This window comes from Methylomonas sp. PHL2-19, assembly GCF_059331595.1.
Genome location: NZ_CP196842.1, coordinates 113,646 through 169,801 on the forward strand (window position 1 = coordinate 113,646; position 56,156 = coordinate 169,801).

Genomic DNA, 56,156 nt, shown 5'->3' on the forward strand with positions numbered 1-56,156 from the left:
TGGCCAACCTCAACAACTTGATCGCGCTCCGGGTGATGGACGCCGAGACCCAGACCTATATCACCGACAATCTGCCCAAAACCCGATTGAAGTACATCATGAGAACACAGGGAGTTTCTACCCATTCAGCGAATCCAGCGGTATTTTCCGGAAATATCGGCGAGCGATTAATGGAGGAAGAGGGCGACTTATTCGCCCCGCAGTTATTAGGCCAATTGCCTGATCTACATTACATCGCCAAATTGTCTGGCGGCCGCATCGTCAAGGGCCGTCTGCCAATACTGATCTCTGACCTGGACAAGGAAAAAACCCATGCCTCGCAAAAAAATGCGTAAACCAAAACAAACCGCGGAAGAAATCATGCTGAATCGATGGCGCAAATTAAACCCCACCGAGAATCGAGATTTGCAAATACTGGAATTGGATTGGCCGGTTGCGATCGACATTCTCCAAGCGGCGATCAAGATCATGACCGATCATCACCATAAGGCAGATCAGTTGGAGGACGTGATCACGCAACTGATGTCTCAGGTACTGATCGCTTACGCGCAGGCATCCAGGCAGCATCATACGGACGATGCATATCGTCTGCTCCGGACGGTCGAATCGATTCAGCGCTTTTTGCTCCACAGGTATGTAATGGACGTATCGATTGAGGCCTTGGTGACCAACCCCAGGGTTGTCGCCTTGATCCAGCGAGCAGCGGCGTAATTATGACCAAGAGCCTCATTGTCACCTTGATCTTGTGGGCGGCCGAAGTATTTTTGATTGCGGTATTGGTGTCTGACCAATGGTTAACCAATATGCAAGATGCCGAAGACCGGATGATCATCGAATATCTGGGCGCTGACAACGATCGGCGGATTCGGGATGAAGCCAATGCGGTATTCAACGCCATGCTGGTGGAAACCGGGATTCAACGTAACGTGTACCATTTTTTCATCCCCACCGTTGCCGAGCGCGAGAAATCGGTTGGGTTTGAACATTTCGGGCAGACCGATTATTTCCCCCTCGTCCAAAGCAAATTGGACGTGCTATTCGGGACGTTTTACCAATCGTTGCGGCGTTTTTTCTTACTGTTGTCCTGGTGGCCGTTTTTAATCGCCGTCGCCATACCCAGTGCGGTAGACGGCTTGGTGCAACGCAAAATCAAGCAATCCAACTTCGATTATTCCAGCCCGTTGGCGCACCGGTATAGCTTCTACACCGTCATCGGCATTATCTACTTGCTGCTGCTCGGCTTGACCTTCCCATTTCCGATCCCGCCGCAGGCGATGCCGATGGCCTGTGTCGGCATCGCCTTTGCGATGAACGTCTATTTTGCTCACACCCAGAAACGGGTATAACCAGGAGAACCTGTATGAATCCATCCGGACAGACCGGCCGCTTAGTAGTCCTGTTAAGTCTGCTTCTTCTAGCAGGTACCGCTCAGGCACAGAGACTGGTTGGTGTCGTAATAGGCGTGCACGACGGCGACACGCTGACCTTGCTTACCGACGACCGGCAGACCTTAAAAGTGCGCTTGGCCAAGATCGATGCGCCTGAACTCAGTCAAGCCTATGGTCAGGCCGCCAAACACGGACTATCCGACACCACCTACCGCCGCCGAGTTACGGTCGAATATACCCAGCAAGACCGCTACGGCCGCCTTATTGGCCACGTCGACGTGGGCGGTCAGGACGTTAACTTGGCACAAGTAGCCAAGGGCTTGGCCTGGGTGTATCGGCAATACAGCAATGATCCGGTATTTCTTCAAGCCGAGCGCACCGCTCAAGCTAGTCACCTCGGGTTATGGCAAGATCCAAATCCTATTGCCCCTTGGGAATTTAGACACGCCGAGGATGCAAGATGAAGATGGCGAAAGCGAATCCGGCAGACCTCGATATGGCCCTTGAACTGGTGTACGCGTTGGAGGCCATCAGTAGCCGATACGGCGCCACCATGCCCGAGAAAATCGCCAAACCACAAGACGATGAAGACGACACCGAACCCTTTTCTGTTGATGACAGTGAGAATTGCCGGCGTGTGTGCGAATACCTGATTCGCTTGGCACGCAGCGCGTCCTTGTTCCGCGTCGTCATGGGAATGACCGTGTTGCTGGATCCGACAAACAAGGTCGTGGACCCCACAGCCAGCACATTGGAGCATCACCCCGACACGCTAGCCGCACTGGCGGCAATGGCCAAGTCTGCGTCGGACGGCACGGAATAACCGAGGGCGACGTCGACGTGCTGTTTACCGCCCCCGAATTCATGTACCTGTTTCTGCCGGCGACCGTGCTGTTGTGGTGGTGGCTCATGTCGCGACACTACGGAGAGATCGCACAATGGTTCATCGTCGGCTGCTCGGTGCTGTTCTATGCAGCATGGAGCGCCGAGTACGCCTTGCTCTTGGTCGTCAACGCCTTACTGAATTTCTATTGGGGCAAACGGATTGCCGTCACTCACTCCAAAATCAGGTTAGTCTTGGGCGTTGTGTACAACCTGGGGCTTCTGGCCTACTTCAAATACGCCGATTTTCTGATCGAGACCAGCAACGCGCTGACCGGTAGCCAATGGCCGTTGCTGCAGGTGATCCTGCCGCTCGGAATCTCGTTTTTCACCTTTCAGGCGATTGCCTATTTAGTCGATTGTGCCAAAGGCCGGGTCGATGATTTCGATCTTGGCCGTTTTGCGTTTTCCATTTCGTTTTTTCCGCATCTGATTGCCGGCCCGATCCTGCATTATTCCGACATCATGCCGCAGCTCCGGCAAGGCATCCGCTTCGATCCGGAACGCATGACCAAAGGCTTGTTCCTGTTTGCGGCCGGACTGTGCAAAAAGACCGTGATCGCCGATCGCCTGGCGGCCGTGGTGGATCCCTTGTTTGGACTCAGCGATCAGCTCACCGTGTGCGAGGCCTGGGTAGCGGCCGTGGGGTATGGCTTGCAAATCTACTTCGACTTCTCGGGCTACTGCGACATGGCCATCGGCGTCGGATTGATGTTCGGACTCGTGCTCCCGCAAAACTTCGCTTCGCCGTATCAAGCCGGTACGATCGCCGACTTCTGGAAGCGCTGGCATATCACGCTCTCGCGGTTTCTGCGCGACTATCTGTACATCCCCTTGGGCGGTAATCGGCAAGGCTTTTATCGTGGATTGTGGGCCGCGGCCATCACGATGCTACTAGGCGGCTTATGGCATGGTGCCGCATGGACTTTCGTCGCCTGGGGAGCGATGCACGGCGCCATGATCGCGCTTTATCGGCTATGGACCAAGACCGGTTATACGATGCCGAGTTATCTGGCCAGAACCTTGACCTTGCTTGGAGTGTTTTTCGCCTGGGTGCTATTCCGGGCGGCGAGTATTGACCAGGCACTAGACATCTGGCAGGCGATGTTGGGACTCAACGGGATATCGGTGCCGGTCATGCTCGCCGGCTGGTTCGGGTCCGAGACGGTTCCGATATCGGGGTTGGTCAACGGCCTGGACATGCTCGCCATCGGCTTCCTACTGGCGATTTGTCTACGCTACCGTAATGCACAAGCGCAACTCGACACTTTCACCCCGGATCTGAAGGCACTCGCGACGTTTGCCGGTTTATTCTTCGCCGGCACCTGGCTATCGGCAGCCCATGAAAGCTTCATCTACTGGTCGTTCTAATTTCGGCCATTTCTGGCGTGCGGCTTTGGCCGTGAGCGTGTTGATTGGCGGGGCGATGCCGGTGTGGAATTGGCTGGTGAATCCCTACCAAGTGTTCGATGTCGACCAAGGCATCGGCGAACCTTACACGTCGCCGGCGACCAACGAGCGTTACCGCAAAGTGAGCCATCTGTTGAATCAGATATCGGCGCCGGATCCGGAGCAGCCGATTGATTGCCTTCTGGTCGGGTCATCGGTGATGGGCTTGCTCGACCCACGGCTATTGGCGCAGTATTTCCCTGAAGGCCGGTGTTACAACCTGGCATTCTTGGCGGGGCGGCCGGGTGAGATCCTAGCCACGTTAAAAGCACTGATCGCGCAAGGACTGCCGCTTAAGCACATCGTCTACGGATTGGAGCCGTTCGCCTTTTCCGACCCGGTAAACCACGGCCCAGCCAATCGATTGCATCCGGTCGTGACCGGCGAATCGCGCTGGAAATTCTATTTGAATTACCTGTTCGAACCCAGCCTTGGCGATGGGATAGGGTATCTGTTCGACGCCTTAAACCACGCCATTTCCGTTAGATACGATATAGACCATACCGGCCGGTATCAGTTGGTCCGGTACGAGACGGAAATACAGAGAAACGAAACTAAATTCGTCAACAGACAATTCGAGCAGGGTAGGGGACCCAAGTCTGTCTCGCCTTGGATAATGACGCGATTCGACGAGTTTAAATCGCTGGTGGAGTTTCTAAATAGCCAACAGATCGAAGCTCATTATTATTTGAACCCGCTACATCCGAGTATTGCGAAAGTCTACGGGACATCGGAATTGGAGGAGTTCAAAACCCGGATTTCGAGTAGAACAGGTGGCCGGAATATTCCCGACTGCTCACTCTTGCTGAGTGAAAACGCGAATATCCGATTTTACGATTACAAGCATTTTCGGGCGACGGAATCGACAACGGTGTTGATTTGTGCGTTAGGAAATGGCTCAAGTCAAAGTCGACAGCAAAGTGGCAGGTGATCGACAGACTTATTTGCACAGTTGAAAAGATAACAGTAAATATCGACTGGACCACGACAGACCAACGACGCGAAAAACCCGTCATTCGGAGCTGGGGACGTGCGGCTAGCTTTTACAGAAACCTCGCTTGCGGTTGAAGCTTCGGCCTAGGAACCCACCGAATCATCTTCCTTTGGGGGAGGCTGCGAAAGCTCTTTAGTTAGGAAGAGAAGGTAAAAACGGATTGTTAATGACTAACGAGCCAATAGCTTGACCATGTTGCATGTCTTCCGAATACAATATTGAGCACCCGGCGTCCAGCGCCGCGCTGACAATCATGCTGTCATACAACGAAAAACCAAATTGTTCGGCAATCGCCAAACCTTGTTCGTGGATGCTGACGCTCAAAGCTTGAGTTTCAAAGATACTTCGGATAATCGACAAGGTTTCGCGGATTTCGACAAACGTCATCTTCAGCTTGCGCGACGCTACCGACGCAAATTCATTCAGCACCTGCACATTGATTACTCCGCCGAAGGCGATAATCTCTTCGGCGCGGTCTGCTTTTTGATTGTCCTCAGACAGTAAATACAGCAAGACGTTGGTATCGAGAAACGGCTTAGCGGTTTTCATTCGCTTCCAGGCGGTCAAACTTAAAATCAGCGGGTAGGCGCCCACGAAATTGATGCAATTTTGCGAAACAACCTTCTACTTGCACACTTGTAACTGTCCGTAATGAACACTACTTGTTTTTTCAGTTGCACACCAATTGCATTTAACTGCACGATTAACAAATTTAATCTTTCCGGTCTTTAACGAGCCAGAGCAGTTGAGAAACCAAATGATACGCACTGAAGCAATGGCAGGTGATCAGTCTGGGGCACGTTCGTCGAAAAAGGACAGAAGGTTGGAGCAAACCTACAAGCGCAACTTGCAGGCGGTCCGGTTGACGGAAGTGTTGGACGTCGCGCTAACCATGCAGACAAACTTCGACGATTTGCTGAACACGAGCCATTGTGATGCCATGCTGCTGTTCAAGTGACAGCGGATGATCGGAGGGCTCCAGAACAATGTTGGGGCGCTCGCCAACAGGCATGGTTTGGACGCTGGTCTTGAGACTCAACGTGGTGGGTTCATAGGGCAATTCACTTTGTAGCCACCCGAAATATGGCTGCTCAGTTTTTTCGCGGCCTTCTCTATGCCAGAGTTTGCACGCACGAAGGAAGTTCTTCTCGCTCAGCGAGACCCACGCAAGCCAAATGAACGGTCCAGGCCCATCAATGACCGGGAGCATAATGCGACCGAGGACAAAGAAGTGCTTGTCATCCAATATACATTGGTCGGAGTTGAGTTCGCCGCGAGCATTGCGCTCAGCCTCCGGCAGAGAAAGCCAGAGTTCGGGAGCGCTAGCACTGAAACACATGGGCAGTTCATCGTGATACTGCTTGCAAGTGGTGCAAACGAAGCCTGTCATTGAAACACCCAACGCCAAGCGAAGTTGCGCGGAGCCGTATCGCGGCTGAGCGTCCCTTTGAGCGACTTGTTAGACTGCGCGCTCAACGCAATGAGCCCCAAAATAAAAATAAAAAGCCAGCCAAAATTAAGGCCGCGCCATACATGGGCAACCATCTCCCAGAATTAGCATACATAGCTTCCACCTTGTTTTCGGCCTCGACATGACCATGAGAGCGCCAGTTTTGAGTATTGCGCAGATTGTCTTGTTTCTATGGATTGCCAATAATCACTGCGCGGCGTGTACCAGAATGCAGCGCCAATTGAGGCAAGGGTAATTTCCGTCGTCATGCAGTCTATGTTTCGTAAAATTTCGATTATGAAATCCATTGAATCTTCTGGATGAGATAAGAGAGTTCGATCACTCTAACGCATAGCTAACCTTTGCTGCCCGGATTTATCGCGCAGGGTCCAGCGACTCTGAAGAGGTCCAGGCTGAGTGCCGGGTTAGAAACTCTCTGTTCTTGCACTTTTGGATTCCTTTCTTGGATTATGCGGCCCGCAGTAACCGTGCCCGGAAACAGTATGATTTTTCTTCATATCGTCTGCAATATTCACCACGAGCTTGAAAAGACTACCCCACGTTGCGATTGTAATGTGCTTTCCGGAAGGCGGTTCAGGCTTGAAATCAAGCTCGACGGTCACGGATGCTAACCAGTTTTCCGGAATGCCCTCTGCATAAAGATGCTTTTTCAGGAGTGAGTGGTAGCCACAAATAAGCTTTGAAAATTCTAAACTCACTGGAATTATTGATTTCGCAAGAAGATCAATGCGAACTACTTGCACGCCATTTTGTTGCGCAAGAAGACGAAGTTTTCCAATACCCCAATAGCCGCCTACATCGTTGTTGCGGCTTATGAACGAACCATACAACCCGGATGCAATGTTTTTGAATTGTTTCCGTCGTGCCATGGTGAGCCTCTAACGTGGAGCAAATCCAACGCCCGTCAAGTCGGTCGCGTTAAGCGCAGGATTAAGCGTTAGAATCCGTACAGTGAACGGATTCACAACAAACCTCCACGAGCTGCGCGATCTCTATCTCTAAGTAAGGCGACCCATTCATCGCTTGAATCAACCAAGCAATCGGCCAATGGCCAGCCTGGCGCGGATTCGATTAGATGAAGTATTGACCACGCCAAACCAAAACAACCAGGCCCAAACAGTTTGACCAGAGCGCGAGCCTCTTCATTTGGCACCGGCTTGGTTACGGAAAGAAGCAATGCCTCCACTTGACGCAGATGCTCTACCGACGCCTCAGGCTCGGGCGGCAGTGGACCTAGCAGAACGAGGCGATTAATCTCAGGACGCATAGATCATCTCATCCAACGAAAACCACAAAGCGATTTTTGGTCGGGTAAAGCTCCGTGTTATGCGCTTTGCCAAATATTAAACCTGATGACGTCCTTATGTATGCCATATACCATAGCGACTTTTGATTTTTCGTTGAAATAGTAGTCCATCCATCCGTTATTCATTCTTAACTCCCAGTCTTCCTTGTTGCCATATCTTTCCAGGTAGAGGCTGATTTTTCTTTTCTTACTAAACTTCCATCTTCTGCCCAGCGGGTCGTTATACCAAACAGACTTAACAAAAGCATTTTCTTCATATATTGCCATTTCAAACTCAGGTGTATTTATACGATAAGAAATATCTTCACCAGTTTTTTCTATTTCCGGCATACCTAATGTGCTCAATATCTCCAAGCCTCCTTCTATTGAAATGCCTAGAGGTATTACAGGAGTGTATAACTTCTTTGGGAGAATAATGTTCATTTTTGTTAATTGTGCTTAAAGTAGAGCTAACCCGGCGCGGTACGGAAAGCTGAAAAAGCATAACGGCATCGTAACCGCACTCCGGTTGAGCGACATGTTATACCTTTGATTTATCCTGGAACCCGTATCCATAAAAAATATTATTACCAAGGGATTATAAAGTGATAAAAATCGCCAAAACTTTGCATTGCTTTAGACGCTGAAGTTTTAATTGATCTGCCTTTAAATAACCAAAAAGTGAAAATAGGAATAAACAGTGCAACAAAAACCAATATTTCAATTGCATAAAAACCGAAAAAATAAATAGCGGTATTTATCCCACCAAAATATCCTCCAGTTAACGCAAGGATGGAAACCATGGCATTAACTATAATTAGATATTTAAGCTTTAACTTTGCACTTAAAATTAGTTCTTTGTTTTCCATCTCGCAACATGTCCTTAACTTGCATAACGTAGAAGTATGAGGCAGCGGACGCATCGCATTGAAAACGCGGCACGACGCTTCCGCCCGTCCGCACCAATGCGTTATTAAATGGCACGAACTGATTGACCTGCGCCGTGAGGAACAAGGAAAAAATTTTCATATTTTTGAACATAGCCTCTCTCTAATTTTGCCAGCGGCTCTGGATAAGCGAGAAAAGCCTTGTCTAAATTTTCCAGAATATCTTCTTGCTCGGGACCCCATGAATCCATTTGTTTCTCCCGTTGAGCTTGATCTGTGGGTGGTTGACTATTGGGAAATAGCTCAAGCGCTTTTTCAACAATAGATGCGACTTGAGATGCGCCCATAGCGCGCAATGCAGAGGGTGTTGCGGCTGCAATATTGCCACTTAAGTTATGGAAATACTGCTCAAATCCGCCGTTGTTTATTTCCTGTTCCAGTTTGTCGAGACAAAAGACTACTCTTTCTGGATCAGTAAGCGCATCGAAACCGATCGTGGCTTCGCGAGCGTAGACCAGATTGCTCATCGCAATGGCAAAATCGTTGTCGGAAACGTGATTTAGCGCCTCCTGCACAGAATTTGGGATGCGCTCATATATAGGAAGGTTGCTCATTATTGTGCCATTTTAGGTTGAAAATCACCGGACGAAGGCAAGCTATGCTTGCCTTCGTCCGGTGGATTGGAAGGTTAGGCATTTTCACCATAAGTGCCACCATGGCTTAGAGACAGCGGCAAGCACGCCCTCACGAGAGAGCTCAAGAATCTCAAAACTTCCGTCTTCGACCCAGGAATGTCTTCATCGTGCTTGAAGCCGGCATAGGATTTTGCGAGTTCTAGCGGAATCTCAAAAATCCAGTCGACCTCGGCTTTTTTTCCACCTTCAGCGTCTTGCTTCGAGCCATAGTGCACGCGTAAATCTGAAAACAATTCGGGAGGTGCGCCCTCAAAACTGAGGTCTGTAGGTCCGTAATCCCCACCTCTGTGCTGGATGCGCCAGTTTTGTTGACCATCGTTCCATTCAGCAGACGATGAGAACATGACGTGTTCCTCAATCGAGCACGCTATCGCAGTGCAGTTCGACGATACGTGTTGAACGACTACATTGGAGATGAGTTTGTGATCACAACCTTTGGCCACCATCAAATACCAACCCGAATGCAGTTGACGCCCCACGACGAGGGCATGGCCATAGTCACTAAGTTTTCCAGTCGTGCTGAGTCCCAGTTGCTGATGGATAGCTTCAACCGTTTTGCCTTTTATGGCGAGCCACGACAATGCGTACCCCATGGTTTCTCCTATGTCCAACGATAAGGGTAAGTTGACAGCGAAGGCGTAGAGACAATAGCCGCGTAGCTTTTACCGGCCAAATTTACCTGTTGTTTAGGGTTTACCAAAATTTCCACCAAGACTTCCCTTTTCGAGTAGCGATTTTCAGGTTTCCATTTTTGAATTCATTAAACTTGACATCCAGAAAGCTAGCGAGCCGGTCAAAGTCGATACTTTCCCATTCGCCGTAAACAACATTTGGGAAAAAGATACCAAGATCAGCAAGATAACTCTCGTAGTACGCTGATGTGAATTGGTTGCCGACATCATTCAAGTTCCATTCTCCAAATTTCCAATCCATGTACTCATCGAAGTACGTCGCTGCGGATAGTTCCCCCTTCCGAACTTGTTCCAGCACCTCTGAATCTTCCTTCGCAAATTCTTCAGCGATCAGATTTCGTTGAATACACCAACGAACGTAGGCGGCGATATGGGTCGCTGCATTTTCCTCAGGCAGACTTTTTTCAGCGCAAGTATCAGTATGCCAATCAGCTCGATCATAAGACATTTTTTAAACCCTAGCGATAAAGTTCACTCGTTGGTTAGCCATTAGCCCATTGCATGTATGTTTCCCAATTTTTTTCAATAGTAGCAATGCATTGCACGTTATGAGAAGGAATTCCGATTTTTAATTCCTGATGGAAAGATGCAACGTCAATCTCAGGCTTGGTGTAGTAAACAAACTCTTTAAACGTGCCAGTTGTGATTGCTAAAGCTTGAACAGCAGATCCTTTTGATTTCAGCATCTCTAAAACTTTGTCCTCAATGATACTGACAGTCTTATTTTCTTCCGGATCGGGCATTTCACCGTGGCGAGGATTATTTAACGGAATTGCAATTCCAATTTTTAATAAGAGTTCTGATTTACCGACAAACGAACGAAGATTTGCATTTATTCTGACGACGATGGGGCTACCATCATACTCACCCTGAGCGACTTGCCAGTTGTCATCGGCGAACATCATTGATGAATCATGCACTTTCTTAAAAACTCCAAACATTATGTATTTTCCTTTTTGGCACTTGATGGCTAACGCCGAGCCCACCCAACGAAAACTGCATAGGGATTTTTGAACGGGCAAATCGATGCATTATGCGTTTGTAAGCCCAACTAGACTCATTTTTGTTTGTTCATATTTGTCTCCGACTAGCCCTACTGTGGAATGGTAACGAAATCCTGACTCTTCCTGCGCTGCTGCTTCAAGTGCTACCTTTGCATACTGCTGTGCCTCGGAGATGTTTCCTGCGTTTTGCAACAGGATTGCATAGGTGGCGGACCAAATAAAGTGGTCAACTGGAAACATTAATCTGGTCTTGGTCTTTTCCAGGAGAGCAATGCACCCCTGATGATATTCCTTTAGGCCATAAGTCGCGACCAAGTATGGATATTCGAGGTAGGCTCGGGTTTGTAGTTGAGGATACGCAACTTCCCTAGCAAGAGCACATTGATACGCTTGGATTGCTAGATTCAATTGGTCAAGCGATAAATGTGCTTTGGCTTTATCAACCCATGCTTGTGCGCAATCGAAGTGCTCGCCAAGAGCAAAGTACTGATCAAGTAGTTGTAAAGTTATCTCTGGTTGGGATTCGGCAAGTATGCTGGCTTGGATGCGCAGGTATTGACTTTTATCACGCGCACGCTTCAGTTTTGCCGTAAAAGCAACTTCGATAACTCCATCCCACGTATTGTTTCGATACCAGTCGTGGCGGCTCATTTTAGCGACACATCATGTAAATCTAATATGTGGGAGCGATAGCGACCGTCCCGCTTGAGCGTTAAGCTATAAGGTGTTATTGATTCCATTCGTCACCAGTTGATCTGTTATATGGCTTTGGTTTGTCATCTGCCGGCATAGAGAACTTACAGTTACAGCAAGAAAGTTTTTTGATATTTATGAAGCAGGACAAAGCCCATTTGCTAAAAAATCTTTTATCGCAGTTTGGGCACGTCGCCAAAATAACATGGAATGTTATTAACGCCCAAGTGGAATAAGCTCCTATAGAAAATATAAGATCATAATTATTAATGCCGAATCCGACCATTTCAGATATTGCAACTGAAATAAATGCCAATAGTGCAGGGACGCCACAATATTGCAATTTCCGTTTGATTTTCTGTAGCTCTATGAGTTTTTGATCTTTGTTCATTATTATCTCAAGGACTTATAACGTGCTAGGTAACCGACCGCCGCAGCGCGCAGCCTAAAGGCGGTCCGGTTGGGCGTCACTTTATGTAGCCCAAGGCCGCTGTTCTTGGAATGCGCCAAGGATGGAATGCTTGATCGCGATAAGTTGCCACAAACGTGATTGCCTCCTTGAGCGTTCGTGGATAGGGCACTACTTGACTTCCACCCGCCGGACTGGGGATATAGATAGATTGAAAGAGAAAACCATGGGCTGCGAGAAGTTGAATTTTCTTCCATTGCATTGCCTCGGTCTTTTTCGGTGCATGAAACTTGCGGCCCAACATTGTCATTGGCGTTGAGCACTGCGGGCAGAGGCGAACGTCGAGTGAGTGAGGCTTTCGGAACGACTTACGGCATTTGAAGCAAACAAAAGGAAAAAGATAGCGCTGGATGTCACGCTCCTTTGGGAAGTAGGTGTGATGATTAAAGCCGACCATGGGTGCGAATTATTGTGACGCCCAACATCTGAATTCACTGACGCTATCTGGCTTCATCGCGTAGCGTCCGGCGGAATGATAGGTTGGGCAACTGATCCCTGTGGCGAAGCAGTACCTAGAACGTATGTTAGGTGCCATGCCATGTCGCCCCTAATACGGGTTGAATTGACCGAAACGATTCGGATACCGCAGCGTGCCAAGGGAAGAGGCCTTCGCGAGACGACCAAACGACTTGGTATAGTGGGAAGGCGTCACCCTCATAAAACCACCTGCAAAAGCCCACGTTTTCGCGATAGTGGGAAATAGGAACCTCGACAAAACAGCATGAATAGCCCTCCAGCAGTTCTTCTGTGGGAAGCGCGAGATCAATGGGATTGCCGTCTTTTATGGCTTCTGCCGCGCTATGCAGTATTTGATGCGCTACGTTAGCAGGCAGCCCGAAAATGATGAGTTCGGGATGCTGATAAGAGTGAAACAGCCCAACAGTGAACGAGTAAGGGGGCAGTTCGCCTTCAGCCAAAATATTGAGGCAATGCCAACCAAATTTCTCGACATCTTCGAGGAGCTTGGTTTCACCGGGATCTGTGCCAACAGTACGAACCATGTTTTTGGAACCTAACTTAGAGCTAATCGGCGCTGCTCGGCTTTTCGCGCAGCGTGGAGGGTCGGGCGCCTAGTGGCTGACCGCTTCTAGTGATTGCGAAGAGTTCGCCGAGCGTGAGGTTCTCGCTCCAGACGCTCGCGAACGGCAATCCGTAATTTGCCTCCATGTCCTTCGCAAGGGTTTCCACCTCAAGAGCGTCCGGTGTCCAGTGGCTTGGGTAAAGTGCCCGATATATCGACAAGATTTTGTCGTTGGGGCTAAACTTCAACTTCTCCTTGTTTGGGAAAGCAAACGCATCAACAAAGAGCGCCAAGAACTCGCGAATTTCGGCCTTGGGTGCATTGGGGAATGCTTCGCGCCAGCCCTTGCCTTGGCAGCCCCGGCTAGCAAACGGCCCGGGTAAACGACCAGCCGACACGACGCCCCACAGAATGACGGAGGTAACCGCAATCACAAGGACGATGGTTGAGAGAGCCATGGTTTATGACGCCCAACGTAGAGCTAATCGGCGCTGCGCGGCTTTATCGCGCAGCGTCCAGCGACCGAAGGGAGAGAGGTTGAGCGCAGGGTTAGCCACGACTGAATAACCGCAACAGAGTTGATAGCCAATAGCCATAGAGCCACCGATTTAACAATGGCCCGACTTTGACGCCCACACATTGTCCCAATTGGTTGTAGTAGAAGCAGAGATATTCTCGGTCTTCGGTATCGAACGGCTTTTCGACAGAACGAAGTGAGGTCGCGATACAAGCTTTGAGCTGAGTCGGCTGTGCACCACGTTGCACGAGCAACGACAGGTCTGTGGCGCACTCATTGAGTGCGGCCGCCATAGGTTGTGTTACCGATGCGGGCGACGGATTGATAAGACGAAACTCTGGCTCGATGCACCGAAACTTTTTTGTGTCTCGAAAAGCAGCTAGAGCAGAGAGCATAGTGTTGGCGTCGGAGTTCATTGAGTGACTAACTATCGATTATCAGGCAAATCTGCCCGACAAGTTGATATTCCGGGTCTTTTCTGGCGCTTTTGCCCTGATGGCAGCCGATTCGCACACACATGCCTTAATAACCTTATATTCGCCATAGATTCGGAAGGAATTGCCTCTATAAATAATAAGCGCCTCACTATATTTGTTAATCATTTGAAGTCAAGCACAAAATCGCCGATCTTGCTGGAAGATGTTATTGGGATCGTGCGGCTCAAGCATTATCCGCCGTATACCGACCGCACCTATTGTGAGTGGATCAAACAAGTTCATGAAGTTTCATCGACTGGCGAAAGGGCTGCTTTGTTTGAGGATGCGGAGGCCAAGATCGCGACGTTTTTGAGCTATCTGGCCACCCAGCGTCAAGTGGCTTCTGCCACGAAGAATCAGGCGATGACAGCAGTGCCGGCGGCGGTGGCGTATTGGTTCAGGCCGTTGCTGGTGTAGCTGCGGGTGCCGTTGGTGTAACCGGTCCATTGGTAGCTGTCGTTCGTCCAGCTGGCCGCCTTGATGTCTTGCACCTGGTTGCGGGTGTAGCTCCAGGTGTTGTCCTGGGCGGTGCCGGCCAGGTTTTGGGTCAGGCTGGATAGCGCCGACTGGGTGTCATAACCGTAGCCGGTGGTGGTGCCGTTACCCAGGGTGACGGTGGTGCGCCGCGACAGGTCGTCGTAGGCGTAGCTGGCCAGGCTGACGGTGCCGTTCTCCAGCAGGGCGGTCGGCCGGTTCAGGGCGTCGTAGCTGGCGGTGATGTAGAACGGGGTGGCTTCCGGCCAGGTGGTGCGGGTGCGGATCAGGCGGCCGTCGGCATCTTAGGCGATGACCATCGCGTGCCGGTAGGCAAAAAACTTGTTGGAATATACGAAATTTTGTATATTCGTCCCCATGATGAATCCGAAACCTATCAACTTCCTGGGTAATGCGCTTGAAGAGCTTCGCGCATTCCCGGTATCCGTGCGGCGAGAAGCGGGTTTTCAACTCGACCAAGTGCAACATGGATACGAGCCTAGCGACTGGAAACCAATGAATACGGTGGGGTCGGGGGTTAAAGAAATTCGAATTCGCGACGTGACCGGAGCGTTTCGCGTGCTCTATGTCGCTAAATTTTTCGATGCTATCTACGTCATACACTGTTTTCAGAAGAAAACCCAGAAAACCAGCCAGTCGGATATCGATCTGGCCGCCAAACGTTATCGTGAGTTACTCAAGGAGCTTAACCAATGACCAACGAATCATTTTCCAGTGTCTGGAACGCAATCGAAGACACACCCGAAGAAGCCGAAAATCTGAAACTTCGCGCAAAGCTAATGATGGATTTGACAGATTACATTACTCGAACCGGATTGAACCAAGTCCAAGCCGCCAAACTGTTCGGCGTGACCCAGCCTCGTATTTCAGACCTGGTGCGTGGCAAAATCAACTTATTTGGGCTGGATGCCTTGGTTAACATGGCGGCCTCCGCCGGTTTACATATCGAGATGCGCGTGCTGGACGCGGCGTAACAATTTCCACCAATGAACTTATCCTGTCCGGAGGTCATTCGGACGTATTGGTAGGCTGTGGTTTCGCCGCCTGTAGTAGCGTTAAGCAGGCGACGTTTTAATCACATGCGTCCGAATACGCTTCGCTATTCGGACCTACGCGGGCTTACTACCGCTCCGAATCCGCCTTACGTCCTTCAGATCTTACCCATCAAAAACTCAAACCCTTTTACCCAAGCACCATGCTTTTTATTGCCTTGAGCTAGCCATGAAGCATCGCCGATTGACCACGCAATTGGATCAAAATGAATCTCACCAAAACCTATCAAAATTGGTAGGTTATACGATTGATCCGTCTTAGGTTTCTTTAAAATGTTCCAGGCTACTTTGCCTTGACCATGCTCTAATAAAAGTCGAGCAACAAGCAAACCTAAATCAGCCGCGACAGCATATCCTTTATTTGTTAACTTTCTCCCTGCCGGCAATGATGTAACAAATTGTTCATTAAGCAACAATTCCTCCAATTTTTCTTGAGCATTAAATAACAAAATATTGGGGGGGTCTTGGTCATTTAATTTAAGAAAATCCAATACCCCATTAACCCTTGAATCAAAGTTTGCTAAGAACCACTTAAAATAAGCTTCAGCCTCTGCCTTAGACCATTCTCGCGGTTGCTTTTCAGCCAACTCTATAGGTGGCGCAAATACTGGGTATTCCATAGAAATCTAATGTATACAAACTGTAATTCCACAACTTTCAAGTCTCTGTAGTAGAGGAGCCGTAGGACCAATCCCTGTCTTACCTTGGAAAAAGTGCCATTCGACAGAATTCACCCCACTAACAGGATTATTTAATAATTCTACATCCTTGCTAATTTGTAATTCAATCCTGCTAGACAAAGAAGTTCGACCAACTTTTGATTCCATGGCCACACCATCCACTAAGTTATCTAAATACCTAGTCCCTAATGACGTACTTTTACTAACTTCTCGAGCACCGCCATACACACTATTTAAAAAATCAGCAGCGGCATCCCCGGCTATTTTATTTGCTTGAATACTACTTTTTATTGCCGCATTTTCTAATACCGCCCCCGATCCCCCGCCCACAAACAAACTGGGCACGGTATAGGTCATGGCGATATAAGGATTACTGGTGGAGGCTTGGCCGAAGGCGTTAGCTGTCGTCCTGGCTTCCGTCATGTAATTGCTCGCCAGCATTTTGGCATCGGCCGCAATCAACCCACTCGGATCATTGCGATTAAACGGATTATTCCCCACATAGGCATACAGATTCAAGTCATCCTGGTAACCAATCGGATCGGTCTGCAAAAACCGGCCAATCGCGGGCGAGTACATCCGGGCTTTGTAGTAGTACAGGTTCAGCGGTCCCAGCAGCTGCTGACCGGTGTAGCGGAACCGGACGCCGGTGGTGGCATTGGGTTCGCCGTAAGGGCCGTAGCTTAAGGTGGCGGTACTGGTACCGGCACTGTTGGCGGTGGCGACGATGCTGCCTTGGTGGTCGCTGTATAACCAGGTTTTGTCGGTGGTGACGGCGCCTTCGTACCAGACCAGCGGTTGGTCGACGCCGGGGCCGTGCACGTAACGCCGCAGCAGGGTACCGGCGCTGTCGTACTCGGCGATGAGATCGACGCCGTCGTAGGCCAGGTTGGTGACGACGCCGGCCAGGGTGGTTTGACTCAGGCGTCCTACCCCGTCGTAGGCCAGGCTGTTGGCCGAGCCGGTTTTGTTGGCGCTGGTCAGTTGGTTGTCGAGGTTATAGGCGTAAGTCCAGACTCCGTCGCCGCCCAGGTTGCCGTTGGCGTCGTAGCTCAGCGTGCTGCCGGCGGCGGTGGCGTATTGGTTCAGGCCGTTGCTGGTGTAGCTGCGGGTGCCGTTGGTGTAACCGGTCCATTGGTAGCTGTCGTTCGTCCAGCTGGCCGCCTTGATGTCTTGCACCTGGTTGCGGGTGTAGCTCCAGGTGTTGTCCTGGGCGGTGCCGGCCAGGTTTTGGGTCAGGCTGGATAGCGCCGACTGGGTGTCATAACCGTAGCCGGTGGTGGTGCCGTTACCCAGGGTGACGGTGGTGCGCCGCGACAGGTCGTCGTAGGCGTAGCTGGCCAGGCTGACGGTGCCGTTCTCCAGCAGGGCGGTCGGCCGGTTCAGGGCGTCGTAGCTGGCGGTGATGTAGACGGGGTGGCTTCCGGCCAGGTGGTGCGGGTGCGGTTGCCGGCCGAGTCATATTGGTAGGCCAGGGTTTTGCCGCCAGCGCTGGTGCGAATAAGACGAACATCGGCGTCGCGAACGATGCGCCTGACGGCAGCATCCTATTTGGCACACGTTATCGCGTTAATCGGCTTTTTGGTGGGGCAAGGGAAAAAATAATCGCGTTTACGAGGCGTACTGATCGCGAACGATGCGCCTCCTTGCGTCGGCACATCTAATCGGGTTGCGACCTATAGCCTTTATGATTTTCACAAACCAAAAATATTGGCCAACAAACTTTGTTGTTCCGCAGGTCGCATTTCGGTTGCCCATTCGGTCGGCCAAACCAATTTGGGCAAGCCTAATTGCGCGGCATGTTGCTCTGCTTCCTCTCGACATAGCACGACGCAATGAGAATCGGACATACGGGCCTGCAATAACTTAATTCTAGCCCAATGCGCTTTTTCCCAATCCCGTACAGGATATTTGGCTTTTGGGCCGCAAACATCAGCAAAATACTTTTCGAGCTTGTTCAAATAAGGCAAAGCAGATGGATCGCCCTGACATAAGTACCAGAAGGCGATATACCAATTAACGGCCCAATGTTTTACGTTTTTGTTAAACCAAATTAATGCCTTTATTATCGTTTCATCATCAAGTGGTTGAATGAACGAGATTGGCGTTTCGGTTTCGATGCGTTCGGCAATGAGGCTTGCAAAGCTCTGATCCAGTGGAGTACCTTTCGGGAAAGTCCACTCCCTACGTCCATTTATTACATTCAAACTTGCCGTCCCTGTCATAACAATTTCCGTATTGTTTGCCCCCACGACATAAAGCGTGGGGAAAACTTCAATCCAGCCGCTACGCGAAGTACCTATCCCTATCCATTGCACCAAATGCCCTCGCATTCTGAGCACAGTTCTATTGCCATGCACTGCGGTATATTCATCTGGCAGCAATGGCAATAACTGTGTCTTTACAAACTTTGCTAGGTCTTTGGCTTTGTACATAGGCTTATTTGAGAGCTCCTCCCAAAAGATATCCGGAATTAAAGGCGGCACCGCCACCGGACCAGCTTCCCGGTCTGGGGACATTATGTCCGCCAGAGGTAACCGTATACACAGGAGTACCTGCTGGTAGATTGCTGTTATACCGATTCATCTGGGCATTGGATATCCCTGATTGACCGGTTTTCAGATCGTAAACAGCAGTAGGGTTTTCAATTTTTCCCAATACGGCGTCTGGATTTGAGCTTCCTTTCGGCCTGTAATTACCATTCCAAAAACCGCCAACATATGAAGTTTCCCCGGAAAGGTTCTTGCCACCAGCCCCCGCAGCCAAAAGATCATCAAATGCGCTATGCACCTTCATTCCATAGCTCTGTGCGGTTCCGCCCGCAGAAACGGCGTTACTGGCTTGTTGAGCAACATCCACAAGTTTATTGCCGGCACGATAGGCTTGTCCCGCTCCTGTAGCGAATGGAAGTGCCGCGCCTGCGATATCGGCCGCTAACGCACCGGTATGCACAGCCCAATTAGCGCCGCCATTCGCGTAAAGATCGTAACCTAAAACCCCGATGTCATACGCTATAAATCCGATATCCAGCAGTGTATCAGGCGTGAAAAACTGTCCTGAAGGATCCCTCCGATTAAACGGATTATTCCCCACATAGGCATACAGGTTCAAGTCATCTTTGTAGCCAATTGGATCGGTCTGCAAGAACCTGCCGATGGCAGGCGAGTACATCCGGGCTTTGTAGTAATACAGGTTGAGCGGGCCCAGCAGCTGCTGGCCGGTGTAGCGGAAGCGGACGCCGGTGGTGGCATTCGGTTCGCCGTAGGGGCCGTAGCTCAAGATCGCCGTGCTGGTACCAGCACTGTTGGCGGTGGCGACGATGCTGCCTTGGTGGTCGCTGTATAACCAGGTTTTGTTGGTGGTGACGGCGCCTTCGTACCAGACCAACGGTTGGTCGACACCGGGGCCGTGCACGTAACGTCTCAGCAGGGCGCCGGCGCTATTGTATTCAGCCACCAGGTCGCTGCCGTCGTAGCTCAGGTTGGTGACGACGCCGGCCAGGGTGGTTTGACTCAAGCGGCCTGCCCCGTCGTAAGCCAGGCTGTTGGCCGAGCCGGTTTTGTTGGCGCTGGTTAATTGGTTGTCGAGGTTATAGGCGTAGGTCCACACCCCGTCGCCGCCGAGGTTGCCGTTGGCGTCGTAGCTCAGCGTGCTGCCGGCGGCGGTGGCGTATTGATTCAGGCCGTTGGCGGTGTAGCTCCGAGTACCGTTGGTGTAGCCGGTCCATTGGTAGCTGTCGTTCGTCCAGCTGGCCGCCTTGATGTCTTGCACCTGGTTGCGGGTGTAGCTCCAGGTGTTGTCCTGGGCGGTGCCGGCCAGGTTTTGGGTCAGGCTGGCCAGCGCCGACTGGCTGTCGTAACCGTAGCCGGTGGTGGTGCCGTTACCCAGGGTGACGGTGGTGCGCCGCGACAGGTCGTCGTAGGCGTAGCTGGCCAGGCTGACGGTGCCGTTCTCCAGCAGGGCGGTCGGCCGGTTCAGGGCGTCGTAGCTGGCGGTGATGTAGAACGCGGTGGCTTCCGGCCAGGTGGTGCGGGTGCGGTTGCCGGCCGGGTCATATTGGTAGGCCAGGGTTTTGCCGCCGGCGGTGGTGCTGGTCAGGCGGCCGGCGTTGTCGTAGACATAGCCGATGGCGTAGCCGGTTTTGTTGGCGGCGGTTTTGCGGCCCAACAGGTCGTAACTGAAGCTGATGTTGTCGGCCGCAGTCGGATAGGTCCGGCTCAGCAGACGGTTCAGGTTGTCGTAGGCCAGGGTTATGCTTTGGCCGTTACGTTTGCGGATACTGGTAACGTTGCTGTTGGCGTCGTAGGCCACTTGTTCGTAGTCGGTCGCCGAGGAAGCACCGGCGGTGACTTTGTCCGGATACAGGGTTTTCAGTTTGCGGTCGTGACCGTCGTATTGGGTGGTGGTCAGCTGGTTTTTGGCATCCTTGACTTGAATGCCATGCTGCATGTGCACTTGGCCCAGATTGTCTACAACTATTCGGATCCGGGCATGGAAGACGCGTTGTACGAAATTGAATCGCTACGGCGCTTTTGCGGTATTCGCCTGGAAGCGGTGCCCGATGAAAGTACCATTTTGCAGTTCCGCCATCTGTTGGAAGCCCACGGATTAACCGAACAGATTTTCGCAGCCATCAACCAAACGCTGGGGGAACGCGGCCTGTTTTTAAGAGCCGGCACCATCGTCGACGCCAGCCTGATTGCCGCGCCGACCTCGACCAAAAACCAAGACAAAGCGCGTGACCCGGAGATGCATTCGAGCAAGAAAGGCAACCAATGGTTTTTCGGCAGCAAATTTCACATTGGCGTCGATAGCGAAACCGGCTTGGTGCATACCCTCACAGTCACCTCTGGCAATGTCAGTGACGTGGCCGAAGCCGCCAACCTGCTGCACGGCGAAGAACAATTCGTGCAGGGCGACGCCGGCTATCAAGGCTTGGACAAGCGCCCCGAGATGCCGACCGAAAATCCACCCGTGTGTGTCATTGCGATGCGCCCTGGCAAGCTGGCCAAGTTAACTCAGGACGATAGCGAAGAAGTCCGGCAATTGCGCGAGGCCGCCCGCGAACTGGCCAGCCGCCGGGCCAAAGTCGAACACGTGTTTCGGGACATTAAAGTCCGATTTGGTTACGCCAAAAATCGCTATCGCGGTTTAGCGAAAAATGCCGCCCGTTTGACCTTCCTGACCGCGATTGCCAGCGCGCTACGCGGTGATGCATATGAACGTCGCTGCCTCATTGCGTCTGAAATTTGAAAATAGGCCCAAAAAACGGCTTGTTCTCGAGAAAATCCGGCTGTTTTGATGAAAAAACGGTCGATTATTGAAATCTTTGACCTATCTTAGAAATTACTGTCGTTCAAAACGGCAGTTTTTCAGAGGTTCCTTAGCCGTTCATTAGATTATATAGAAATACAGAGTATTATAATTTATATTCCATCAGAACCGTTTAATAAGGAAACTAAATATGCGTACATCGAAATCGCCACAATCCGTCTCCCAGATTCGTTCTTCATCAAGCTTCCAATCCTTTGCTTCCTTGATGGCGGCGAACGGGGTAAGACAACCGATCGAATCATTATTCTCAACATAAACGGCGCGAAAAGGCGAATAGTCTAATATCAGACGTCTAAAATGGTCTGACAATGCGCTATAAGATACATACGTCTTGAGTTTAACTTTAATCAATCCTACATAATTCGCTAACATAACACCCACTTACAGCATAATAAATATTATCGTGATCAGGTTGTCGCAGCTCAAAACCGATATCAGAATCGCTATGAATTAACCGGTCTAATAAAATATAGGCAATATTACCTTGCTTGTCCGTTCTAATCTCAAGGCATTTAGCCGTGATCGCCATAGAAAGTCCAGAAAGCCGAATATAGACGGTTTCAGCTAGACCATGTTCATCAGGAACTATCTGAATTTCATTAATGGTTTTGTATGGTTTTAAAGCATTCATTATTAACTTTCTATACGGACTCTTGGTGTTTTGTCGCCCGGTATTATAGGCAATGATATTTCCTCGGGGTGACCATCAAGGGAGCAGAACGAGCCTTCACAGACGGCATATCCAGCCGGCCAGCCCTTTTTCCATTCAAACCGGACTATCGGTTTATTTTCGCATTGATCGGCAAAGGCCAACACCTCCACATGACGCTGTTTTGCGCGTGCCCACAACTCGTCCGGATAATCGTTTGCACCGCCAGAACCGCCGCCATTCAATATTCTATGAGGGTGTGCGCTATTGTTCTCATATTCAGATAGAGGGGCATCAGACGGGAAATAATAACTAACTGAAAACATAATTCATACCTCCGTATGTACAAGTTAACAACCGCATAACCAGCGGTTTTAATAATTCTGATAAATAGATCGGCTTTTTAGTTATCCTCTCACGCCGCCCGTTTAATGCAAGCCAAGGTTTCTCTTAGTTCTGGAATCGAGTTAATGAAGCGGTAAATGAAGGCGTCGAAATGTACAAAATCCGCGCCGTCGACCTGATCGCCGTAATCCAAGCCGGCTTCGCTGGCGATTTTCTTCCACGACACCAATTGACTCATGTACTCGTCGATGCTGCCGGTTAATTCCAGGAAATAACAATTCACCGCATATTTTTGTTGGGGCCGAATTAATCGGTAAATGGCTTGGCTTTCTTCTCTCGCCTTATAGCTGCGGTTGTAGAAGATGACACTATTGAGCATCGGCAAATTCAATCCGTCTTGTGTGACACCCAAGCTGGCCAGCATGACCTGATCGGTGCCGTTGCGGATGCGGTCGTTTAGCCGGCTAGTCCGCTTGTCGATAGTTTCCTCCCCGGAAAACACCAAATGACTGATCCCGGATTGGTCTAACGCTTTTGACAGTCTGCGCAGCACCAAAGGATTGCGCGCAAAAACAATCGGTCTCAAATTTTGTTCGACCTGCTGTTTCACCAGTTCAATACACGCCAGTTCTTTGGTGGTCAGCTCCGTGAAACCCCGGCCGTAGCCGGAGACGATGCTAGGGGTATTGGCCGCCTTGAAACAGGCCTCAAGCCGTGCCAGGATCATGGTTAAATTGAGCGCTTTCTGTTGGTCTGTTTGTGCCTTGGCGTATTGCCGGTACCAACTGGCGAATTCCTCAGCGGTTTTGATGTAGAGCACTAAATGATCGATTGCCCAATCGACCTTAATCGGCGGGTGTAATCTAGGCTCCGGAAAGTGAACATACTTGGCCACGTCCGGTTCTTGTTGCACGCGGCGCTTAACCAATGGGGCTATCCAGGCTCGGTAATCGTTGAGATAGGCCGGGTTGATTTTCGGTATTTCACGCTTGGCGCCCCGTTCGTGAGTATCCTTGAATTCGTTGGTTGCCCATTCCAGCGTTACATAGCGTTTGGCGAATTCATCCCGGCCGGTCGGTTGAAACTCCGCACTGGTGAACAAGCGCCGCTCCAGAAAGCCGCCTTTTAAGGAAAAAGGTTGATAGGCGCGCTCCTGACCAGCGGTGAATGCCGCCAGGCTTTGCGATTCTCTGACATAGTTAGGAAACGGCGTGCCATCGAATATATACCGCCGTTTGGCGCCCAAGCACCAAACCGCTTGGCTTTGCTGAGAAAATTGATTCGCCAGCAGCCCGCCTTCGTCGCAAATCACGTTCTTAATCCGTTTTCTCAGGGCTTTAGCCAGGGTTAATTTCGGATAGCGTGGGTCAAAAGGGCGCTTTAGGCGTTCATAGCTGATGACATTAAGTTTGTTAAGTGCGGAAAGATCGGAACGCTCCCGAATGATCGTGTAATCGTTGAATCCCAGTGTTTGAAGTTCATTTTCCATTTCGGCCACTAAGCGCGATTTCAGCACGATAAGTGATCTTCCCTCCAGTAATAAGGCCAATGAAATGGCCAGCCGAGATTTACCAAGCGCCATTTGCCAAGCACAGATCGCCCCGCGAGGCTTAAACGCCAATTCGCATAAGTCCTCTAGCTGAAAATCCCAGGTTAACCAGCGATCAATCCCTAATGCCTGGGCCTTGATTTTTAACCGGTCGATATCGCGGGGAAAGCTATGCGCGATCGGAGGATAAATCGTTTCCCAGTAACCGGCGTCGATTACCTCGCTTTGCGGCACAAAGTAATCGAAAAACCGCACTTCGTCGCAGGTAAAGGCGCCGCGCGATGTGGTCACCACAAACCCGGATGATTCTCGCTTTGCCTGAACTGTATCGCCTTTACGAACCACCGACACCGGTTCAGCGGGATCGATGAAACCCATCTTGCCAGCAATGGCGCTAAATTGGGGTGTGCCTTTTCGGTACACCGTGCGACTGAACGGGATTTGCATCTTGGCGTTTTCCCGAATAATCGCTTTCAGGCCGCCGATCAGTTCCGTTGAAATGATCGGTTGTCCGCCGGCAGCGCGTATGGTTTCCGAGACCTGCCGCAAAGCCAGGAAAGGATCCGGCTGAAGGCTAATTACATCTAAATTGATTTGAAATTGACCAGCATAGCGGGTCGATCTTGGATAGCGGTGAGTTTCTGTCGAATACAGACGGCTCCGATACAAGGTATTCATAACCCGGCCTTCGGTGGCGCCATCGCGAAATTTGAGCTTAATCCAGCGTCCAGCCCGACCGAGGATCACCGTTTTATCGTCGCTGAGCGGCGTCGTCACGACCGCCTTGCTACTTTCCACCAACACGGGACGAATCGGGAAGGTCGATTTCCCTAACTCTTCACGGGTACGGCAGGACAAATTTTCCAAATAAGGCGGTATCGATTCGGGTGTGATGGTGTCCCGAACAATGCGTTGATCATGCGCTGGATTGCGGTGGTCTTCCGAGCCGAGAATGAGTAATACCGTGTTCACCGATTCGACATTTTCAGCCTGAAACGTATCGCGGGGTAGAACAAATACCGCCCGGAGCCGGGCACGATAGGCCGGGATCGATTCGACTAAGGCCATGACAGAGGCCGGCACCACGGCCGCGACGATATCGCAATGGGCTAGGGCTTGAGCGAGTGCGTATTCATGGGATAAAGCCGAGGTGTTGGGGCCGTGTTTCCCGTAATGCGTGATCCCTTCGTAAGCGTGCATATGCGGGCTGGATAGCGTGATCGAGAAAGGCGGATTAATCAGCGCCGCGCTAAATCGGTCTAGCTCTACGTTCTCCATACCGGCGGCAACGAAATCCGTTTCGAATTTTGTGGTGTCGATGATTCGAATGACCTGGTTTAACAACGCTTCGTCGACATCCAAGCCGCATAAATGGAAGCGTTTCGGATCGGCAAACCGGAACAGCCCGGCATTGCCGAGACTGTTATCGAGCAAGCGGTACCGCTGTTGTTCATCGAACGCTGGTTGTATAACGTTCCACAGGTAGCGAGTCAGCCAAGCCGGCGTAAAAAACTGCGATAGTGTTTCTTTCCGTGTATCGTGTAAGCCGGCCAGCGAACCGGGTTTCTCTGCTTGGCTACCTCTGGAAACCAGTCGGCCCAATTCGGCGGGTAAATACACCTGCTCCATCTTACGCCGCCTGCAAGGTATTCATTCTGGCGACGATCGCCGCCGCTTGAGTCTCGAAACCGTTGAGCATTAAAAAAGCGGTTAAGGCTTCAAAAGCGCTGCGAGTGAAACGATACTCCACCTTGTCTTTAAAACAGGCGATTTGTAGCGAAGAGCCTTTACCAAACACGGTTCGAGACTCAATCTTTGAAGATGAATAAGTTAATCCCTTAACAGCGCTAACATACTGCGCAAAACTGGACTCTAAATCGATACCGGTATCGTTTAGAATTAATCGAAATGCGCTTAGAATATTACCGTAGCGATCATGACATTGCCTATCGAAGCTATGATTCCAATTCGGCGCATAAGTTTGACAAATGAACCAACCGTTTTTGGCATAAAACGAAAAATGTCGGTCAAAATGCTTTAATCCGAATTCATCGACAATACTTGTTGCCAACATTGACAGTCCTTCGCTTTCTAAGTTTTTGATCTGCTCCTTGATTGATTGGGTGATACCGGCAAAATCGACATATGACAGATAAACCGAAACTAACTGTTTGTCGTCATTCAAACTGCCTTCCGAATGACGAATGTAGTATTCGCGAATTGAATTATCGCTATATCGATCGGAAATTATTTTATACAGACCGGTTTCAACGCTAATTCTTGCCGGTGTTCCATTCGAAAGCTGTCGTGTAAGTTGTGTGCAAAGTTCATTAATCACCTGCTCGGCAACAGACTCTATGCAATGACCAATGTAATAGGCGGATGTCGTTTTATTATCGATACCCAAAACGCTCAGGAATTGAGCATTTTTAATCAGATCGAATCGAGATTCAATCATTTCATTTAATCGATCAGTAATAACTGTTTCAAGATTCTCTAGAGAAGCCATATCGTGATACCTTGTGGTGATTAAGTAATGTTTTAACGGTAATACAAAACCAAAACTATGCAACCCTTGTTTTATTGTTCTGGTCGCTCACCTTTAATGAGAGAATAAACCAATCTCTTAGCCCCTTCAAAACCGTGGAATAGCGAAACACATTCAAAAATTGGATCGCCATTATTAACACTTCCCACAAAACATTTCACCAGTCTTATTTGTAATGGGTGATAGTCTGTTTTCGCCCGTTCATTGGTTATCATGTAAGGACAGTACATTATTTGATAGCAAACTCCATTGACTGATATGGTTATAAAGGCCACACCAGGACCGGAGTGATATGGAAAGTGTTTTTCGTCTGGTAATAGGGTATTTGAATCCATTAGTGTCTCGCAAAGTTAAATTGAAGTTTAAGGCCGGATCACTAGACGTAAATTAAGTTAATCCCACTGGCACAAAGTACTCGTGATGGACAAATACGCAATGGGGTAAGCCGATCAACAAGCGACGGGAATAGCACGGCTCAATTTGCAACAGCCTTGTCAGAATAAGACAAACAGACACAAATATTGAATAGTTGCATATATCTTAAGTCATGAGAGCATTAATCCTGCACAGACAAAACAAGTGAAAGAGGATTAAAACCATGACACTGGGTAAACTAAAATCACTCGGTATTTCTGCGACATGGCAATTGCCACTATTACTACCGAAGACGTATATTGATTTGCGAGAACAGGCTATCGTTGATTCGTACGCCGACTGGCAAGAAGGAAAGGATTGTGTTGTACGTGGAATATTGTCAAATTATACGGCCACAAATGGCGTTGTACCGAGTCGACTCACCCTCAAACTGGTCGATATAGCTGATCGCTCAATTAGCGCGACTTTTTTCGGTAACACTAAATACCATCTGTCTATAGTGGCTGTGAAAATAAATCGCCCGATAGTAATTACTGGCACGATGAGTTATTTCTCAGGTTTGCCTATCCTAAAAAATCCTCAGTGGCTGAATGAGGTTAACGTGGGCAGGATAATGCCAATCTATCCGGGAAAAACCAGCGTAATCAAACCCGAAACGGTATTCGATCAGATGCAGGAATTGCTCCCCGAAGCAATACCAATGTGCGCGGAAAGGTTGATAGATGAATTAAATTGGACCCTTGACGAAGAATCCGCAAGAGTCGGCTTGGTACTCACAGGCAAAGGTGGCGCCAAACTGGCCGATTTGTTAAGGACAATTCATAGTCCACCGACGCCTGAAATCGGTACCAATGCAGTTAAGCTGCTAAAACTGGTGGCGACATGGAATGTACTGCAACGCGCGAAACGCGAGGCGCAAAGGCCGCCAAACAGCCATACAGCATTAGCGATCGAATCCGGACTGCCAGCCCGATTGTTATCGGAAACATCTTTGACACCGACCGAAGAACAAAGAATGGTTGTCGAGGAAATTTGCCAAGACATGCGCTCGGATATTCCAATGAACCGGCTGTTGTCAGCTGACGTAGGCTTCGGAAAAACCTATGTGGCGGCCGCGGCCGCTGCCGCGGCGTTCCGATCTGGTGGCACCGTGGCTTGGTTATGTCCCAATCAACCACTCGCTGTACAAACGCGGGACGCGATTTCCGGATGGTGGCCGGACCTTGCGCCGTCGTTGGTGATTGGAAGTCAGGGAAATTCTGGTTTTGAAGCCCGCTTTGTAATCGGCACCACAGCACTTTTGCATCGCATGCCGAAAAACCGATTGATCAATTTGCTCGTCTGTGACGAATCGCAGAAGTTTGGACTCGCTCAAATCCAGGCATTAATTGGCGATCGAACCCATTTTCTAAACTGCACAGCAACCTGTATTCCGCGTACAGCGGCTCTGGCAACCTTCGCCGGCATGAATGTTTCGCGCTTAACCAAACCGCACATCCAAAAAACAATCAAAACGCGACTAGTTACCCGCACCCATCGCAATCAATTGTTCGAATCACTTAAGCGTACTATTTTGGCCGGCCATCAAGCCTTAGCAGTGTATCCTTTGGCGGAATCGTCCACTCAGTCGATCAAAGACCGTAAATCCGCAGAAGGCGCATTCAAACTTTGGAACACGATATTTCCAGGACGCGTGCGTTACATTCATGGCAAGTTATCGGACATTGATAAACTGGATGCGGTACAGGCCATGCGTGACAATCACGCGGACCTACTTATCAGCACCACGGCGATCGAGACCGGTATCGATTTACCGCGACTACGCCACGTGGTCATCGTCCATCCGGAACGGCTCGGCCTCAATACCTTGCATCAAATTCGCGGCCGAGTGGCCAGGGCTGGCGGATTCGGCCGCTGCGATTTGTATTTACCAAAGGACATTGAGCCGGACTCGCTAAAGCGCCTGGAGATTCTGATGCGCTATACCGATGGCTTCGACGTTGCTCGCGAAAACATGCGACTGCAAGGCATTGGCGACATTGGTTCGTCCGGCCTGGCGCAATCTGGGCAAACCGAAAGCTTTATTCCTGGTCACAAGATTAATTTCAAGGAAATTAACTGGGTCATTCGTCGTTGGCTGTGATATTTATCTGAAAGTCCATTTATGATTAGAACTTACAAATATAGCCTCAAGGCGCCAGAAAATTTCGCCGAAGACTGCGAAAATGAGCTTCGCCGGATGAACGATCTATGGAACAGGCTGATTGAGATAGATCGGCAAAGAGAGCGGTCATTTAAGGATTTATGCCGATCAACGTCGGCGGAATATGCCGCAGCGCAAGACGAAATCGAAGCGTTGCGGGAACCGATTGACAATCTTTACGATGCGATCAGAGCTGAACGCATTGCCACCCGAAGCAAAGAGCCGTCAGACGAATTGCGCGTCAGAAAAGACGAGCTACTAGGCCGGCGAAAGGCGCTTTGGGAAATCTGCAAAGCCATTCAGAAAGCGATCCCGAAAGAATCTCAGGCACCGATAAATGAAGTCTACAAGACCAATGTGAAACTGGCCCGCCAGCAAAGCGGTTGCTTTTGGGGAAATTACAACGCTGTGATCGAGTCATTCGAAACAGCGAAATCAATGGCAATCAAAGACGGCGGCCGGCTGCACTTCAAGTCCTTCGACGGCTCAGGTCGATTCGTCAACCAAATTCAGGGTGGGATGACTGTTACCGAATTACTGGCCGGCAGTCACTCGCAAGCGCAGTTGACCAACTTGGTCACCACCAATAAAACCAAGGGTCGATTCGCATTCACCGCTTTTACCGGAAAAGACGACGCAGGCAAGCGGTTCCGCCGCCAACTGTTCAGCGAAATCAATTACCACCGGCCAATACCTGCGGACGGAGTTATCAAGGCGGTCGAAGTCGTCAAAGTGCCGCACGACGGCAAGCAGAAATACAAATGGCACGCCTGCTTTACTGTTGCCCTGCCAGAGGTTGACATCGAGCATCCAAAGCGGAACATTGTCGGAGTTAATCTTGGCTGGCGGCAATTCGGCGGGCGTCTACGGGTTGCCGTTGTCGTCGATGATGCAGGCAAAAAAACCGAATATTTCGTTCCGGCAGAATTGGTTAGCAAATTCGAAGCTGCCGAGACAATCCAAAAAGCCGCAGACGATGCCCGAAATGAAATGCTGTCTTGGCTACGCACCTTCTACCAGGATAACCGAGACGAGGCGCCGCTAGAATGGCGCAAGTCGATCCAAGAATTGCTGAGAAATAGGCCTTCGGTAGATGCCGCCAATCATTTGATGACTATCTGGCGTGAATGCGTGTTTGCCCAAGAAGAGTCAAGGCGTTACGCAGCGTGGCTAAAGTCAGATGCCGCATTGCGCCGATCATATACTGGATGCCGGCAAAACGCCGTGAAATGGCGGGAGGAAATCTATCGCCACATCGCCAAAGAACTGGCAGAGCGCTATGCCGTTCTAGCGATAACCGATACGCCGCTCAGTACGATGTCGAGAACCAAGGCGAAAGACGATTTAGCTGTCGATAATGCGCTGCCCGAATCCGCCCGGAGAAATCGCGTAGTCGCCGCAATCTACTCGCTGAAAGAATGGATAGGCAAACAAGCGGCAAAAACCGGATCAACTGTCGAAACGATCACCGGCAAAACGACGGCGACATGCCACAAATGCAGCTACGTCGCCGAGAAAAGGCTTCGCGGCTCGCAATACGCTACTTGTAAAAGTTGCGGTTCCGAATTGGAGCTGGACGAAAACGCGGCGATTAACTGCCGAAACCACGCGAGCGGTGCAGTGCTAATCTCAGATAAACCAGAGAAAACCGGGAGATTTCAACGTGCTAAAATGGCCGAAAATGACACCGCTCGCAAAATAGGTGACAATGCCTCGCCTCTCGTGACTTAGGCGAACGCCAGTTACAAACCCTGCTCATTGGGCTGGTTAATGAGACAAATCGCCATGCTCCTTTTTGAATAATTTCCATAAATAAACTCTAACCAATATTGTTTCATTGAAGATAATTTGGTCTATTACCCCGAATGATGTGACCCTTGTCATCAATGCGACCCTCCTTGCGCAACGTTTTAACGAGCAAGCTGCGCAAGTACGCATTCATTGCTATTTTTCGATTTTCATCCGTTAAATCGGTCATATCGAGTTTGCAATTTCGACCTTGGTCTTGGCACAAGTCGGCCCGGATTTGGTATTGCGGACATTCATCGAGAAACTGGTATTTTTTACCACCCCCGCATAACTTCCACATCTGGAAATACTCACCAGCCGTTAAGAACTCGCGTTCTCTGAGAATTTGCCCCCAGATCCGCTCGTCAAGCTCGACACCGGGCGGCGGAGATTGTCTGAAACAAGGAAGCTTTCCGACGGCCGCGACATCCAGATCGCCGTCGTCCAAGGTATCGCCCATATTGAACCGAAAAGCCGGCGTGTTCGGCGAATATGCCCGCCAAGGATAACGACTATGCGTTGGGTACCTTGGCGTAACGGCATACAAACTGTCGGCTTCCTCCCGGCAGGCCGCATATTTTTTTGCCCGATCGTCGGCGTCAGGTTTTAGCGCAATGTGAGTCGCGCAGCCGTTTAGACCCATACTGGCCAACAAACCGAATAGAACGCAAGCCTTAGAACGCATAGTCCTGGGCGGATCTAGCTACGGCCGTACAAAGCCCGCCTGGAATGAGCCGGAGAACTCATATTAAAAATTCCTCTTTGCTCCGCCCGGCCCCTAATAATTCCTTCATCCATTTTGGCGCAACACCACGACCTGTCCAGGTTTGGGTTGCATTAGCCGGGTTGCGATATTTCGGTGCAACTTGGGTGTTGCGAGAGGCTTTTGTTTTCACGGTGGCATCAATAATCTCCACCGACACATTAATCGAAGCCGCTAATTCTTTAATTTGAGCGATCACCTGTTCTCGCTTTTCGCTGATTCTCGCACTGAGCTGCCTTTTTGCGCTATTGATAATATCGAGCAATTCGTCTTCGGATTTACCATCAAATTCAAGCATTATTTATTCCTTAATAAAGAAACTAAAGTATTAACACGTTATCGCGGCTAACGTATAGCCTCTGCGCTGTTTTGTTCGCAGTATGTCATTTTGAGCCTTTATCGCCTCTTCTTCCGATTCATACCAATTGGAACGCACGGTTCCGGGCGATCCAACCCGGCCCCACTCCCTTACTAAAGACCAGTCGCTAAAAATACCGGGTGATATCGTCAGCGCATAGAATCGATGAATATTCGAATCCGCATCATGGCGTTCAAGGTAAATACCGCACATAAGAATAACGTTAGAAAGAAACGACATTATTAATATACGATAAAAATGAAGAATCGTCATCCGTATTTCTGAAAAAGACTAAGCGATGTTAATCGGTATTTGCGAGCCTTTTGTAATATCAAGATAGGCACCTTGCCAATTTAAGCCGCCATTGCGCAATAAACCCCAAATCAGTTGCATCGCCACATTTGCGATCGCGCGGTTAATGGGTAACTCTTGGCTGGCTAATGCTTCCTCCATGCTACAAGACGGTGTATTCGAATCGACCATTCCATTTAATTCGGGGTGAAAATCATATACGGACGGCAAGGTAATCTGGCAATCATCGTGATGCGACAACCGCCCTAAAATCACTTGGCCGGTATGTGCGCCATTGCCGGTATCCAACCATAGCGTTCTGCAGTGTGTAGAACGGCAACACTGGCTTAAATCGGCTCTAAATTGCGCCACGTCCACACACGTAATCACCAGATCGAAATATTCCGGCTTATTGCATGCAATAGAAAACATATCAGGAATTCCGATCCAATCCTGACCATAGAGATAATTAATACGCTGAATGGTGAGTACGGCTTTATTGTGGCCTAAATCGCTCGGATAGAAGGCCTGCCGGCCAATATTAGGCCTTTCGACTTGATCGCCATCCCATGCCGTCACATGAAAACCGGCATGTCCCAATTCGCGGATCGCATAATCGATTCTCGCCAAACTGGTCAATACTTCCGATCCAGTGCCACCAACGCCAATCAGCGCAATCTTAACGCGATTTTCAAGCCAGTTTGCGGGGGTATAGAATTTAAACATAGTCGGTTTCATATTCAATTTCAAACGTAGTGTTAAATACTACCCGGTTCATCACCGATGCACTTAGAATAAGCCATTAGCTTGCTGGCCTATTATTTTCAAGGCGCCCTTGGCCGACCAACAAGTCGCGTTCGTGCGCTCTGAACACTCGGCTGATATCGTTAATGCCGCAATTTTCAAATACGGCAACAGACCACCAGCCCCAAATAATTCGTGTCATTGGCCCTATTACCTCAATGTACGGTCTTTTTGAAAAGCCGCCTCTTTTGTCTTGCTCCAACATAATAATCATGTCCAAATACTCCCGATCTGAATCCGATCTAGAACTTAATCAAAAAACAACCTGAAATCCTCGCAATCGAAAAAATGGCCGTTTACATTCATTCGAGTAGCGTAATTTTTACGATCGTGGCAATGCCCGATCACTCCGGCGACATAAAAACCGTGCCGATCGGAAACATCGTCCACTCCTGAGAAAAACGCGGGCATCCGGCCGTGGGTATGCACATCCAGGACGATCTCACTACCTTCAGGCAATTCGTTGCGATAGGACACATGCCCTGGCCCGACGCTCTGAATCTCGGGTTCGATCAATGCGTAGCCCTGGTGCAAAACATCCCAAACCACCCATCCGGCCCACTCGTCGGGGCAGGCCGACGTGGCCTTTTGCTCAATGATTTCCAATAACCGAAACGGCATCGCCCCATGTCGAAGCCGAACGCCTTGCGCCCCAAGAACCCCATAGGGCAATTTGATGATCGACTGAGCCACCGGGAGCCTGACTTCGAACACTTCATTGATGGCCTCTAACACCACACCTTCTTGGCCAATCACAAAGCGGTGTTTGCCGAGTTCCGGCGCCGGCAGCTTTTCGCCAAACAGCGGCTGCATATAGGTGGGTGTTTCACCAAACAAAATCCGGTCGCGCGGGTCGGTTAGATAGGCATTCATCATCATCTTCAGTCTGCCTATGCGTGTCTGCTGATAAAGTCTGTAACGGACATTTTTAACGGGTTTAATGCGCTGTTTGGAAATCGCACTGTGTTTTGCGTGGCCAGATCGGCCCAGAATTTGAAACAGTCTTTGGTTTCGACGGCGTCTGCTTGATGGCCGACTTTCAGGCTATGCGGATGATTAACATGGGTGAATGCGCTTTCGAACATTACCGCTTCCCAGGCCGTTAATTGCTCGGCATCGCAATAATCCGGCAATGGCGCACTGCCAGTACACACTCTGCCAACCTGATTAACGTTCATCAAGGGCGCGTGGTAGAGCTTCGTATGCGCCGTAATCCTCCGGTTGCTCGCTAATGCCGCAACCGAGAAATGACTGTTGCTGTTAGCCACCATCAGTAAACGCGGCCAAGGCACCGTCAGCGTTTGCGGCTTCAATCCTACCGGCTTGAATATCATGGGGCGAACTGCGGCCGGGGTCGTCCATGCGATATGCGTGCTGCTGATCGAGACCACCGCCGTTGGCAATAGCGTCGCTTTTCGCAGCGATCTATTCAGGATTTCCCGGAGCAAGTTTTCCAGATCGTCACGCCCCATTAGCTTGCCGGCGCCCACGACCAGCTTACCGTCATCGCCCTCGAAAAATTCATGCGCGGATGAAATCAGTCTGCTACCGCTAACGCCGATCGCCCCAGTCCCTATATGTTTCAGTTCGTGAACGAGAATGGCGGTCATCGGGCTAATTCTGGCCGACGGTTCGACACAGTGTGCAAAAAATTCAGTCATCGTCACCTTGCTGGTTTATTTGAATCATTTCGGCCAAACGAATTAACCCTCTCGCTTTAGCCAGTATCATCAGTTTGTCAGCGGTCTGGTTTAACGCAATAGGGTTCAACGCGATTGAACTCATGGGCGTTTCAGCGGCATTGGCAATGTCTTCGTACAGTTCGGCAGCGAGTGTTTCTTCCCAGTCAAAGCCAAAGCCGATAGCATGACCCACCCCAATGCCGCAATCGCTATAAAAAGACCCGGTGGAGTCAAATATCGTGAATTCGGGGTGATGGTTCTTTTTTATTTTTTCAACGAACCGAATAAACGCGAGGCTTTCTTCGATAAACGGCCACCAGGGGCTGGTGACATAAGCGTCCTGCTGCTTGTGTAAGCGATGAAACGCTCGAATACCTTTCAAATCCGGAATGTCGCCGAAGAGTTTCTCCGGGTCATTGTTAATGATTCGCCGCAGTAATTCGATGCGCTCTTCCAGATAATCCGCATCATCGGTGAATTCGCTGAAGGGATACTGGCCTCGTTCTAGAAACAACTCGGCGAGTTCCCGATCACTGGCGTTATTGCCGCCATCGATTTCGGCTTTCAATTCGCTCAGCTCGTCTTCAAGGAAAAAGCCAATCCCCGTCCGCTGGATATCGCAGGCACAGATGCCGATTTCGCCGAAATCTTGGATATAGCGAATACAGCCAATAACCACCTTCGCCAACGCCCGATCGACTTCGATTAAATCCAACTGCGTGAATCGCGGATTCAGTGCCATCACCAAATCCACAGGCTGTGGGCCGGCCTCGTTACGGCCGTATTCTTCCCTGACTCGGAACTCGAAGGCGATCACTTCAAAATCGTCGTCATCCTCGCCGACGATCGCTTGCGCGACCGCATTCAACTTGGCGTCAATCCGCTTTAAACTTTCCCGGTACAGCCCGGTAAGCGCCTGTGATCCGCCGGCGAAGTGCTCGTCAATTTCGGCTGGCGTTACCAAGCCCATTTCATAAGCTAACAGTATCGCGGTGCTGAACACTGCTCTGTTCTGCCGGAATAACTGGATCGCTTGCTGTTCGACAATCCCGCCAACCAACAACTGCAGGTCGAAGTCCAGGCGCACTTCCTTAAACAATACATTCAAATCAAGGGCAAGGTTTGCGCGGGGACATGGGTTAACGCCGTTCGCTTCAATTTGATCGTTCTCGAAAGCAGGAACAGAACACATACGTTTGAATCCATTAGGCCGTTGTCGCTGTCATCGGTAGTGGGCAAACCACTCGCCCACTGCTGTAATAGGGCAAGATTACCCGTACTATCCTTTGGTTTTGACTTCATGGGTTTTAATCGGAAAGTGCAATTCATCGCCGATCAGTTGCGGCTCGCCCAGCACCGCATTCGCTAAATGCGGATAGGCTTTTCCGTAGAGTTTGACGGCATCGATGGGCGGCAAATTCGGGGCCGGATCGGCCAGCCTGATCGCACCCATTTTGAATACACGTGTGGGTCTTGTCACAATGGCGTCGGACATATTGGCTGACCTCAAAAAAATAAGCTTTTGCTATCGGTGGGAAGATTGGCGCCGACCGGCGCCGTGTCGTTGTCGTTGTCCTCAGCTTTTTTTGGCGTTTGCGCGGCCTTCTCGTTCGCGGTCGATGCCGTTGTGAGACTATTGGCTGTTTTTGCGGCCTCTCTAATGCGAGACATCGCCTGAGCAAACTCACTTTTGCCATCCGACACCCCGTCCACGTACTGTATTAAACAGGCCGGAAAATCCCGGTCCAGATTCGCGGCCATATCGGTGACGCAAAGCGGCATCGATATGGCCGCTCTGACCTGTTCCAATTGCGGGTCGTCAATGCCGGAGGCAGGCCCGTTGAAGCAGGGTTGAATCAACACCGTTAAACGATTGCCTTGGCGGCAGATGGAAAAATCGATTCTTTCGCCATCGCCTAAAATTGTTTCGAACTGTGCAAACATGGTTAAACCTCTAATTCAGGGTCGAGTGTGTGGTGTGGGTTGGCGATGCGCTCGTCGTCATCGTCATCGAACCAACCCGACTCAGGGTTGTTGGTCGCCGACAAAGCTAACGCGCTGCTTGTCATAGCAGCTGTGTGCGTTGGGTTCGAATCGGAGACGGGTTTATCCTCTCCCATGAATTGGATAACGCAAGCCGGGACGAATCCGGCAAAGTCATAGCCACAGCCAAAGACCTCGTCCAAAATTTCGCCATTTTTCTTTTTCATCAGGTTGGCGAAGGTGTTTTTCTCGTTGATACCCTCGTAATAGGTGACAAAAGCCACCCCTTTTCCATTGATCGCTTCCCGTAACAAACCCTCCATCCCCGATTTGGTGAAAGCGCTCAGAAACTCGCGGGTTACGATAAACTCGTCCTGGAGCGCAATATCCATGAACTTGCAAACCCCGGCGGAACCCATCGCCCAAGCTTTGCTCATGGTGGTGTTGATACGTTCATGCTGTCCCAGCAAATGCGTCAGTATCCTCTCGTTGAAGGCCATCATTTCTTCAATACTGAGATAGCCGAATGCGTCGACAAAGTCGCGCAGGGCGCCGAACATCGGCCAGCTCGCTTGTTTCGTTCCGGCGGCAATCGGTAAGGCCTCTTTGGGAAAGGTAGTTTGCACTAGCCGGTATAATGCATAACTGTTGACCAACAGTTTACCGTGCCGATGTTGGACAATGTATTTGGCGCCGGTATCTCGGAAAAAGCCTTCGATGTGTTCGAGCACTTTACCCGGTGTGGCGCCGCTGGTTCCGTCCGATGGCTTATGAGCCGAATCGGCTCGGCCGGGGTTGGCGCCCTTTTTCGCATCGGCACCCGTCGCTGTGACTGTATTCCCGGTCATCGTGGATGAACCCGGATTCGATAAGCTTGCTTGATATCCCCGCACTTTTTGGCCGTGGCAATCCAGGTCAAAACAACAGTCTTCGCTGACTTTCCCCGGCGAATTGGGATTGGTCGAAAGAAGGGCTCCAAAATGTCGACACTGACTACACCCCTTTTCGAATTGCGTTTTGCCCACGCCGTTTTGCCCCGTTTGTAGCACGACCACAAAGCTTTGCGGCGGCTTTTCGGTATCGAGAAACACCGCCGCGTACCGGTCGTGCAAATCGCACTTCCTGGCTTCGACGGCATCCTGGGTTTTTTGGTTGAAACAATCGGGGTTGGCGCATAGGCCGCTTTCAACATGCTCGTCGAACAAGTTCGCTTGCAAATACGAATTGTGATGGCAGGACGCACACTCGGTCCGATCGAAAATCGCGCTTTCCAACGGTCTGGCAAATCGACTCAATCGCGCTTTCAATTCAGGAACCGAATACTGATGCTCGATTAATTTCTCCAGCGTGGCATTTTGAAAATCGGACGGTAGCTGGCATAGCAATTCAGCGTGACCCAGCCGAATAGCTCTCGCTGTCAGGGCATTCAAGACCTCTGTCGAGGCATGTAACAACAGCAGCCTCGCCTCGAACTTCTTGGCAGACCACCCTAGTAACCGCAATGCTTCCGCTCTATCACCGTCGCAGTCGCTGAGTACATTTCGGGCCGCGATCGCTTCTTCGCCTGGACTCATATCGGCTCGCTGGGTGTTTTCAATGGTAGCCACCAGCCGCGCCTGTTTATCGTCCAGGTGACGCACCGCGGCCGGAATTTCGGACAGTCCTGCCGCAACGGCGGCGCGATAGCGGCGTTCGCCGGCCACAACCCAATAGGTTTTGTTGTCCGGTTGAGGCCTAACAACGATTGGTTGTAGAACACCTTCGGATTTAATTGATGCGATTAGTTCCTGCATTTCACCATCACTAAAATAAACCCTGGGATTAAACCCTTCTTTGATTGATATTAAACTGATCGGCAAACTTATAAATTGAATGTTACTTTTTTTATTCGCGGCCATCGATAAGCTCCATCATTATTTGGATTATTGGTATGGTTTATTCGAATAGGCAATATTCGAATCACGAAATAACTGTTACATGGATTTTTGAATATGCAACACCAAAAATGAACGGATATGCATTGTGAAAGCGGGGTCGGCGAATAGTATTCAGATCACAACACTCGCAACCTGATTTCCGAATAAGATGAAAGCGACCGAGATTAAATAAAGAGAGTAAGATCTAAACGCCTCAGCAAACGCCGATGGCTTGTCTTTTAATGACTTATGGATTTATTCAATATTCGCCGGACAACAGTAATACCCTGTCCGTCCAGTAGAATATCCAACGTCCGACCTGTTGGTCGGGCCACGACAAGGAATCCTCGGTCACCCGCTTACCATTTTCGTCGGTCACCGATAACAACGCCTGTCCGGCGCTGCTAGTTAATTCGATCCTGAGCCACGGATAACAATTTGAAAGCGGCGGCAAAACCGACACCGCCCAAGCCAATAATTCAGCCTGTCCGGCGGCCTCGACAAACTCTTTCACGCCTGTGGTAATCCGAATCGAGCTGTGCGCACCGTAGCCATGCCATAGACCGTCGTCGGCTAGACGATAAAGCGTGAGAATCGCGATTAAATTGACTGTGTTCATGACCAATTAGGCCTCAATTCCTAAAGTCGTTGTGGATTGAAGGTTATACAGTTGCGGCATAGGCGATTTGAGGTTTCCCTTGTTGTGGTTCGAACGGTAAACCCGGTTGTTTTGGATCCCAGATGTACGACGCCGTCTGACTGTCGGCGATCAAACCATCGATTCCATCCGCTGATTCATCCCCGGCGCCGTCTCGGGCAATATAAAGTGCCAAGGGCATTCTGATATCGACCAGTACCGCCGACGCTAACGGTTTCGTTCTGGCCAGGTTGTAGCGCAAACATTTGCTGAACGAGCGGCCCTCCGCCACCAAATACTCGATTAGCGCCAATTCGTCGGCAGTTTCGAACGGAATCCATTGCGACGAGACATTCATCAAGCTGAGGTTGTCCAACTCCGCGTAGCCTGCTTGGTTAATCGAAAAAGTCGCAATAACAATCAAGTGGCTGGATTCGATCCCTCGCCACAAAAGCAATTCCGCATCGAACTGCTTAACCATGCGCTTATAGGTCTGGTCGTTTAGATAAAACGGGTGCTCCGGCAGATGCTTGATAACCAGCTTATGTCCGAAACGAGCCGGCTTGATCTCCTTGAGTTCGCCAATCAACATCCGAAAGCGATTTTGGTTGTCCGAGCAAGTCAAGGACTTCGCCGTTCTGGCGCTGATTTCATCCTTTCTTTCGAGGATGAACGTTTCCGGAATGAACACGATTTCATCCAGTGGCATGGCTTTGGCGACTTTTCCGGCGCAGGCCCCCAACAGGGCTTTGCGCAACCCATGCCAATTGCGCCGTGACTCGGTCGCTGGCGCCCAGCGCTGCCAACCGCTTTGCTCCCAGAGATAATGCAGCAAACCGCGCAGGCCGAGTTTGGCTTCGGACGCTTTAATGCTTGTCGGCTTGGCCGCTTCATCGGTTTCGGATGCTAGGGCCGGCGTTCGGCTTTTCCCTGGAGCCAGACGAAAGTCGAACTTCAATTGGGTAACGCCCGTATCGAGATTTTCTTTGATGGCCGATCCGTACACCTGACCCAAGCCGGACAATTCGGCCGGCGGTTCGTAGGATTCGCAGCCCGGATGATGGTGGCCGCCGGAATTGGGCATCCGTTTCAGCCAATATCGTTCATGGGCATAGGCAATATACAGTTCGACGCCGTCTGCCATGCACAAGCACAACGGCCGTTGCTTATTGGCGTACGCTCGGGCCAATATGTTTTGAAACTCCTCGTGAGCTTCGGTGAATTCGATACCGTCTAATCGATAATGGCTCATGGTTTGTCTGTTTTGTCAGAGGGTGAAGCAGCGTCTTCGGCATAGCTGCCAGTGCCACAGGCGCGGCACGACATATCCGGATGATGGGAACCCGGATTACAGATGTGGGGTTTGACATGAATGATCGCGAACGGCCTGTGCACGTCGGTACGGTTGGATTCAATCCCTTCCACTGAAGAAGAATGCCCGCCATGTTCCGCTTGACTCATAAAACCCACCCCAGAGGCCGCCAGGAATAAGGTGCATCCCATGAAACATGGGATGCGATTCGGTAAATTACATTCTCAAGTGATCCAAAATCAGATCACGCATTACTTCGAAATCGACACCTTCCGATTCGCAGCAGACTCGAAACGAAAAAGGCGACGTGTCGTCACTTTTCAACCATTCCAAGGCATCCGCCTTTTGTTCGTCGCAGACCCGTAAGTCTTTCAGCGAACTCAACATCGCCAGCAACAAACGGTAACGCAGCTCGTCGAATTCCGATTCCGTGAATTGAGGCAGTGCGTCCCAATCGATCACGAAGATATCGAACTGTTCGACGCTGGGATGAACCTGCACCGCTGTGTGTTTGCGCATTTTCATGAGATCCTCCTAAATTAGACGGAGGACTCCCCCTAAACGGAGAATTCCCCCGTTTAGGGTTTAAATTGACTGCCCGTCGCCGGGAGTCGTTAGATATGCTGATTATTTAGGGAAGCCAGCTACTTCCTTGAACGTTAGCGCGAACCGTTATATCAAAAACCGGAATTCAAACCCGCTGGCTAAATGCATCTGAAATTCACCTGCACGGCATCCCTGCCACGAAAGCTTAAAAGTTAGCCGTACCGCCGCGTCGATTTCGGTGCCACAGCCTCTGTCTCTTCCTCGCCATCTGTCTCGATATCCGCTAGATCTTTCCCATCGTCGGTATCGAGGTCGACACCTTTGTCAATCAAGGCTTGTGTAGCGGTTTCGACTTCGGTCGACTTGCCGCGGGCACGTGCTTCTCGGTAAGCACTACCGCGGAGGCTAATGATCCGGCGGGCCAGTTTCTGAATCCGCAGTTGCCATTGACGCTCGGTGTCCGCGCGCTTGTCGTTCGGGATGATGTTGCTTAGCCAAAGGGTGTCGACCAATTTCATGGCGTCGTCCATTTTCAGCATCAACGAGACGAACTGCGACACCTGAGGCGAGACAATTTCGATATCGTACCGACCGGGATTACTGTATTTGGGCGTTCCGGAAACACCGTTATCGTCTCTCAATTTCTCCAGCCGCTCGATTTCTCTCAGCAGATCTTGAGTACACGCATCGATCAACCCGGACACCGCCTCTTGTACCTGATCGATATGGTCCTTTTCGCCGATGATGTATAAAATCGTGTCGATCATGTACAGCGCGGACACGACGGATTTGAAGTAGCGTTGATGGACGCGTTTGCTATATTCGCTGTTGAGCACCAGCGACTGCGTAAAGCTGGGGCGACTATAGAGGTCTGTTCCGGATCCGGATTGGGTTTCGGCCATGGCTCACCTTCCTTTACTAAATTGAAAGGCTGCCATGCTAGCGTATTTGAAAATTCAAACCCGCTGGCTAAATGCCTCTGAAATGCACTTTGCCAGCGGGTCAGCTTCTGCATATTGCCACCCCTCCATCTGAAACGGACCAACGAAAAGGTTAGATTGGCGTGCCGGTCCCTGTTGCATGCCGTGAATTTCGTGCGAAGATGAATCATCTGTGAATTATGATTTCATCCATGTCTAATAGAACCGATACCTATGCCCTCGCTTACGAATGCTGCGATACCGTGTTAAGGGAAGACGGCCGCTTTCCGACCATCGACGCGATTCGGGAGCGAATCGGTGTGAATAGTCCGACCGTGATCAGCCGAGCCATCAAAGACTGGACACTGCATTTCGCCAACAAGCACAAAGAAACCTTCGAAAGGCCGGATATGCCGGCCGTAATGTTGGATACAGCCGTTTCGCTCTGGCAACTGGCCCTGAAGGAAGCCAGTAAACAGTTTGACGAACAGCGACAACAACTCGAAGAAAACGCCCGTAACGACCAAGCGCTGATTGTCCAATTGCAACAGCAGCTAGTAGACCAACAAACCCAATGGGACACCGAGCGATCGCAACTGAGCCAACACAACGAGGAACTTCGGCACACGAATGCCGAATTGGCGACTGCGCTGGCAGAGGCACGCCAATCGCTCAGCCACACCAACGCCGAATTGGCGAGCACCCGAGAAGCGTTGTCCAGAGCGGAAGGCAGTTTATCGACATCCAAAGCGGCACTGCAGGCACAGGAATCAGCCTGGTCGCATCGCTTCGATCAGCAACACGATTGGCATTTGGCTCGCATTGAGGAAGAAAAGAACGCTGCGCGTCAGGAACATGCACGGACCATTACCGCACTGGGACGCGAGCTGGAGGATTTTAGACTCGAACTGGCCACGGCTCAGGCGCGGATTACCCAATTGATGCAACAACTCAGCGATCGACATGAACACCAACTCAAGTGGGAAGCCGATCTGGCCACCTTACGCGCGCAATTAGCTGCTCGGGAAGTGGAGCTTCAGGCCGAGAAGGACAAATGCCGCCGATTGCACGAATTGGTCAGAAAGCAACGCCGGCCGGCCCAGAATACCCCCGATAAGGCGGCCGGATGACCCCCAACGAGCTCGGATTACTACGGGGATGGATACAAGGCTTATCCTGGCCAGTGCTCGGTGAGGCGTACTTGGATGACGCTGGTACCGCTGAGACCCGTCGCACCGTCATGGCCCTGTCCCGCACCCTCGCGCGCAAAGCTGAGCTGTTGAATTTGACAGCCGATGCAGCCATTTGGCAACAGCCGTGCACCGGCAGTGCCGAGTGGATTGACAAAGCCTTGAAGTCTTTGGATCGCCTGAAAAGCAAACCGGCGCCATTGCCACATCCGAATGAAGCCTGTAGCCGTTGGCTGCCAGCCGCGGCCGCGGCGCGCTTAGCGCAAACCGAAAACATTCACAGCCTGACCCAGTTGGCGGATTTCATCAACCGACATGGCCAGCGCTGGTGGTCGCAAATCCCGCGCTTGGGCCAAACATCCGCCACCGAGATTCAGGCTTTTTTTGCCGATTATGCGGAGGTATTGGGCCTCAGTCTGGATTTGGCTAAAAAACCCCCGGCACGCCCCCCGGTAACAGTGGGTTCGTCCGATATCGCCCCCATCGAACGATTCCGGCCACCCGAGCATCTGAGCGGGCAATCCGGCTCAAACCGCGCTCCGGTCGCTAGGTGTCTATTGGACGCCGGCAACGATTTCGAGGCGATTTTGGCCTGGTTGTCCTTATACGACGCCGGAACCCCGACCCATCGCACCTACCGGAAGGAAATAGAGCGGTTTTTGTTGTGGGCGATCTTTGAGCGCGGCAAGGCGATATCGTCGCTGACCACGCCGGATTGCGCCGAATTTCGCCGTTTCCTCGAAGACCCGCAGCCGGCCGAGCGTTGGATCGGTCCCTCTGGACAACGTTGGTCACCGCAATGGAAACCGTTCAAAGGTCCGCTGAAGCCCAGTAGTGCTCGGCAAGCCGAAATCATTCTCAGTGCCTGCTGCGACTGGCTGGTAGGCCAGCGCTATTTGGACAGCAACCCCTTCGCCGGCTTAAGCAAGCGCGGCTACGGGCGGCGCCAGGGCACCGATCGATTACTGTCTCCCCCGCTCTGGGACTATTTGATTGGCTTTGCCGAACGGCAAGCCAACAACTCCGCCACCCCGGACAATAAGCGGGCCGATCACCGGCGAACCTTGTTCATTCTGCGCTTCGCTTACTTAACCGGTTTACGTCTTCACGAATTGACCAAAGCGAGAATTGGCGATCTGGAACGCCTCACCGGTTACGACGGCGACCAATGGTGGTTAAACGTCGTCGGTAAAGGTAAGGTGCATCGCCAGGTCCCGATTGCTCCGCAGCTGATTGACGAAATCAATGCTCATTTGCGAGACCGGCAACTCAAACCAATTGGTTATGCTGTGCCGAACACCCCGATTGTCGGCAAATTACGCAATCGCTTAAGGGATGCGCCTGACGACGCGCAAAGCGCCGTTTTCCTCAGCGAATCGGCGCTGTACCAAAAGCTCAAGGCCTTTTTTGAAGCCGCCGCGGACGATATCGGTCCAACCGACCCTGTCGCGGCGGACAAAATCCGCCGAGCCAGTACCCATTGGCTACGCCATACGCATGGTAGCCACGCCGTTTACAAAGGGGTTCCGCTGGAAATCGTGCGGGACAATCTCGGCCACAAAAACATCGCTACTACCTCGATTTATGTACATTCCGATAAAGACTCGCGGTACAAAGCCATATTGGGAATGTCAGGTGATTAAGGCATTGCTTAGTGGGTGTTGTATTGTGGAAGCGACCGCTTTCGGGCGATGAAACAGAAGATCTGGCCGGCTCTTTACGACCCCAAGCAGCCGTTCGCCATCCAACTAATTGACAGTCCGGTCCCATCGACAGCGGACAGTCAAACTAACGACAGAACCCTTAACAACTGTCCGACTAACAAATTGAACAAGATAGTTCAGCGGCTGCTTGCCACAATTCTTCATGGCAAGCAGCACAAATCACTTACATCTGGCGATGCATTGCTGCCATACTTAAATTGGCCTCGGCGGCTTTTTCATAGGCGTTAATAAGAACTCGGCAATGGCTGACCAAAGTGTCGCCCTGTTTACCGTAAAGATAACTTTTTGACTGGTATTGGCTAAGCAGTTTTTTGTGCTCTTCAACTTTAAGTTGCAGTTCTTTGGCCGCTTCTTCGTAATGTTTCGCCAATGCCTCGTGATCAGCTTTGGTCGTTGCGCTTTGAACGGCTTGAGTCATATCCATCGGATGCGGGTTCATCTCACTACATGCCACTAAGATGCCAGCACCTAACAATAGGGTAATCAATAGTTTTGTTTTCATAGATTTTCTCCAGATTGAGTTGTTATTCATCGTTAATTTCGTCCTGTTTTTATAGTTTATGGAGTGATGAAAGATTAGAAATGACATCAATCCATTCTATAAATCTTTATATTTCAAGCACAAATAGTGCCATCATTAAAATCAATGAGTTAAATTCGTCTTTACCTGCTCTCGCGGCCGATTGCGCAATACTGGTGCAAACAAAGGTGTTGCCGCACCGTATTGGGTCAATCTCCTAAGCCGATGTGCGTGCAACTTCATATCTTGCCTTTCGAGCCTTAAACGCAGTGTTCAAAAAGTGTTCGCCAACAAGGCGTTGCAGCATTGCTTCCAGTTGAGATTCGTCTAAATCATTCACCTCTTGATGAAGACGCGGAGCAATCTTGGCAAAAATCGTTACCAGTTGAGGGTCAAAGTGGCTGCCACCCTCTTTAGTGAGCTTGGTAATAGCATCAACCGCTGGCCACGCGTCCTTGTACGGACGGTGCGAGGTCAGCGCATCAAACACGTCCCCGATAGCGAATATTCGTGCGTTCAGTGGAATGGCGTCCCCTTTAAGGCCTTGCAGATACCCGCTGCCGTCATATTTTTCATGGTGAAACTCCACGACATCCCGCGCACCGATCAACCAGTGCGATTTGTTTAGAATTTCCACGCCTAATGCCACATGCGTTTTCATGACCTCGAATTCATCCACTGTCAGTTTTTCCGGTTTCAGCAAAATCGGATCACGGATACCGATCTTGCCGACATCATGTAAAAAAGCTCCGGCAATTAGATCGCGCATATTATCTTGAGACAATCCGACCGCTTCACCCAGCCGCAAGGCGTAATAGGTCACCCGATAGTTATGATGGTTGGTTTCCGAATCGCGCTCCGCGATGGCGCAACCGAGCACATTCATGAGTTCAAGATTACCCTGTAAGAGTTCGCCGGAAAGCCTGATGACGCCTCGATTGAGGGAGAGGACAATCGGATACATCAATAGGCTGGTAAAGAAAATGCCCAGCGTAACAAAACCCAGCATACGGATTAGGTTTTGCTTCAAGGCGGCAAAGGTTTCCGGATCAACCTGATAGACGCCTTCGAAATACCCCATCGGCGAATCCTGTTCGCCACGTAGCGGAACCAGGGTGACTAGCCACAATTGGCCATGAATGAAATGAAGGTCGTGAGTAAACCCATCGGCTTTTGGAAATTGATGGCGATATTGATCGATGAAATGTTCGACAAATTCCTTTCCTTTTCTAACGGCTTCGAGCTTTAATTGCTTGTTGCGGTCGTATAATTCAACAATCAGAAAATGCAGGCTAACCAGTTGTTCAGCCAGTTGCCTCAGGTGTTCGGTCGATTGGGCATCGAGTTGTTCCAGATTATGGGCCGATGCCCCGCTGAATATCGCTGATTCCTTCAGCGCAAGGGCATGAACTAACTGCTCGGCTCTCTTGATCTCCAGCCATAAAATGGAACCGCCTACCGTTACGCTCAGGAACAACCAACCTAAAAGCAATCGAACCAGAATTTTTCGATGGATAAAGCGATTGGTGGACATCGCTTGTGGCGATTTCATCCTTTTAGATTGATAGCGATGTGATTGCTTGGTTTTCATTGTTCTAAGCAAACTTTTTAGCTCGATTAAGCAGGATTTTTCTGAGCTCTAAGATTGCCAAGGGTATAAATCCAACCCCGATCCAGACTACACACTGATGCAACGACACCGATTTGATCTGAAACAGGGTTTGCAGCATGGGAACATGGTGTATTGCCAACTGTAAGCTGAAACACACGGCGACAATCAAAAACAAACGCAAATTGGAGAACAAACCGATTTGCCAGATGACGCGTTGCTCGCTTCGCGCACCGAAGGCACGCAGCAAACCGGTAATCACCAGAGCAGTAAAGGCGGCGTCGCGAGCTTGATCAAGCGTATTGCCGACTATATGCAGTTCATAGGCAAACACGCCGAGCGTGACGCTCGCGGCTAATAAACCGGTGAATAAAGTCAGATAAAACAAATGCCGGTTGAGTAACTGGGACTGAGCCTGTCGAGGCGGGCGATTCAATACCCCCGGATCAATTGGATCGGTGGAAAGGGCCAAGGCCGCAAAACCATCGGTGACCAGGTTGATCCACAAAAGATGTAGCGGTAAAAGCGGTAATGGCCAACCCAACAGCACGGCGCCCAACATCACCAACAACTCGCCGGTGCTACTGCCCAGCAGGTAAGCCAAGGTTTTGGCGATGTTGTCATAAATGCCGCGTCCTTCTTCAACGGCGGCGACAATGGAAGCAAAATTATCATCGGCAACAATCATGTCGGCGGCTTCTTTGGTCACTTCAGTACCGGTAATGCCCATAGCGATTCCGATGGACGCCTCTTTGATAGCCGGCGCATCGTTCACGCCGTCTCCCGTCATCGCGACAACCGCCCCAGTCGCTTTCCATGCCCGCACAATACGCAGTTTATGCTCGGCTGTTACCCGTGCATACACCGAAACATGCGGTACGCGTTCCTTTAACTCAGCATCGTCCAAGTGGTCTATCTCGGTACCAATCAGAACTTCATCGCCCTTATCCATAATCCCTAATTCGCAGCCAATAGCTCGCGCAGTATCAGGGTGGTCGCCGGTGATCATCACCGTTTTGATCCCTGCCCGTTTGCATTTGCTGACGGCCTCTCTGGCTTCACCACGCGGCGGGTCCTGTAAGCCAACGAGTCCTAGCAAAATAAGCTGCTGTTCGATCTCGACATCACTACCGAATACGCCCGCACCGAAATGGATGCCTTCTAGTGGACGCTCTGCCACGGCCAGCACTCGCAACGCATCGTTGGCCAGTAAGCGATTGGCCTGAAAAAATCGAGTGCGGTCGATTTCAGTCAATGCCCTGACACCTTGGTCGGTACGAATCAACGTGCAACGGCTAAGAACGACTTCGGGAGCACCTTTGACAAAGGCCCAGGGGAAATTAGCCTGACGACGGATAACGCTCATGCGTTTGCGGTCAGAATCAAAAGGGATCACCGCCAAACGCGGCATGTCCGTTTCAATGGCAGAACGGGTAATATTCGCTTTCGCGGCGGCCACCAATAACGCCCCCTCGGTAGGATCGCCTACGACAGTAGATCGGCCATCGATTAGCGTGAGTTCGGCATCGTTGCATGCCGCCGATGCTCGCAGCAAGGCGAATAATTCGGGGCTTTCCGAAGGGAAACTTTCCACGTTGCCAGAGAAGAATGTGCCTTCCGTGGCGTAACCTTCACCGGTAACACGATAGAGGTTTTGCGAGGTCACCAACTTGCGGGCCGTCATTTCACCCATCGTCAGCGTGCCGGTCTTGTCGGTACAAATCACCTGGGCACGGCCTAGCGTTTCAACCGAAGCCAAACGTCGTACCAAGGCATGACGCTGAACCATACGCTGTACACCCAAAGCCAGCGCAATCGTTACCACCGCCGGCAACCCTTCGGGAATCGCCGCGACGGCAAGACTCACCGAACTTAGGAAAAGCTCAAAGGGGGCGATGCCTCGCCATAATCCCAGCCCAAAAATTAAGCCGACGATGCCGAAACATGCCATCAACAACAGACGCCCAACTCGTTCCAGTTGGCGTTGCAATGGCGTTTCTCCGCTTTCGGCCGATTCGAGCAGTTTCGCTATGCGGCCAAGTTCGGTTTCCATGCCGGTATTAACCACCACTGCGCGAGCGGAACCACCGGTCACACTGGTACCGAGAAAAACCATATTGCGCCGCTCAGCCAGCGGTGTGTCCAATGCCAAGCTATCGGTACACTTAGCCACGGCTTGCGACTCGCCTGTGAGCGGGGCTTCATTGACGCGAAATACGGATGCTTGAATAAGGCGGGCATCCGCCGCAACCAAATCGCCCGCTTCGAGTAACAGTAGGTCGCCCGGAACGACTTCAGTGGTTGTGATCACCAAACTATGGCCATCCCGAACCGCTCGGCAATGCGGCGCTGTTAAACGAGCGAGTGCGGCTGCCGCTTTCTCGGCCCGATACTCCTGGAGAAAGCCAATGACCGCATTCAAGATCACGATAGCGATGATGGCAATACCGTCGATGACTTCACCGAGTGCGACGGAAACGGCCGCTGCGCCAATCAGTACCCAAATAACGAGACTTTTAAACTGGCTGATAAGAATCACCAAAGCCGAAAATCGCTTGCCCTTATCCAGTTTATTTTGCCCATATCGAGCAAGTCGCTTTTTCGCCTCATCGGTGGAAAGTCCCTGTTCCATATCGGTCGCAAGCAGACCTGCGGTTTCGATTGAAGATAGCTTGTGCCATGTATGCGTCATGACACACCTCCCTTTAAACATATCGATAATGTCAGAGATAACGACCGGTGGCAGCGTGGGATTATCAAAACGAGTCCCTATTCCGGAATACTGCCCAATAACGAATCCACTGCGGTAGAAACCGCTAGATCGACCCTTTTATCGTTTATTAGCACGCCAAATACCCCACCATCCCCGACCAAACAAATAACGCTGTCCCGCCATAGCAGCAAACCTTTCTCCTTGTCGTAGAGAAAGCCTGCCACTTCCACCTTATCCTGGCTGCCAACCACATTGAGATCGATAAGGGCTAAGACCATGATCCAGCGTGCATCCGGCGGACCAAGGCGTTTTATCAAGGCAGGATCGGCGGCCCGTAGACTATCGTTGGTCAGGGTAGAGCTCTCGCGTGAATCACTCAGGATCACCGGGTATCCTTTCCGCTTCAGTATCGTTGCCGCCTTTTCGCGTAAGGGTTCTTCGAGATATGCCGCAACCTGTTTATCGATTCGCGCATCAACGGCTGGCAGTAGCGTAATCTGGCCTATGGATTCAGGCTTAAATTCCGAAGCCCGGTAGAATGCCGGCTGGGTAACGGCACATCCTTCCAGCAAGAAAAGCACACCGACTAAGGTGATTAGAATTGATTTATGCCAACGGATAGTCATGTCTCACCCCCCTCACTCTTTCTGGCGATGCAAATTTGCCATCATCAAATTTTCCTCAGCCGCCTTTTCGTAGGCATTGATCAATGCTTGGCAATGTTCTTTAAACCCTTCGGCTTGCCGGCCATAAAGATAGCTTTTAGCCTCATATTGGCTCAAAAACATCTTGTGTTCCTGAACCTTGGCCTGCATCTCCTTAGCGGTTTCTTCATAATGCTTTACCAACGCCTCATGCTGTACGGCCAGGTCCAAATCCATCGAATGAGGCTTGATTTCGCTACAGGCCGCTAGTAAGCCTGTCATTAAAAGCAAAGTGATCAGTAATTTTGTTTTCATAGGTGATTTCCAGATAGTTTAAATTTTCGGATAATTAATTTCTTTGAGCGCGGAACGGATAACACGGAATGAAGAATTCAGCAGCAGCATGACAAGACAGGATGCGACGACAATATCCGCCCATCCCGATTCAAAGTACCAAACTGCTCCCGCTGTGATAAATACCGATAGATTTGACGCTATATCATTTCTTGAACATTCCCATACCGAGCTCATATTGATGTCTTCGTTTCTGTGCTTCCACAGCAAAAATAGACATAGCGAATTTGCAGCTAGGCCCGCCAAACTGAAAATACCCATAATTTCGTAAGATGGCAGTACAGGCTCAATCAGCCGCAGAATGATTTGCGCCAAGACCACACACGCCCCGATCAATATCAAACTACCCTTAAATAAGGCCACTTTCGCCTTAGTGGTCGCTTCTTTAGAAACGGCGTAAAGGCTTAAGCCATATGTCAACGCATCGCCGAGATTGTCCAGGCTGTCCGAGAGCAGAGCCGTTGATTTTCCGTAAACGGCCCCGCCGACAATGACGACAAACATAACCGCATTAACAACGAGCACGGCTTTAAGCGTGCCGCGTTGTCGTTCGCGTAATTTCTCAATTGCGCAGTTATTTTCACAACATGAAGCCATATCAAAATTCTCCGTGAGCCTAACCAATTGATGAAAGCATCAGTAACCTCTCAAGACTATGAGGTTCGAAACCGTTCTTGAAACTGCAACACCAGGCTGTAAATCACCGGGAACACCAAAAGGCTTAATATCAACACGGTCAGCATGCCGCCCAACGCGGGGGCGGCAATGCGTTGCGTCACATCCGCGCCGGTGCCGGTCGCCGTCATGATGGGTATCAAACCGATGATGTTGGCCAGCGAGGTAATCGCGACCGGCCGGACGCGTAATGCCGTCGCGGCTTCGCTGGCCACTCGGATTTCCTCGCCGGTCAAGGGCGCCTGTTTTTGCGCCCTGAGCTTATCGATTTCAATATCGATAAAGCTCAGCACCATCACCCCGGTTTCCGCCGCCGTACCCGCCAGCGCGATCAGTCCGACATAGACGGTAATCGACAGGTTATAGCCCAACCAATAGACGAACCAGATACCACCGATCAGGCTAAAAGGAATCGCCAGCATCACGATGGTGGGTTCGGTGATGTTTCGAAAGGCGGTGTATAGCAGAATAAAAATCAGCAGTAGCGTGATGGGTATCACGATGCGTAGCCTTTCCGCGGCCCGCTGCATGTATTCGAACTGGCCCGACCAAGTGACGGTATAACCGGCGGGCAACGTGACTTTTTCGGCCAAGGCCTTTTTCGCCTGCTCCACATAACCGCCGATGTCCGAGGTTTTTAGGTCGACATAAATCCAGGCATTGGGCCGTGCATCCTCTGTTTTGATCACGTCGGTACCGCGCTTGAAATCGATGTTCGCCACCGCCGTCAACGGGATTTGGCTACCGGTCGGCGTCGGAATCAGCACCCGCCGTAAAGCTTCCGGATTGTCACGCAAATCGCGCGGATACCTGAGATTGACCGGATAGCGCTCCAGACCTTCGACGGTCTCGGTGATGTTCATGCCGCCAATCGCGCTTTGGATTACATCCTGTACGTCGCCGACCGTTAAGCCGTAACGCGCGGCCGCTTCGCGGTTGATGTCGAAATCCAGGAAATAGCCGCCGACCGCCCGGTCGCCATAGGCCGACAGAGTGTCCGGCAAGGTTTTCATGGCCTGTTCGATTTGCAGCGACAGGGATTGCAGCACGTTCAGGTCGGGACCGGAGACCTTGATGCCGACCGGGGTCTTGATGCCGGTGGACAGCATGTCGATGCGAGTCTTGATGGGCATGGTCCAGGCGTTGGCTAAACCAGGGAAATGGATAGCCTTATCCATGTCATCCATTAGTTGCCGCGTGGTCTTGTTCGGGTCGGGCCACTGTTCTCTTGGCTTTAACTTAATGGTGGTTTCCACCATCATCAACGGCGCGGCATCGGTGGCGGTTTCCGCCCGACCGATCTTGCCGAACACATGATGCACTTCCGGAAAGGTCTTGATGATCTTGTCGGTCTGTTGCAAGACTTCCCTGGCTTTGGTGATGGAGATGCCCGGAAAGGTGGTGGGCATGTATAAAATATCGCCTTCATCCAGGGGCGGCATAAATTCACTGCCCAATTGGGATAAGGGATAAAAGGTCGAGGCCATCAACAGCAGCGCCACGACCAGCGTGGCACCTCGCCAGCGCATCGCTATTCTTAAGACCGGCGAATGAATGGCATGCAAAATCCGATTAATCGGATTTTTTTGCTCGGGAATGATCTTGCCGCGCACGAAATACCCCATCAACACCGGCACCAAGGTGATGGTCAAGATCGCGGCGGCCGCCATCGCATAGGTTTTGGTGTACGCCAATGGGCTAAATAGTCGGCCTTCCTGCGCTTCCATGGTAATAATCGGCAGGAAGGACACGGTAATCACCAGCAAGGACGAAAACAAACCGGAGCCGACTTCGCGGGACGCATTGCCGATGGCTTCCCAGCGTTCCTGTGAAGTCAACTTGGCTTGTTTTTTCTCGGCCGCTTCGGCCAGGTGTTTATGAGCGTTTTCCACCATCACCACGCCGCCATCAACCATGTCGCCGATGGCCAGCGCGATGCCGCCCAAGGACATGATGTTGGCGTTCATGCCTTGCCATTTCATCACGATAAAGGCCATCAGGATGCCTAGCGGCAGGGTGATGACAATCACCAGGGACGAACGCAAATGCAGCAAAAACAAGGCGACCAAGGCGCAGACGATGATCAGCTCCTGGCTCAGCGCCTCTTTCAAGGTGTCCACCGCCCTCTCGATCAAACTGCCCCGGTCATAGACCGGGACGATTTCCACACCTGCCGGCAGGCCTTTTTTCAGTTCTTCCAGCTTCGCACGTACATCTTCAATGGTTGCCAGCGCATTTTCGCCGAAGCGCATGATCACCACGCCGCCGGCCACTTCGCCTTCGCCGTTGAGTTCGGTGACGCCGCGCCGCAGCTCCGGACCGATCTGCACGTGGGCGACATCCTGCAAGCGAATCGGCGTGCCGTTGGCATCGACGCCCACCGGTATGGTGTTCAGGTCGTCGATGGATTTGATATAGCCCAAGCCCCTGACCATGTACTCGGTTTCGCCGAGCTCGAGTAAACGGCCGCCCACGTCGTTGTTTGAGCGTTTGATGGCCATCATCACGGTGGATAACGGGATCTCATAGGCCTGCAACGCATTGGGATCGACTTCCACCTGATATTGCTTGACGTAGCCACCGACCGAGGCGACTTCCGACACACCGGGCACGGTTTGCAGTGGATAGCGCAGATACCAGTCCTGGATGGATCGTAACTGAGCCAAATCATGTTTGCCGGTCTTGTCCACCAAGGTATATTCATAAACCCAGCCGACGCCGGTGGCATCCGGCCCTAATGCTGGCGTGACGCCTTGCGGCAGGCGGTTTTTCACATAGTTGAGGTATTCCAGCACCCGCGACCTGGCCCAATACATATCGGTGCCGTCTTCGAAAATCACGTAGACGAACGACAAGCCAAAGAACGAATAACCGCGCACCACCTTGGCATGCGGCACGGCCAACATCGCGGTGGTTAAAGGATAAGTCACCTGATTTTCGACCACCTGCGGCGATTGGTCGGCGTAATCGGTGAAGATGATCACCTGTACATCCGATAAATCCGGTATGGCATCCAGCGGCATGTTTTTAAACGACCAAATTCCGCCGATGGCCAGGATAATTGCCCCCAGCAATACCATGAAGCGGTCCTTCAAGACGCTATTGATGATGAAATCAGTCATGGCGATGCGCTCCCTGCTCGGTCTGCAAGCGAGTCGGTTCGGACGCCGGCGTCGCCGAAGGCTCCAGCATTTTCGACGTGGCTTCGTTCAGCTTGGATTCGGAATCGATCAAAAATTGCGCCGAGGTCACCACTTCCTCGTCGGCATCGAGGCCCTGAAGAATCGAGACATCGCCGTTGGACGCCAAACCGACTGTCACCGGGCGAGGTTCAAACTTGCCGGGGGCTCGTACCACGAAAACTTGAGTATGCGCACCGGAACGAACCACCGCTTCCGAGGGTATCACGATGGCATCCACCTGTTTACCGGCCAATATCGTCACTTCGGCAAACATATCGGGTTTTAACAGCAGACCGGGATTATCGAAGGCCAGACGCACCTTGATCGTCCGAGTCTTGGCTTCGGCATACGGATAAATAAACGTCAGATGGCCTTTGAAGGTGCGACCCGGAATGCCGGCCAATTGCATGTCAACCGGATCGCCTTCTTTCACCCACGGCAATTCGTACTCGTAAATTTCGGCATATACCCAGATTTTAGACAGGTCGGCGATCATGTACAGCTCGGTTTCCGGCGTGACGTATTGGCCTTCACGAGCGCCGATGTTGATGACGATACCGTCCGCCGGCGTATGGATATGCAGGCTTTTTTTGATGGCTCGGCTATCGGTCAATTCATGCAGTTGATGTTCGGGCACATCCAGCAATTTCAAGCGTTCGCGGGAGCTCTTCACCAAGTCTTCCGCACCGCGACGGATGTCTTCGATGGGGCTTCTTTCCAGAACTTTGAGATTATTGATGGCCAACACGTATTCCTGTTGGCTGGCCACTAATTGCGGGGAATAAATGCTCAACAGCTCTTCATTTTTCTTGACCAGTTGCCCGGTTTTATCGGCACGTAGCGTTTCAATCCAGCCTTCGGTTTTGGGATGCAGCCGAACGATATGCTCTTCGTCATACGCCACACGGCCTACGGCTCTGACCACATGCGAGAGCAAGGTTTTTTTTGCCCGCGCGGTCCGCACGCCGATGTTTTGCACCGTCGCCGCATCAATTTTAACAGTGCCCGCTGACGCGTCCTTTTGAGTCTCGTCCTCGGCATACACAGGCAGATAATCCATCCCCATATTGTCCTTAGCGGGTACCGGCGACGTCACCGATGGATTCATCGGATTGCGGTAAAACAAAATTTTGGGTTGTTTGGGCGCATTATCCTCGGTATAAACCGGTACGTAATCCATGCCCATGGCATCCTTGGTTGGCACCGGGGACGTTACCGATGGATTCATGGCACTTCTGTAAAATAATGGCTTTCTGCCCTCTGCTGGTTGAACCGCCGATTCCTGTTTAGGTTGCTGAGCCAGCCAATAGCCGCCCGCCAAGCCTATCCCCAAGGTCACCGTGGCGGTTAATAACAATTGCTTATTCATAAATTTCGTCCTCGCCAACATTC

At 50.9% G+C, this 56,156-nt stretch carries 62 protein-coding genes and 1 pseudogene (2 of these 63 cut by a window edge); 15 read left to right on the forward strand and 48 right to left on the reverse strand.

All coding sequences use genetic code 11. The annotated features are described in order from the left end of the window. The 7 genes in view from traD to ACR02O_RS23865 are tightly spaced (at most 32 nt apart) and all read left to right on the forward strand, a layout consistent with a single transcriptional unit that may run on beyond the window. Nucleotides 1–335: the final stretch of a conjugative transfer system coupling protein TraD gene (gene traD / locus ACR02O_RS23835; protein ID WP_444512303.1), read on the forward strand. Its footprint begins 1,510 nt before the window's first position; 335 of the gene's 1,845 nt are visible here — the last part of the coding sequence; the start codon falls outside the window, past its left edge; it ends in the stop codon at nt 333–335. Continuing rightward, nucleotides 313–711, forward strand: a complete 399-nt coding sequence (locus ACR02O_RS23840) for a hypothetical protein (RefSeq protein WP_157199239.1) — start codon at nt 313–315, stop codon at nt 709–711. The genes traD and ACR02O_RS23840 overlap by 23 nt, the downstream gene beginning before the upstream one ends. A 2-nt stretch (nt 712–713) precedes the next feature. After that, nucleotides 714–1,346, forward strand: coding sequence for an IncC plasmid conjugative DNA transfer DtrJ family protein (locus tag ACR02O_RS23845; RefSeq protein ID WP_444512304.1), 633 nt, complete (start codon nt 714–716; stop codon nt 1,344–1,346). Nucleotides 1,347–1,360: 14 nt separating this feature from the next. Beyond that, a complete protein-coding gene (locus tag ACR02O_RS23850) occupies nt 1,361–1,852 on the forward strand; it encodes a thermonuclease family protein (RefSeq protein WP_444512305.1) in 492 nt (163 codons plus the stop codon). A gap of 32 nt (nt 1,853–1,884) precedes the next feature. Then, nucleotides 1,885–2,211 carry a hypothetical protein gene (locus tag ACR02O_RS23855; protein ID WP_494523499.1) on the forward strand — a complete coding sequence of 109 codons (327 nt, stop codon included), beginning with the start codon at nt 1,885–1,887 and terminating at the stop codon, nt 2,209–2,211. Nucleotides 2,212–2,228: 17 nt separating this feature from the next. Continuing rightward, nucleotides 2,229–3,641: an MBOAT family O-acyltransferase gene (locus tag ACR02O_RS23860; protein ID WP_444512307.1), complete on the forward strand. Its 1,413-nt coding sequence runs from the start codon at nt 2,229–2,231 to the stop codon at nt 3,639–3,641. Further along, the gene (locus ACR02O_RS23865; RefSeq protein ID WP_444512308.1) at nt 3,613–4,650 is read left to right on the forward strand and encodes a hypothetical protein; all 1,038 of its coding nucleotides are present in this window, start codon (nt 3,613–3,615) and stop codon (nt 4,648–4,650) included. Before ACR02O_RS23860 ends, ACR02O_RS23865 begins: the two co-directional genes overlap by 29 nt. A gap of 195 nt (nt 4,651–4,845) precedes the next feature. Here ACR02O_RS23865 and ACR02O_RS23870 read toward each other — a convergent pair whose 3' ends face one another. The 15 genes from ACR02O_RS23870 to ACR02O_RS23940 all read right to left on the reverse strand — a co-directional run bounded on the left by ACR02O_RS23870 (nt 4,846) and on the right by ACR02O_RS23940 (nt 13,863). Beyond that, nucleotides 4,846–5,262 carry a PIN domain-containing protein gene (locus ACR02O_RS23870; RefSeq protein ID WP_494523500.1) on the reverse strand — a complete coding sequence of 139 codons (417 nt, stop codon included), beginning with the start codon at nt 5,260–5,262 and terminating at the stop codon, nt 4,846–4,848. A gap of 337 nt (nt 5,263–5,599) precedes the next feature. Further along, a complete protein-coding gene (locus ACR02O_RS23875) occupies nt 5,600–6,103 on the reverse strand; it encodes a DUF2199 domain-containing protein (RefSeq protein WP_444512310.1) in 504 nt (167 codons plus the stop codon). Nucleotides 6,104–6,588: 485 nt separating this feature from the next. Continuing rightward, on the reverse strand, nt 6,589–7,053 hold the full coding sequence (locus ACR02O_RS23880) for a hypothetical protein (protein WP_444512311.1): 465 nt from the start codon (nt 7,051–7,053) through the stop codon (nt 6,589–6,591). Nucleotides 7,054–7,508: 455 nt separating this feature from the next. Beyond that, complete coding sequence (locus tag ACR02O_RS23885) at nt 7,509–7,913, reverse strand: hypothetical protein (protein ID WP_494523501.1); 405 nt, start codon at nt 7,911–7,913, stop codon at nt 7,509–7,511. 143 nt (nt 7,914–8,056) lie between these two features. Then, nucleotides 8,057–8,338, reverse strand: coding sequence for a hypothetical protein (locus ACR02O_RS23890; protein ID WP_444512313.1), 282 nt, complete (start codon nt 8,336–8,338; stop codon nt 8,057–8,059). Nucleotides 8,339–8,442: 104 nt separating this feature from the next. Continuing rightward, a complete protein-coding gene (locus ACR02O_RS23895; RefSeq protein ID WP_444512314.1) occupies nt 8,443–8,970 on the reverse strand; it encodes a DMP19 family protein in 528 nt (175 codons plus the stop codon). 74 nt (nt 8,971–9,044) lie between these two features. Further along, entirely contained in the window at nt 9,045–9,644 is a 600-nt protein-coding gene (locus ACR02O_RS23900; protein ID WP_444512315.1) for a hypothetical protein, read from the reverse strand. Nucleotides 9,645–9,744: 100 nt separating this feature from the next. Then, nucleotides 9,745–10,191 carry a DUF7832 domain-containing protein gene (locus ACR02O_RS23905; protein ID WP_444512316.1) on the reverse strand — a complete coding sequence of 149 codons (447 nt, stop codon included), beginning with the start codon at nt 10,189–10,191 and terminating at the stop codon, nt 9,745–9,747. A 34-nt stretch (nt 10,192–10,225) separates the two neighbouring features. After that, entirely contained in the window at nt 10,226–10,684 is a 459-nt protein-coding gene (locus tag ACR02O_RS23910; RefSeq protein ID WP_444512317.1) for a DUF695 domain-containing protein, read from the reverse strand. A 90-nt stretch (nt 10,685–10,774) separates the two neighbouring features. Continuing rightward, the gene (locus ACR02O_RS23915; protein ID WP_444512318.1) at nt 10,775–11,398 is read right to left on the reverse strand and encodes a tetratricopeptide repeat protein; all 624 of its coding nucleotides are present in this window, start codon (nt 11,396–11,398) and stop codon (nt 10,775–10,777) included. 76 nt (nt 11,399–11,474) lie between these two features. Then, complete coding sequence (locus tag ACR02O_RS23920) at nt 11,475–11,831, reverse strand: hypothetical protein (protein WP_444512319.1); 357 nt, start codon at nt 11,829–11,831, stop codon at nt 11,475–11,477. Nucleotides 11,832–11,907: 76 nt separating this feature from the next. Beyond that, entirely contained in the window at nt 11,908–12,306 is a 399-nt protein-coding gene (locus tag ACR02O_RS23925) for a hypothetical protein (protein WP_444512320.1), read from the reverse strand. Nucleotides 12,307–12,433: 127 nt separating this feature from the next. Continuing rightward, a complete protein-coding gene (locus tag ACR02O_RS23930) occupies nt 12,434–12,910 on the reverse strand; it encodes a DUF4262 domain-containing protein (RefSeq protein WP_444512321.1) in 477 nt (158 codons plus the stop codon). Nucleotides 12,911–12,932: 22 nt separating this feature from the next. Next, on the reverse strand, nt 12,933–13,388 hold the full coding sequence (locus tag ACR02O_RS23935) for a hypothetical protein (protein ID WP_444512322.1): 456 nt from the start codon (nt 13,386–13,388) through the stop codon (nt 12,933–12,935). Between the two features lie 91 nt (nt 13,389–13,479). Continuing rightward, a complete protein-coding gene (locus ACR02O_RS23940) occupies nt 13,480–13,863 on the reverse strand; it encodes a DUF4844 domain-containing protein (protein ID WP_444512323.1) in 384 nt (127 codons plus the stop codon). 3 nt (nt 13,864–13,866) lie between these two features. Between ACR02O_RS23940 and ACR02O_RS23945 the strand changes: the two genes are divergently transcribed. The 3 genes from ACR02O_RS23945 (at nt 13,867) to ACR02O_RS23955 (ending at nt 15,392) form a co-directional block, all read left to right on the forward strand. Next, nucleotides 13,867–14,340 carry a phage integrase N-terminal SAM-like domain-containing protein gene (locus ACR02O_RS23945; protein WP_444512324.1) on the forward strand — a complete coding sequence of 158 codons (474 nt, stop codon included), beginning with the start codon at nt 13,867–13,869 and terminating at the stop codon, nt 14,338–14,340. A 435-nt stretch (nt 14,341–14,775) separates the two neighbouring features. Beyond that, nucleotides 14,776–15,114, forward strand: a complete 339-nt coding sequence (locus ACR02O_RS23950) for a type II toxin-antitoxin system RelE/ParE family toxin (RefSeq protein ID WP_444512325.1) — start codon at nt 14,776–14,778, stop codon at nt 15,112–15,114. Next, complete coding sequence (locus ACR02O_RS23955) at nt 15,111–15,392, forward strand: helix-turn-helix domain-containing protein (protein WP_444512326.1); 282 nt, start codon at nt 15,111–15,113, stop codon at nt 15,390–15,392. Before ACR02O_RS23950 ends, ACR02O_RS23955 begins: the two co-directional genes overlap by 4 nt. A gap of 176 nt (nt 15,393–15,568) precedes the next feature. On the opposite strand, the gene ACR02O_RS23960 is transcribed toward ACR02O_RS23955, so the two are convergent. The 4 genes from ACR02O_RS23960 to ACR02O_RS23975 form a co-directional block, all read right to left on the reverse strand. Further along, on the reverse strand, nt 15,569–16,090 hold the full coding sequence (locus ACR02O_RS23960; protein ID WP_444512327.1) for a hypothetical protein: 522 nt from the start codon (nt 16,088–16,090) through the stop codon (nt 15,569–15,571). 6 nt (nt 16,091–16,096) lie between these two features. After that, nucleotides 16,097–17,329, reverse strand: a complete 1,233-nt coding sequence (locus ACR02O_RS23965; protein WP_444512328.1) for an RHS repeat-associated core domain-containing protein — start codon at nt 17,327–17,329, stop codon at nt 16,097–16,099. Nucleotides 17,330–17,844: 515 nt separating this feature from the next. Beyond that, nucleotides 17,845–18,585 carry a hypothetical protein gene (locus tag ACR02O_RS23970; RefSeq protein WP_494523502.1) on the reverse strand — a complete coding sequence of 247 codons (741 nt, stop codon included), beginning with the start codon at nt 18,583–18,585 and terminating at the stop codon, nt 17,845–17,847. A 4-nt stretch (nt 18,586–18,589) separates the two neighbouring features. Beyond that, nucleotides 18,590–20,599, reverse strand: coding sequence for an RHS repeat-associated core domain-containing protein (locus ACR02O_RS23975; RefSeq protein WP_444512330.1), 2,010 nt, complete (start codon nt 20,597–20,599; stop codon nt 18,590–18,592). On the opposite strand from ACR02O_RS23975, the pseudogene ACR02O_RS23980 reads away from it, so the two are divergent. Beyond that, nucleotides 20,582–21,403 (forward strand): annotated as a pseudogene (locus ACR02O_RS23980) (IS5 family transposase); the annotation flags it as partial. The gene ACR02O_RS23975 and the pseudogene ACR02O_RS23980 sit on opposite strands and share 18 nt — an antisense overlap. Nucleotides 21,404–21,827: 424 nt before the next feature. Here the strand turns inward: ACR02O_RS23980 and ACR02O_RS23985 are convergent. The 5 genes from ACR02O_RS23985 to ACR02O_RS24005 form a co-directional block, all read right to left on the reverse strand. Continuing rightward, nucleotides 21,828–22,115: a hypothetical protein gene (locus tag ACR02O_RS23985; protein WP_157770370.1), complete on the reverse strand. Its 288-nt coding sequence runs from the start codon at nt 22,113–22,115 to the stop codon at nt 21,828–21,830. A gap of 2 nt (nt 22,116–22,117) precedes the next feature. After that, complete coding sequence (locus tag ACR02O_RS23990) at nt 22,118–22,459, reverse strand: hypothetical protein (protein WP_444512331.1); 342 nt, start codon at nt 22,457–22,459, stop codon at nt 22,118–22,120. 89 nt (nt 22,460–22,548) lie between these two features. Further along, the gene (locus ACR02O_RS23995; protein WP_444512332.1) at nt 22,549–25,656 is read right to left on the reverse strand and encodes an SNF2-related protein; all 3,108 of its coding nucleotides are present in this window, start codon (nt 25,654–25,656) and stop codon (nt 22,549–22,551) included. Nucleotide 25,657: 1 nt separating this feature from the next. After that, entirely contained in the window at nt 25,658–26,536 is an 879-nt protein-coding gene (locus ACR02O_RS24000; RefSeq protein ID WP_444512333.1) for a hypothetical protein, read from the reverse strand. 71 nt (nt 26,537–26,607) lie between these two features. Continuing rightward, nucleotides 26,608–26,910, reverse strand: coding sequence for a hypothetical protein (locus tag ACR02O_RS24005; RefSeq protein WP_494523503.1), 303 nt, complete (start codon nt 26,908–26,910; stop codon nt 26,608–26,610). A 263-nt stretch (nt 26,911–27,173) separates the two neighbouring features. Between ACR02O_RS24005 and ACR02O_RS24010 the strand changes: the two genes are divergently transcribed. After that, entirely contained in the window at nt 27,174–29,093 is a 1,920-nt protein-coding gene (locus ACR02O_RS24010; protein ID WP_444512334.1) for a helicase-related protein, read from the forward strand. Nucleotides 29,094–29,189: 96 nt separating this feature from the next. Then, nucleotides 29,190–30,884 (forward strand): zinc ribbon domain-containing protein, encoded by a 1,695-nt coding sequence (locus tag ACR02O_RS24015; protein WP_494523504.1) that lies wholly within the window; start codon nt 29,190–29,192, stop codon nt 30,882–30,884. Nucleotides 30,885–30,987: 103 nt separating this feature from the next. Here ACR02O_RS24015 and ACR02O_RS24020 read toward each other — a convergent pair whose 3' ends face one another. The 15 genes from ACR02O_RS24020 to ACR02O_RS24090 form a co-directional block, all read right to left on the reverse strand. Then, nucleotides 30,988–31,584: a hypothetical protein gene (locus tag ACR02O_RS24020; protein WP_319960911.1), complete on the reverse strand. Its 597-nt coding sequence runs from the start codon at nt 31,582–31,584 to the stop codon at nt 30,988–30,990. A gap of 100 nt (nt 31,585–31,684) precedes the next feature. Then, a complete protein-coding gene (locus ACR02O_RS24025; protein WP_444512336.1) occupies nt 31,685–32,002 on the reverse strand; it encodes an H-NS histone family protein in 318 nt (105 codons plus the stop codon). A gap of 30 nt (nt 32,003–32,032) precedes the next feature. Continuing rightward, nucleotides 32,033–32,335, reverse strand: a complete 303-nt coding sequence (locus tag ACR02O_RS24030) for a WGR domain-containing protein (protein ID WP_306305925.1) — start codon at nt 32,333–32,335, stop codon at nt 32,033–32,035. Between the two features lie 18 nt (nt 32,336–32,353). Continuing rightward, complete coding sequence (locus tag ACR02O_RS24035) at nt 32,354–33,091, reverse strand: PRTRC system ThiF family protein (protein WP_494523521.1); 738 nt, start codon at nt 33,089–33,091, stop codon at nt 32,354–32,356. 64 nt (nt 33,092–33,155) lie between these two features. Next, on the reverse strand, nt 33,156–33,371 hold the full coding sequence (locus ACR02O_RS24040) for a hypothetical protein (RefSeq protein WP_494523505.1): 216 nt from the start codon (nt 33,369–33,371) through the stop codon (nt 33,156–33,158). Between the two features lie 35 nt (nt 33,372–33,406). Further along, nucleotides 33,407–34,036 (reverse strand): PRTRC system protein A, encoded by a 630-nt coding sequence (locus tag ACR02O_RS24045; RefSeq protein WP_444512338.1) that lies wholly within the window; start codon nt 34,034–34,036, stop codon nt 33,407–33,409. Nucleotides 34,037–34,047: 11 nt separating this feature from the next. Further along, on the reverse strand, nt 34,048–34,818 hold the full coding sequence (locus ACR02O_RS24050; protein ID WP_444512339.1) for a PRTRC system protein B: 771 nt from the start codon (nt 34,816–34,818) through the stop codon (nt 34,048–34,050). After that, a complete protein-coding gene (locus tag ACR02O_RS24055; protein ID WP_494523506.1) occupies nt 34,811–35,947 on the reverse strand; it encodes a hypothetical protein in 1,137 nt (378 codons plus the stop codon). The genes ACR02O_RS24050 and ACR02O_RS24055 overlap by 8 nt, the downstream gene beginning before the upstream one ends. A gap of 171 nt (nt 35,948–36,118) precedes the next feature. Next, nucleotides 36,119–36,334, reverse strand: a complete 216-nt coding sequence (locus ACR02O_RS24060; RefSeq protein WP_444512341.1) for a PRTRC system protein C — start codon at nt 36,332–36,334, stop codon at nt 36,119–36,121. 11 nt (nt 36,335–36,345) lie between these two features. Beyond that, the gene (locus ACR02O_RS24065) at nt 36,346–36,783 is read right to left on the reverse strand and encodes a hypothetical protein (RefSeq protein WP_444512342.1); all 438 of its coding nucleotides are present in this window, start codon (nt 36,781–36,783) and stop codon (nt 36,346–36,348) included. 2 nt (nt 36,784–36,785) lie between these two features. Continuing rightward, nucleotides 36,786–38,720, reverse strand: coding sequence for a PRTRC system ParB family protein (locus tag ACR02O_RS24070; RefSeq protein WP_444512343.1), 1,935 nt, complete (start codon nt 38,718–38,720; stop codon nt 36,786–36,788). A 277-nt stretch (nt 38,721–38,997) separates the two neighbouring features. Further along, complete coding sequence (locus tag ACR02O_RS24075; protein WP_444512344.1) at nt 38,998–39,357, reverse strand: DUF6876 family protein; 360 nt, start codon at nt 39,355–39,357, stop codon at nt 38,998–39,000. A 43-nt stretch (nt 39,358–39,400) separates the two neighbouring features. Next, nucleotides 39,401–40,627, reverse strand: a complete 1,227-nt coding sequence (locus ACR02O_RS24080) for a DUF1173 domain-containing protein (RefSeq protein WP_444512345.1) — start codon at nt 40,625–40,627, stop codon at nt 39,401–39,403. A 276-nt stretch (nt 40,628–40,903) separates the two neighbouring features. Further along, complete coding sequence (locus tag ACR02O_RS24085) at nt 40,904–41,212, reverse strand: hypothetical protein (RefSeq protein ID WP_064028461.1); 309 nt, start codon at nt 41,210–41,212, stop codon at nt 40,904–40,906. Between the two features lie 233 nt (nt 41,213–41,445). Further along, nucleotides 41,446–42,135, reverse strand: coding sequence for a hypothetical protein (locus ACR02O_RS24090; RefSeq protein WP_064028463.1), 690 nt, complete (start codon nt 42,133–42,135; stop codon nt 41,446–41,448). A 230-nt stretch (nt 42,136–42,365) separates the two neighbouring features. Here ACR02O_RS24090 and ACR02O_RS24095 point away from each other — a divergent pair, with 230 nt between their 5' ends. Together ACR02O_RS24095 and ACR02O_RS24100 are read left to right on the forward strand one after the other, a co-directional pair. Then, nucleotides 42,366–43,283, forward strand: a complete 918-nt coding sequence (locus tag ACR02O_RS24095; protein WP_494523507.1) for a DNA-binding protein — start codon at nt 42,366–42,368, stop codon at nt 43,281–43,283. After that, nucleotides 43,280–44,986, forward strand: coding sequence for a site-specific integrase (locus tag ACR02O_RS24100; RefSeq protein ID WP_494523508.1), 1,707 nt, complete (start codon nt 43,280–43,282; stop codon nt 44,984–44,986). Before ACR02O_RS24095 ends, ACR02O_RS24100 begins: the two co-directional genes overlap by 4 nt. Nucleotides 44,987–45,230: 244 nt before the next feature. Here the strand turns inward: ACR02O_RS24100 and ACR02O_RS24105 are convergent, their stop codons facing one another. The 9 genes from ACR02O_RS24105 to ACR02O_RS24145 form a co-directional block, all read right to left on the reverse strand. Continuing rightward, nucleotides 45,231–45,569 carry a hypothetical protein gene (locus ACR02O_RS24105; RefSeq protein ID WP_256611986.1) on the reverse strand — a complete coding sequence of 113 codons (339 nt, stop codon included), beginning with the start codon at nt 45,567–45,569 and terminating at the stop codon, nt 45,231–45,233. Nucleotides 45,570–45,804: 235 nt separating this feature from the next. Next, nucleotides 45,805–47,178, reverse strand: a complete 1,374-nt coding sequence (locus ACR02O_RS24110) for an HD-GYP domain-containing protein (RefSeq protein ID WP_256612905.1) — start codon at nt 47,176–47,178, stop codon at nt 45,805–45,807. 4 nt (nt 47,179–47,182) lie between these two features. Further along, nucleotides 47,183–49,888, reverse strand: a complete 2,706-nt coding sequence (locus ACR02O_RS24115) for a cation-translocating P-type ATPase (protein ID WP_256612904.1) — start codon at nt 49,886–49,888, stop codon at nt 47,183–47,185. A gap of 77 nt (nt 49,889–49,965) precedes the next feature. Continuing rightward, nucleotides 49,966–50,535, reverse strand: coding sequence for a hypothetical protein (locus ACR02O_RS24120; protein WP_256612903.1), 570 nt, complete (start codon nt 50,533–50,535; stop codon nt 49,966–49,968). Nucleotides 50,536–50,547: 12 nt separating this feature from the next. Beyond that, nucleotides 50,548–50,868 carry a hypothetical protein gene (locus ACR02O_RS24125; RefSeq protein ID WP_256612902.1) on the reverse strand — a complete coding sequence of 107 codons (321 nt, stop codon included), beginning with the start codon at nt 50,866–50,868 and terminating at the stop codon, nt 50,548–50,550. An 18-nt stretch (nt 50,869–50,886) separates the two neighbouring features. Continuing rightward, nucleotides 50,887–51,504 carry a cation efflux transmembrane domain-containing protein gene (locus ACR02O_RS24130; RefSeq protein ID WP_256612901.1) on the reverse strand — a complete coding sequence of 206 codons (618 nt, stop codon included), beginning with the start codon at nt 51,502–51,504 and terminating at the stop codon, nt 50,887–50,889. A gap of 56 nt (nt 51,505–51,560) precedes the next feature. After that, nucleotides 51,561–54,704 carry an efflux RND transporter permease subunit gene (locus tag ACR02O_RS24135; RefSeq protein WP_319960991.1) on the reverse strand — a complete coding sequence of 1,048 codons (3,144 nt, stop codon included), beginning with the start codon at nt 54,702–54,704 and terminating at the stop codon, nt 51,561–51,563. Continuing rightward, the gene (locus ACR02O_RS24140; RefSeq protein ID WP_256612521.1) at nt 54,697–56,133 is read right to left on the reverse strand and encodes an efflux RND transporter periplasmic adaptor subunit; all 1,437 of its coding nucleotides are present in this window, start codon (nt 56,131–56,133) and stop codon (nt 54,697–54,699) included. Before ACR02O_RS24140 ends, ACR02O_RS24135 begins: the two co-directional genes overlap by 8 nt. Next, nucleotides 56,126–56,156, reverse strand: the end of a protein-coding gene (locus tag ACR02O_RS24145; RefSeq protein WP_256612523.1) for a TolC family protein. The gene runs 1,223 nt beyond the window's last position; only the last 31 of its 1,254 coding nucleotides appear in the window; the start codon falls outside the window, past its right edge; its stop codon occupies nt 56,126–56,128. Before ACR02O_RS24145 ends, ACR02O_RS24140 begins: the two co-directional genes overlap by 8 nt.

Excerpts from the sequence above, each read along its gene's own strand:
- ACR02O_RS24125 (WP_256612902.1), bottom strand. The coding sequence starts at position 50,868 with ATGAAAACAAAATTACTGATCACTTTGCTTTTAATGACAGGCTTACTA.
- ACR02O_RS24090 (WP_064028463.1), bottom strand. The coding sequence starts at position 42,135 with ATGGCCGAAACCCAATCCGGATCCGGAACAGACCTCTATAGTCGCCCC.
- ACR02O_RS23930 (WP_444512321.1), bottom strand. The coding sequence starts at position 12,910 with ATGGTTCGTACTGTTGGCACAGATCCCGGTGAAACCAAGCTCCTCGAA.
- ACR02O_RS24095 (WP_494523507.1), top strand. The coding sequence starts at position 42,366 with ATGTCTAATAGAACCGATACCTATGCCCTCGCTTACGAATGCTGCGAT.
- ACR02O_RS24110 (WP_256612905.1), bottom strand. The coding sequence starts at position 47,178 with ATGAAAACCAAGCAATCACATCGCTATCAATCTAAAAGGATGAAATCG.
- ACR02O_RS23950 (WP_444512325.1), top strand. The coding sequence starts at position 14,776 with ATGATGAATCCGAAACCTATCAACTTCCTGGGTAATGCGCTTGAAGAG.
- ACR02O_RS23905 (WP_444512316.1), bottom strand. The coding sequence starts at position 10,191 with ATGTCTTATGATCGAGCTGATTGGCATACTGATACTTGCGCTGAAAAA.
- ACR02O_RS23910 (WP_444512317.1), bottom strand. The coding sequence starts at position 10,684 with ATGTTTGGAGTTTTTAAGAAAGTGCATGATTCATCAATGATGTTCGCC.
- ACR02O_RS23845 (WP_444512304.1), top strand. The coding sequence starts at position 714 with ATGACCAAGAGCCTCATTGTCACCTTGATCTTGTGGGCGGCCGAAGTA.
- ACR02O_RS23850 (WP_444512305.1), top strand. The coding sequence starts at position 1,361 with ATGAATCCATCCGGACAGACCGGCCGCTTAGTAGTCCTGTTAAGTCTG.
- ACR02O_RS24065 (WP_444512342.1), bottom strand. The coding sequence starts at position 36,783 with ATGTTTGCACAGTTCGAAACAATTTTAGGCGATGGCGAAAGAATCGAT.
- ACR02O_RS23895 (WP_444512314.1), bottom strand. The coding sequence starts at position 8,970 with ATGAGCAACCTTCCTATATATGAGCGCATCCCAAATTCTGTGCAGGAG.
- ACR02O_RS24075 (WP_444512344.1), bottom strand. The coding sequence starts at position 39,357 with ATGAACACAGTCAATTTAATCGCGATTCTCACGCTTTATCGTCTAGCC.
- ACR02O_RS24015 (WP_494523504.1), top strand. The coding sequence starts at position 29,190 with ATGAACGATCTATGGAACAGGCTGATTGAGATAGATCGGCAAAGAGAG.
- ACR02O_RS24080 (WP_444512345.1), bottom strand. The coding sequence starts at position 40,627 with ATGAGCCATTATCGATTAGACGGTATCGAATTCACCGAAGCTCACGAG.
- ACR02O_RS24070 (WP_444512343.1), bottom strand. The coding sequence starts at position 38,720 with ATGGCCGCGAATAAAAAAAGTAACATTCAATTTATAAGTTTGCCGATC.
- ACR02O_RS23840 (WP_157199239.1), top strand. The coding sequence starts at position 313 with ATGCCTCGCAAAAAAATGCGTAAACCAAAACAAACCGCGGAAGAAATC.
- ACR02O_RS24000 (WP_444512333.1), bottom strand. The coding sequence starts at position 26,536 with ATGGCTTCTCTAGAGAATCTTGAAACAGTTATTACTGATCGATTAAAT.
- ACR02O_RS24025 (WP_444512336.1), bottom strand. The coding sequence starts at position 32,002 with ATGCTTGAATTTGATGGTAAATCCGAAGACGAATTGCTCGATATTATC.
- ACR02O_RS23875 (WP_444512310.1), bottom strand. The coding sequence starts at position 6,103 with ATGACAGGCTTCGTTTGCACCACTTGCAAGCAGTATCACGATGAACTG.
- ACR02O_RS23935 (WP_444512322.1), bottom strand. The coding sequence starts at position 13,388 with ATGGCTCTCTCAACCATCGTCCTTGTGATTGCGGTTACCTCCGTCATT.
- ACR02O_RS24120 (WP_256612903.1), bottom strand. The coding sequence starts at position 50,535 with ATGACTATCCGTTGGCATAAATCAATTCTAATCACCTTAGTCGGTGTG.
- ACR02O_RS24030 (WP_306305925.1), bottom strand. The coding sequence starts at position 32,335 with ATGACGATTCTTCATTTTTATCGTATATTAATAATGTCGTTTCTTTCT.
- ACR02O_RS23900 (WP_444512315.1), bottom strand. The coding sequence starts at position 9,644 with ATGGGGTACGCATTGTCGTGGCTCGCCATAAAAGGCAAAACGGTTGAA.
- ACR02O_RS24135 (WP_319960991.1), bottom strand. The coding sequence starts at position 54,704 with ATGACTGATTTCATCATCAATAGCGTCTTGAAGGACCGCTTCATGGTA.
- ACR02O_RS24115 (WP_256612904.1), bottom strand. The coding sequence starts at position 49,888 with ATGACGCATACATGGCACAAGCTATCTTCAATCGAAACCGCAGGTCTG.
- ACR02O_RS23855 (WP_494523499.1), top strand. The coding sequence starts at position 1,885 with ATGGCCCTTGAACTGGTGTACGCGTTGGAGGCCATCAGTAGCCGATAC.
- ACR02O_RS23960 (WP_444512327.1), bottom strand. The coding sequence starts at position 16,090 with ATGGAATACCCAGTATTTGCGCCACCTATAGAGTTGGCTGAAAAGCAA.
- ACR02O_RS24005 (WP_494523503.1), bottom strand. The coding sequence starts at position 26,910 with ATGGATTCAAATACCCTATTACCAGACGAAAAACACTTTCCATATCAC.
- ACR02O_RS24050 (WP_444512339.1), bottom strand. The coding sequence starts at position 34,818 with ATGACTGAATTTTTTGCACACTGTGTCGAACCGTCGGCCAGAATTAGC.
- ACR02O_RS23920 (WP_444512319.1), bottom strand. The coding sequence starts at position 11,831 with ATGAACAAAGATCAAAAACTCATAGAGCTACAGAAAATCAAACGGAAA.
- ACR02O_RS23870 (WP_494523500.1), bottom strand. The coding sequence starts at position 5,262 with ATGAAAACCGCTAAGCCGTTTCTCGATACCAACGTCTTGCTGTATTTA.
- ACR02O_RS24085 (WP_064028461.1), bottom strand. The coding sequence starts at position 41,212 with ATGAAAATGCGCAAACACACAGCGGTGCAGGTTCATCCCAGCGTCGAA.
- ACR02O_RS23885 (WP_494523501.1), bottom strand. The coding sequence starts at position 7,913 with ATGAACATTATTCTCCCAAAGAAGTTATACACTCCTGTAATACCTCTA.
- ACR02O_RS24045 (WP_444512338.1), bottom strand. The coding sequence starts at position 34,036 with ATGATGATGAATGCCTATCTAACCGACCCGCGCGACCGGATTTTGTTT.
- ACR02O_RS23865 (WP_444512308.1), top strand. The coding sequence starts at position 3,613 with ATGAAAGCTTCATCTACTGGTCGTTCTAATTTCGGCCATTTCTGGCGT.
- ACR02O_RS23940 (WP_444512323.1), bottom strand. The coding sequence starts at position 13,863 with ATGAACTCCGACGCCAACACTATGCTCTCTGCTCTAGCTGCTTTTCGA.
- ACR02O_RS23955 (WP_444512326.1), top strand. The coding sequence starts at position 15,111 with ATGACCAACGAATCATTTTCCAGTGTCTGGAACGCAATCGAAGACACA.
- ACR02O_RS24010 (WP_444512334.1), top strand. The coding sequence starts at position 27,174 with ATGACACTGGGTAAACTAAAATCACTCGGTATTTCTGCGACATGGCAA.
- ACR02O_RS23995 (WP_444512332.1), bottom strand. The coding sequence starts at position 25,656 with ATGGAGCAGGTGTATTTACCCGCCGAATTGGGCCGACTGGTTTCCAGA.
- ACR02O_RS23925 (WP_444512320.1), bottom strand. The coding sequence starts at position 12,306 with ATGGTCGGCTTTAATCATCACACCTACTTCCCAAAGGAGCGTGACATC.
- ACR02O_RS23990 (WP_444512331.1), bottom strand. The coding sequence starts at position 22,459 with ATGTTTTCAGTTAGTTATTATTTCCCGTCTGATGCCCCTCTATCTGAA.
- ACR02O_RS24140 (WP_256612521.1), bottom strand. The coding sequence starts at position 56,133 with ATGAATAAGCAATTGTTATTAACCGCCACGGTGACCTTGGGGATAGGC.
- ACR02O_RS24035 (WP_494523521.1), bottom strand. The coding sequence starts at position 33,091 with ATGAAACCGACTATGTTTAAATTCTATACCCCCGCAAACTGGCTTGAA.
- ACR02O_RS23985 (WP_157770370.1), bottom strand. The coding sequence starts at position 22,115 with ATGAATGCTTTAAAACCATACAAAACCATTAATGAAATTCAGATAGTT.
- ACR02O_RS24040 (WP_494523505.1), bottom strand. The coding sequence starts at position 33,371 with ATGATTATTATGTTGGAGCAAGACAAAAGAGGCGGCTTTTCAAAAAGA.
- ACR02O_RS24130 (WP_256612901.1), bottom strand. The coding sequence starts at position 51,504 with ATGGCTTCATGTTGTGAAAATAACTGCGCAATTGAGAAATTACGCGAA.
- ACR02O_RS24020 (WP_319960911.1), bottom strand. The coding sequence starts at position 31,584 with ATGGGTCTAAACGGCTGCGCGACTCACATTGCGCTAAAACCTGACGCC.
- ACR02O_RS23975 (WP_444512330.1), bottom strand. The coding sequence starts at position 20,599 with ATGCAGCATGGCATTCAAGTCAAGGATGCCAAAAACCAGCTGACCACC.
- ACR02O_RS23880 (WP_444512311.1), bottom strand. The coding sequence starts at position 7,053 with ATGGCACGACGGAAACAATTCAAAAACATTGCATCCGGGTTGTATGGT.
- ACR02O_RS23915 (WP_444512318.1), bottom strand. The coding sequence starts at position 11,398 with ATGAGCCGCCACGACTGGTATCGAAACAATACGTGGGATGGAGTTATC.
- ACR02O_RS24060 (WP_444512341.1), bottom strand. The coding sequence starts at position 36,334 with ATGTCCGACGCCATTGTGACAAGACCCACACGTGTATTCAAAATGGGT.
- ACR02O_RS23890 (WP_444512313.1), bottom strand. The coding sequence starts at position 8,338 with ATGGAAAACAAAGAACTAATTTTAAGTGCAAAGTTAAAGCTTAAATAT.
- ACR02O_RS24100 (WP_494523508.1), top strand. The coding sequence starts at position 43,280 with ATGACCCCCAACGAGCTCGGATTACTACGGGGATGGATACAAGGCTTA.
- ACR02O_RS24105 (WP_256611986.1), bottom strand. The coding sequence starts at position 45,569 with ATGAAAACAAAACTATTGATTACCCTATTGTTAGGTGCTGGCATCTTA.
- ACR02O_RS23970 (WP_494523502.1), bottom strand. The coding sequence starts at position 18,585 with ATGTACAAAGCCAAAGACCTAGCAAAGTTTGTAAAGACACAGTTATTG.